This is a genomic window from Conexibacter sp. W3-3-2 (assembly GCF_009707605.1).
GTDB lineage: Bacteria > Actinomycetota > Thermoleophilia > Solirubrobacterales > Solirubrobacteraceae > Paraconexibacter > Paraconexibacter algicola.
The window spans coordinates 112,463-169,220 of the sequence record NZ_WLYW01000001.1; the positions used below are offsets into that span (position 1 = coordinate 112,463).

Here is a 56,758-nt window from a genome sequence, read left to right on the forward strand (position 1 = left end):
GACAAGGACCGCCCCGAGCTGTCGGTGCTCTCGGACGACTTCCTCAACAACCTCGGCGCACACCAGAAGCACCCGAACTTGCAGATGCGTCTGTTGGAGAAGCTGCTCAACGACGAGATCAAGGGCCGCTTGCGCACGAACCGCACGCAGGCCAAGGAGTTCTCCGAGGCGATGGAGCGTCTGCTCGCGATGTACGCGAACCGGCAGCTCACGAGCGCGCAGGTCGTCGAGAAGCTGGTCGAGCTAGCGAAGAAGATCCGCGACGCGCGGCATCGTCACGAGCAGCTCGGGCTGTCAGCAGAGGAGGCGTCGTTTTACGACGCGCTCGCCGGATCGACCGAGGACGTCAAGGCCGACCCGCAGCTCGCCGCCATCGCGCAGGAGATCGTCGTCGCGCTACGCAAGAGCGACGGGCTGCGCGTCGACTGGACGGAGCACCCGCACAGCCAGGCGGCGGTTCGCCGCATCATCAAACGCGTGCTGCGCCAGCGTGGCTACAAGCCGCCTACGCCGCCCGCGCATGGTGGAGGAGGCTCATCGCCGATGGACTACTTCACGCAGGTCGTCTACGACCAGGCCCGGACGCTGTACCGCTACTGGCCCGAGGTCGACGACGGCACGCTGTTCGGCGTCGTCTGACCTCATTCTTCGGGTTCGGGGATCGGTGGCGGTTCCTCTTCGAGCATCGTCGTGACGAGCTTGCCGTAGGCGCTCCCCGCGCCCATGCCGGACGCGCCGCCACCGTAGGCATTGGCGACTGCTGCCTGATGCTCGGCCATCAGCTCGGGCTCGACGCCGCTGAGGCCGAGCGCCTGCCGTCGAGCGACGATGCGAGCGCAGTATCCATCCGCCTCGTCGCGCGAGATGACCGACTCCGTCCGCGCGTTCAAGACGGGACCGCCGAGCCATCCCTGCCGATGGCAGATGGTGAGCCACTCGATGACGAGCGCTGCCGACCCGCGCAACTGCTGGACGCCGAGGCCACGCCGCTTCGGGCGGTCCGCCTTCGTGTCCCCGGCGACCGCGTAGCGCTCACGCCAGCGGTGGTGGGCGGACTCGTAGGCGCCATGGGTCGCGCGCAGCACCTGGTAGGCCGGAGCCGTCCGCCAGAGCGGAAGCAGCAGCCGCCAGTTCTCCTTGCAGAAGATGGTCTGCGAGCGCTCGCACCCGGGGCTCACCGGACGCGCGCAACGGAACCACAGCCGAGGCTCGTCCTTCGGGCCGCTGTCGTGCTGGAACCGCTCGTAGGTCGTCTCGCCGTCGCAGTACTTGCAGCGAGGGATGCCGTGGCGGTCGAAGCGCGGGAAGTTCTCGCGCTTCGGTGCCGTGTGGTGGGTGCGCCACGGGATGACGGTCGCCACGTCGGCGCGCGTGTGCAGCTCGAAGACCGACGGCAGCGAATAGCCCCGGTCAGCGACGACCGCCTTCGGCGACGTCCCGAGCTGCTCGCAGAGCTGGTCGAACACGTCCGGGTAGGCGACGTGCTCCTGCGTCGACGCGTCGACGACATGGACGGCGAGGACGCCGCCGGTGTAGTGGTCGATCGCCTTGATCGAGTAGTAGCCCGCCCAGAAGCGACGCAGCCTGCCGTCCTTGGCGGTGTACGCGCGGATGCCCGCGTCGACGTCCGAGAGCAGGTACCAGCAGTCGTTGACCTTGACGCGCTTGCCCCGCTCGTCCTCGACGATCTCGTCGGCCGCGCCGTACAGCGGGTCGTCGGTCGGCTGCTCGGCTACCAGACGATGCCGCTCCTGACGCGCGTCGGCGTTTGTCACCCGACGGGGGAGCTGGGCCTGCTTTGAGCACGAGGCGAGTTCGTCGCCGTCGCAGTCGTGGATGAGCCGGGAGTGAGCTTCGGCCTCCGTACCGTCGACGTGGACCGCGTGACCGACCTTGCCGTCGGAGCGCTCGCGCGCGACGTGGATGAGTCGTGCCGCGATCGTACGGAAGGCCGACTCGTGCTCTTCGAGCGCCTTGAAGTTCTTGTAGGCCGCGGCGTAGCTCGGGGTCGTGTCGAAGCCGATCCGCTGCCACAGCTCGTCGGAGGTGCTCCGATGCCAGCGCGTCAGCTCGCGTTCGGCGCTGTTGACGAACAGAAGGTAGGCGAGGACCCAATCGCCGCTGCCTCGGGGTCGCCCCTCGGTCTTCGTCAGCAGGTCGGCGCTCCGCACTCCGTCGAGAAGCGGCGGGTGCTGCTCGATGACGTCAAGCAGGTCTTGCCAACGGGCCAGCGTGTTGTCGATCGCTCCGGTCAACCGGGCGGGAACCCAGGACCTACGCACCTCCGGCGGCTCGCTTGTACATACCCGAGTTCAACCACAGATCCGGGCGAAGTCAAGGCTCAGCGCCAGGAAATCCGCCGGTATCGTCTGATCCTTGGGCAGGTTCGAGACGACGCGCGATCCACAGGTGCTGCTCGCCGTCGTCGCGCACGTACTTCGAGCCGCTGCACCGGACGCACCCGAGACAGTTACGCAGCGTGCCTACGACGCCGCGCGAGCAAGCGCCGGGCACTCAGCGAGCCCGAGGGCCGACAAGCTCGTTGCGAGCTTCGGCGTGAGCTGGCCTCGCCTACGCGCGATCGCCCTCACGAGTGCCAATCCCGGCCACTCCGTCGCCCAGGCCGCGCGCCAGCATCGGCGACGGGTCCTCACGTTGCCCGAAGCGATCAGTGCCGTCCGTCGAGCCGCGTCCGCGCTCGACGCCGACGAACTGACGGCCGCGTCGTACGAGGACGCCCGCCGCGCACTCGACGAACGAGGTCGACGACGCCACCGCCACGGACGGCACCTCACACCGATGCCGTCCGCCGACGTCATCCACCACGCGCACGGCTTCGCCCGGGTCGTGCAGGCGGCGGGGCTCCGCACGCCGGATACGACATACGCCCCGAGCCTGCCCCGTGCCGAAGCGGTCCTCGTATTCCTCGAAGCGTTCGGCTTCCTGCCTCGCTCGAACGACCTTGACTGGTTCGGGCGTGAGTACGGCATCCAGCTCGCAAACAAGCGAGCCATCAGCCACGCCGACTCGATCGAGCAGGCTCGGGCCGCGGCGACCTCGCAGGGACGGTGGTTCCCCGTCGACGTCCCGCGAGGCCGACGCCCCACCGATTGGCAGACGACACCGGTCGACGCGGCGCGCATCGAGCATCTCGCCGCCGTCTACCCGCGCAAACGCACCGCCGGGCAGGCGTTCACGCTCGATGATCTGCGAGCTGGGATCGCCGCCGCGTTCGACTTGGTCGAGCCCGGCGAGCGAGTGACCGTCAGCCGATACAAGGCGTTGGCACGAGTGCACGGACTGCCGAACTACGGGACGCTGCACGAGCGCGCAAAGGAGCACGAGACGACGTTCCCGAAGCTCGCGCACGAGGAGGCGGAGCGCAGGTCGCGGGCCGCTGGCATCCCGGCCGATGCCGACTGAACCGGCCTACTACGACACCTTCGGGTGGACGATGGCGGCGGTCGGCGAAGAACGACGCCTCGATTTCGCTGCTCGTGCGCGACAATACGACGCGTGAACGAGCCCCGACGAGAGCCAGCCGAGTTTGGCAAACGGTTGATCAAATGCCTCGTCGTCGACAACTACGACTCCTTCACCTACAACCTCGTCCAGTTCCTCGGGGAGCTCGGCGCCGAGCTCGAGGTCGTCCGCAACGACGTCGAGACGGTCGAGCAGCTGCTGGAGCGCGCGCCGGACCGCGTCGTCGTGTCGCCCGGGCCGTGCACGCCCAACGAGGCGGGCGTGAGCCTCGAGGTCGTCCGCCGCTTCCCGGAGGCCGGGATCCCGACGCTCGGCGTCTGCCTCGGGCACCAGTCGATGGCGCAGGCGTTCGGCGGCACGGTCGTGCGCCACGTGCCCGTCCACGGCAAGACGACGGCGATCGAGCACGACGGCCGGACGCTGTTCGCCGGGGTGCCCAACCCGCTCACCGTCGGGCGCTACCACTCGCTGGTGGTGCAGGAGGAGACGCTGCCGGACTGCCTGGAGGCGACCGCGCGCGGCGGCGGCGTGCTGATGGCGCTGCGCCACCGCGAGCTGCCCGCCGAGGGCGTGCAGTTCCACCCCGAGTCGGTCCTGACCGACGGCGGCAAGCAGCTGCTCGAGAACTTCCTGCGCGGCGGCTGATCCGGGCGCACCGGTCCCCGGGCCGATACCCTGCATCGCCGCAGCCATGCCGAACCCCGCCCTCACCGCGGCGATCGACGCCCTCGCGTCCCGCCGGGACCTCGACACCGACCAGACCGCCGCGGTCCTCGCGGAGATCATGGCCGGGGACGCCTCGGACACCGAGACCGCCGCGTTCCTCATCGCGCTGCGCACGAAGGGGGAGACGGTCGCCGAGGTCACCGGCCTGGCGCGGACGATGCGCGAGCTCGCGACCCCGGTCCGCACGCGGCGCACCGACCTCGTCGACACGGCGGGCACGGGCGGCGGCCGCTCGACCTTCAACGTGTCGACGACCGCCGCGCTGATCGCGGCCGGCGCCGGCTGCGCGATGGCCAAGCACGGCAACCGCTCGGCGACGAGCCTGTCGGGCTCCGCGGACGTCCTCGAGGCGCTCGGCGCCCGGATCGACCTGCCCGCCGACGCGGTCGCGCGCTGCGTCGACGAGGTCGGGTTCGGCTTCATGTTCGCCCCGATGCACCACGCGGCGACGCGGTTCGTCGTGCCGGTCCGCAAGGAGCTCGCGGTGCGCACGATCTTCAACGTGCTCGGCCCGCTGACCAACCCCGCGGGAGCCCGGCGGCAGCTGATCGGGGTCAGCGACGCGGGTATGCTCGACGTGATGGCCGGCGCCCTCCAACGCCTCGGCGTGGACCGAGCCCTGCTGGCGTCCTCCGAGGACGGCCTGGACGAGCTCTCGACCTCCGGTGCGACGCACGTCGTGCAGGTCGACGGCGGCGAGCTGCACCGCTTCACCGTGACCCCGGAGGAGCTCGGGCTCGACCGCTCGCCCGTCGAGGCGGTCGCGGGCGGCACCCCGCAGGAGAACGCGGCGGTGACCCGCGCGATCTTCGCCGGGGAGCCCGGGCCTGCGCGCGACCTCGCCGTGCTGAACGCGGGCGCCGCGATCTACGCGGGCGGCCGCGCGGACGACCTGCGGGCCGGCGTGCAGGCCGCGGCCGCGGCCGTCGACTCCGGCGCGGCCCTCCAGACCCTCGAGCGCTACGTGGCGCTCTCCCAGGACCTCGCGGCCGGGGAGGCCGCCTGACATGAGCGTGCTCGACCGGATCGTCGACTCCACCAAGGAGGAGGTGCGCCGCCGCCAGGAGCAGGTGCCCCTCAAGGAGCTGGAGGCGCGCCTGGAGGCCCGCTCCGAGGACCGCCCGTTCGCGGAGGCGCTGACGCGCCCCGGGATCGCGGTCATCGCCGAGCACAAGCGCCGCTCGCCGTCGGCCGGGGTCATCCGCGACGGCGCCACCGTCACCGACATCGTCACGAGCTACGACCGCGGTGGCGCGTCGGCGCTGTCCGTGCTGACGGAGGGCCCGCACTTCGGCGGCTCGCTGGACGACCTGCAGGAGGCGCGCCGCGCCTGCGGCCTGCCGATCCTGCGCAAGGACTTCATGGTCAAGCGCTACCAGGTGGTCGAGGCCGCGGTCTCGGGCGCCGACGCGATCCTGCTGATCGTCGCGGCGCTCGACGACAAGCGCCTGGCGAAGCTCAACACGCTGGCGCTCGAGCTCGACCTCGACGTGCTGGTCGAGGTCCACGACGCCGAGGAGCTCCAGCGCGCGCTCGAGGTCATCGACGCGGACCTCATCGGGATCAACAACCGCAACCTCGCGGACTTCACCGTCGACGTCGAGCGCACCTACGAGCTGCTCTCCGACGTGCCGACCGGCAAGCTCGTCGTGTCGGAGTCCGGGCTCTACACGCGCGAGCAGCTCGAGGGACTCGAGCGGGTCGGCGTCGACGCCGTGCTCGTCGGGGAGAGCCTGATGCGTGCCGAGGACCCCGAGGCCGCCTGCCGCGAGCTGACCGGCCACGCGCCGGCCTGACCCGCCCGCGTTCAGCAAGAATTTAGGTCGCGTTCGGGCGCGCTTCATGGCGCCGCCGGACGATCCGCTCCATGTCGCGCAAGCTGCTGCCCGTCGTCCTCGTCTCCGCCCTGGCCGGCGGCATCGCCGCCGTCGCCCTCGTGGAGGTCACCGGGGTCGGGCGCGGCGGGGGCACGAGCACGACGATCGTGCAGCAGGCGCCGCTGGGCGCCTCGACCGGTCCGGCGCGCACGACCGCCGACGGCGCGGCGCTGACCCCGCGCCAGCTCTACGAGCGCGACGCGCCCGGCGTCGTGTTCATCCGCGCCCAGGTCGTGCAGCGGACCGCGTCCCCGTTCGACCTCGGCCTGCCGCAGGAGCAGCAGTCGACCTCGACCGGCTCGGGGTTCGTGATCAAGGGCGACGGCTCGATCCTCACCAACGCCCACGTCATCCAGGGGGCGGTGAAGGTCTCCGTCCAGTTCCAGGACAAGAAGACGGTCTCCGCCCGCGTCGTCGGCAAGGACGTCTCCTCCGACCTCGCGCTGCTGAAGGTCGACCCCGACGGCCTCGACCTCACGCCGCTGGCGCTCGGCACCTCCAAGGAGGTGCAGGTCGGTGACCCGGTGATCGCGATCGGCAACCCCTTCGGGCTCGACCGCACGCTGACGACCGGCGTGGTCAGCGCGCTGCAGCGCCGCATCGACGCGCCCAACGGCTTCCAGATCTCCAACGTCATCCAGACCGACGCGGCGATCAACCCGGGCAACTCCGGCGGCCCGCTGATCGACGCCACCGGCAAGGTCGTCGGCGTCAACTCCCAGATCGCCACCGGCGGGGACGGCGGCGGCAACGTCGGCATCGGCTTCGCGGTCCCGATCGACACCGCCCGCGAGATCCTGCCCCAGCTCGAGTCGTCCGGGCGCGTCGATCGCGCCTACCTGGGCGTGACGAGCCTGACCGTCGACGGGTCCCTGGACGCCCTGAACCTGCCGGTCCGCACGGGCGCGCTCGTGCAGTCGGTGGCGCAGGACAGCCCGGCCGCGAAGGCGGGCCTGCGCGGCGGCGACATCACCGCGCAGCTCGGCGGGGACGAGATCCAGCTCGGCGGCGACGTCATCGAGTCGATCGACGGCGAGACGGTCCGCAGCTCCGACGACGTCGGGCGCCTCGTGGCGCGCAAGAAGCCGGGCGATGAGGTGAAGATCGCCGTCCGTCGCGGCGACGAGCGCCGCACGGTCGAGGTCGAGCTCGGCTCGCGCCCCAACGCGGCGCTCGCCGGCTGACGGCCCGCGCCACCGCTGGCCTACGATGGACGGGTGAGCAGCGAACGCGCCCCCCGGATCAAGTTCTGCGGGATCACCCGCCTCGAGGACGCCCAGGCGGCGGTCGAGGCGGGGGCCTGGGCCATCGGGATGATCCTGTGGCCGGGCTCCAAGCGGTTCGTCGAGCTGCCGGAGGCCGAGCTCGTCGCGCGCACCCTGCGCCGCCAGGTGCAGGTCGCGGGCGTGTTCGTCAACGCGCCGCTGGACGAGATCGCGCGGACGGTCGACACCGTCGGCCTGACGATGGTCCAGCTCCACGGGGACGAGGGCCCGTCGTTCGCCGCCGAGGTGGCGCGTCGCACGGGCGCCAAGGTCATCAAGGCGGCGCGCGTGCGCGACCAGGGCGACATCACCGCGCTCAACCCGTACCTGACCGATTTCCACCTGCTCGACGCGCACGTCCCGGGCGAGGTCGGGGGCACCGGGCAGACCTTCGACCACGGCCTCGTGGCGCGGCGCCGCTCGCGCGTGCCGCTGATCCTGTCCGGTGGCCTGACGCCCGAGAACGTCGGGGCGGCGATCGAGCAGGTCCGGCCGTTCGCGGTCGACGTCGCCAGCGGGGTGGAGGTCGCTCCCGGCGTGAAGGACCCGCAGCGGATCGCGGCGTTCGCGCAGGCCGTCGCGGCGACGGTCGCGCTGGACGATCCGCAACCCGACACCGAGACCCAGGAGGTGGCGTCGTGAGCACGCACGTCGCGTCGGTCGAGCATCGCTTCGGCCCGTTCGGGGGCCAGTACGTGCCCGAGACCCTGATGCCCGCGCTGGCGGAGCTCGAGCAGGCGTGGATCGAGGCACGGCTGGATCCCGGCTACCGGGAGCAGCTCGACGGCCTGCTGCGCGACTACGTGGGGCGCAGCACGCCGCTGTACCTCGCCGAGCGGCTCAGCGAGGTCGCCGGGCGCACGATCTACCTCAAGCGCGAGGACCTCAACCACACCGGCGCGCACAAGATCAACAACGCGCTCGGCCAGGCGCTGCTGGCGCGCCGCATGGGCAAGACGCGGATCATCGCCGAGACCGGGGCGGGCCAGCACGGCGTCGCGAGCGCCACCGCCTGCGCGCTGCTGGGCCTGGAGTGCATCGTCTACATGGGCGAGGAGGACATCCGCCGCCAGAAGCCCAACGTCGAGCGCATGGAGCTGCTCGGCGCGCGCGTCGCCCCGGTGACCGCGGGCGCCCGGACGCTGAAGGAGGCCGTCAGCGAGGCGATCCGCGACTGGGTCACCAACGTCGGCGACACCCACTACATCATCGGCTCGGCGGTCGGCCCGGCGCCCTACCCGTCGATCGTGCGCGACCTGCAGCGCCTGATCGGCGACGAGGCCCGCGCGCAGGTCCTCGAGCGCGAGGGCCGGCTCCCGGACCGCGTGATCGCCTGCGTCGGCGGCGGCTCCAACGCGATCGGCATGTTCGCGGGCTTCCAGCACGACGAGGACGTCGCGCTGATCGGCGTCGAGGCCGCGGGGGAGGGCCTGGAGTCCGGCCGTCACGGCGCGCCGCTGACCGTCGGCGGCCGCCCCGGCGTGCTGCACGGGTCGCTCAGCCTGATCATGCAGGACGAGGAGGGGCAGGTCACCGAGGCGCACTCGGTCAGCGCCGGCCTCGACTACCCCGGCTCCGGTCCCGAGCACGCGTGGCTGCGCGAGTCGGGACGCGCGACCTACGTGGCGGTCGGGGACCACGACGCGCTGCGCGCGTTCCGGACCGTCGCCCAGCTGGAGGGCATCATCCCGGCGCTGGAGCCCAGCCACGCCCTCCACTACGTGCTGACCGAGCCGACCGACTCGACCCTCGACGTCGTCTGCCTGTCGGGCCGCGGCGACAAGGACCTCGCCGAGGTCATCGCCCAGCTGCGCGAGCTCGAGGGGCCGGACGCCCTGCACCGCCGCGACCATCCGGGGGCGGGCGCGTGAGCACGACGACGACGAACGCGGGCGCCGAGCGGATCGCCGCCGCGTTCCGCGAGCACGGGCGCCGGGCGGCGCTGATGCCGTACCTGATGGCGGGCTTCCCCGACGACGCGACCGCGCGGGCGATCGGGCAGGCCTACGCGGACGGGGGCGCCGACCTCGTCGAGCTCGGCGTGCCGTTCAGCGACCCGCTGGCCGACGGCCCGGTCATCCACGAGGCGGGCACGCGGGCGCTCGCCGCCGGGTCGACCGTCGACGCCGTGCTGCGCCAGTGCGAGGCGCTGGCCCCGCGCGTCCCGGTCGTGCTCATGTGCTACGCGCAGCTCGTGCTGGCGCGGGGCGCGGACGCGTTCGCGCGGCAGCTCGCCGACGCGGGCGGCAGCGGCCTGATCGTGCCCGACCTGCCGATGGAGGAGGCGGCGGCGCTGCTGCCGGCCTGCGAGGAGCACGGCATCGCGCTCGTGCCGCTCGTCGCCCCGACGACGCCGGACGAGCGGCTCGGCCGCATCGGCGCGGAGGCCCGCGGCTTCCTCTACACGGTGTCGGTCGTCGGCACGACGGGGGAGCGCGCCGCGCTCGCCGACCAGTTCGGGTCGATCGTCGCGCGGGCGAAGGCCGCGACCGACGTTCCGGTCGCGCTGGGCTTCGGGATCGCCACCCCGGAGCAGGCCCGCCAGGCCGCCGACGCGGGTGCGGACGGCGTGATCGTCGGCAGCCGCCTCGTGCGCGAGGCGGGGGAGGCCGCCGACCCCGCGGCCGCCGTGCGCGCGGTCGTGCGCGGGCTCGCGGACGGCCTCGAGCACTGACCGGCGCCACCGCCGGCGCGCCAGCAGGCGCGCCGGGCGCCTGCGCGCGACGGTCGGCACGCGGGGCCGGGACCGCCTCGGATACCCTTCGCGCATGCAGCTCGTCCTCACCTCCACCGCGGGCCTCGTCGTCTGGCTCGTCCTCTGGTCGATCGGCGCCAAGGGGATCGACGCCTTCATGATCACGACGCTGATCGTCCTCGTCGGCTGCCTCGTGCAGATCGGCACGAAGTACCTGCCGTCCAACGGACGCCAGTAGCCAGCGGGCGCCGCCGGTCGTGCCGTCCGAAGCGTCCCCGCGCCCCGGCCTCCCGGCCGGTCGCGAGCGTCCGTCGGTGCTCCGGCGGACCCTCGCCGTGCTCGCGGTGGGCGCCGGGGCCGTCGGGCTCGTCGCCTGCGGCGGCTCCGACGACGAGCCCAACCGTGGCACCTCGACCGGCTCCGACAGCCTCACCGTCTACTCGAGCCTGCCGCTGACCGGTGAGGCCGGCGAGCGCGCCGCCTCCGTCAGCCGCGGCGAGAAGCTCGCGCTGCTCGAGGCCGGCGGGCGGGTCGGCGGCTTCACCGTCAAGTACGTGGGCACCGACGACGGCTCCACCGACGGCCCGGGCTCCGACCCGGAGAAGGTCATCGCCAACGCGCAGACCGCCGCCCGCGACAAGACGGCGATCGCCTTCCTCGGCGGCCTCGACGGGGCGTCCTCCGCGGTCTCGATCCCGGTCCTCAACCAGGCGACGGTCCCGCAGGTCTCGCCGCTGGCGAGCTACACCGGCCTCACGCAGGCCGACGGCGCCGCCAAGGGCGAGCCCGACAAGTACTACCCGTCGGGGCGTCGCACGTTCGCGCGCGTCGTGCCCGACGACGCCGCCCACGCCGACGCCGCCGCGGGCCTGCTGGCCGAGCGCGAGTGCACGTCCCTGTTCGTGCTGCACGACCGCTCGCTCGACGGCCGCGGCATCGCCGACGCGGTCACGCTCGCCGCGCCGCGGCAGGAGCTGAAGATCGCGAAGACCGAGGACGTCGACCTCGACCGCGACGTCGCCGACGACGAGGCCGAGCGCCTGCTCGAGTCCGGGGCCGACTGCCTGTTCTACGGCGGCGAGGTCGACCGCCGGGCGGTCGCGCTGCTGCGCGTGCTCGGCACCCGCGCGCCGTCGGTGCGCCTGTTCGCCACCGGGGCGCCGCAGGCCGAGGTCGTCGCGCGGCTCGGCGCGGTCGCGCAGCGGCTGGTGCTGACGAGCCCCGAGCTCGACGCGGAGAACCTCCCGGCCTCCGGGCGGGCGTTCCTGCGTACCTACCGAGAGCGGTACGGGCGCGAGCCGGACCCGGCCGCCATCTACGGCTACGAGGCGATGAAGCTCGTCCTGCTGGGCATCGAGGCCGCCGGGGAGCGCGGCAACGACCGCCAGGCGGTGATCGACGCGATCCTCGACGTCCGCGACCGCCGTTCGGCGCTCGGGACGTACTCGATCACGCGCACGGGCGACACGACGCTCGACCGCTTCGCGGTCCGCCGCCTCGACGGGGAGCGCCTCGTCGTCGACGCGGTCCTGCCGTCCGGCGACTGACATCGGACGTCGCCGCGTCCCGCGCGGGACAAGCGGACCGGGGACCGTCACGGTGTACAAACCGGTGTGGACCGATCTGCCGCCGCGGGAGGTTGCTTCACACCCGCGAAACAAAGATACTGCGGGCGTCTTCGCCGGGGTCCCGGCGCGGACACTCCATTCGTTCCGATCCGGAGGATCTATGAAGCGCAGTTTCCGTACGGCGAACATCGCCGCCGTCCTTGCCGTGGGAGCACTCGGAATCGCCGCCTGTGGCGATGACGAGGAGAGCGAGACCGCGAGCACCGGCACGACTTCGACGGCGGCCGCGGAGACCAGCAAGGGCGACGGTCAGCTCGTCGTCGGCACGCTGCTCCCGTCGACCGGCGACCTCGCCTTCCTCGGGCCGCCCGAGTTCGCGGGCGTGGACCTCGCGGTCAAGGACATCAACGCCGCTGGTGGCGTGCTCGGCAAGGACGTCACGCAGGTGAAGGCGGACTCCGGCGACGGCACCCCGAAGATCGCTCCGGGCTCCGTCGACAAGCTCCTCGCGGGCAAGGCCGACTCGATCATCGGCGCCGCGAGCTCCAGCGTCTCCCTGTCGGTCATCGACAAGATCACGAGCGCCGGCGTCGTGCAGTTCTCGCCGGCCAACACGTCGACCGCGTTCGACACCTACGACGACAAGGGCCTCTACTTCCGGACCGCGCCGTCCGACGTGCTCCAGGGCAACGTCCTCGGCAACCTGGTCCTGAAGGACGGCGCCAAGAACGTCGCCATCCTGGCCCGCCAGGAGGCGTACGGCGAGGCGCTGGCCGACAACGTCGAGAAGACCATCACCGACCAGGGCGGCAAGGTCGCCGCGAAGGTCCTGTACAGCGTCGACGCGACGTCGTACACGTCCGAGATCCAGAAGATCAAGGACGCCAAGCCGGACGCCATCGTCCTGATCGCGTTCAACGAGACCACGAAGATCATCCCGGGCTTCGAGTCCGCGGGCATCGGGCCGCAGGACGTCCAGACCTACTTCGTCGACGGCAACACCGCCGACTACGGCAAGGACTTCCCCAAGGGCACGCTGAGCGGCATCAAGGCCACCTACCCGGGCGCCGAGCTGAAGGACGACTTCAAGGAGCGCATGCTCGAGGTCGACCCGAAGCTCAAGGACTTCACCTACGGGCCGGAGTCCTACGACGCCACGATCATGACCGCGCTCGCGGCCGAGGCGGCCAAGGACGACTCGGGCAAGAGCATCGCGTCGCAGCTCGTCGCGATCTCCCGTGACGGCGAGAAGTGCGAGACGTTCGAGGCCTGCAAGGCGCTCCTCGCGGACGGCAAGGACATCGACTACGACGGTGTCTCCGGCCCGGTGGACCTCAACGACACGGGCTCGCCCTCGAAGGCCACGATCGGCATCTTCGAGTACGAGGACGACAACAACTACAAGAACCTCGAGTACATCACGGGCGTCGTCGAGTAGTCACGCGACACCCGCAGCAGTGGACGAGGGCCCGGGTCTCCCGGGCCCTCGGCCGTTCCCGGGCCCGTTCCCGGCCCCCGGACGCGACGGCGCCCCGGACCGCGGGAGCGGGCCGGGGCGCTGGAAGCGGGGGCCGCGAGCGCGGCTAGGAGACGCTCTTGGCGAGGGTGCCGAGGTACAGCTCGATGACCTTCGGGTCGTTCATGAGCTGGCGGCCGCTGGCCGTGTAGGCGTCCTTGCCCTGGTCCAGGACGTAGCCGCGATCGCAGACCTGCAGGCAGCGGCGCGCGTTCTGCTCGACCATGATCACCGAGACGCCCGCCTCGTTGATGGTCTTCGTGCGCAGGAACACCTCGTCCTGCAGGGCGGGGGAGAGGCCGGCGGACGGCTCGTCCAGCAGCAGCACCGACGGGCTCATCATCAGCGCGCGGCCCATCGCGACCATCTGGCGCTCGCCGCCGGACAGCGAGCCGGCGCGCTGGTCGCGCCGCTCGGCCAGGCGGGGGAAGATCTCGCTGACGTACGCGTACTGCTGCTCGAACTTCGACGGGTCGAGGTACACGCCCATCTCGAGGTTCTCGCCGACCGTCAGCGACGGGAAGACGTTGTTCGTCTGCGGCACGAACCCGACGCCCGCGGCGACGAGCTTGTCGGCGCGCAGCCCGGTGATGCTCTCGCCGCGCAGGGTGACGGTCCCCTCGTGGATGTTCACGAGCCCGAACAGCGCCTTCAGGAACGTGGACTTGCCCGCGCCGTTGGGACCGATGATCCCGATGAGCTCGCCCTCGTGGCAGTGCAGGCTCGCACCGTTGAGGATGTTCACGCCCGGCAGGTAGCCGGCGATGAGGTTGTCCGCGCGCAGCAGCGCGCCCTCGGGAGAGGTGACGTCGACGGTCATTCGCTCTTCTCGCTCTCCTGCTCGGCGATCTGCTCTTCGAGTTCGGCCTCGGCGTCGGCGAGGATCGTCGCCTCGGCCTCGCCGTCGAGGTCCATGTCGTGGTGCGCGCCGAGGTAGGCGTCGATGACCGCCGGGTCGGACATCACGGTGTCCGGCGGGCCCTCGGAGACGATCTTCCCGGCCGCCATGACGACGACCCAGTCGGAGATGTCCCGGACCATGTCCATGTCGTGCTCGACGAACAGGACGGTGCGGCCCTCGTCGCGCAGCGACTTCACGTGGCCGAGCAGCGACTGCTTCAGCGCCGGGTTCACGCCCGCCATCGGCTCGTCGAGCATGATCAGCTCCGGGTCGACCATCAGCGCGCGGGCCATCTCCAGCAGCTTGCGCTGCCCGCCCGAGAGCGAGCCGGCGAAGTCCTCGCGCTTGGCGTCGAGCTTGAACCGCTGGAGCAGCTCGTCCGCGCGCTTGGTGTTCGCGTCCTCCTCGCCGGACCACAGGCTCTTCACGAGGCTCGGCAGCAGCCGCTCGCCGCGCTGCCCGGTCGCGCCCAGGCGCATGTTCTCGATGACGGTCAGGCGCGACAGCACCTTCGTCAGCTGGAACGTCCGGACCATGCCCCGGCGGGCGACCTTGTGCGGCGGGACGCCCGCGAGCTGCTGGCCGTTGAACGCCCAGGTGCCGGTGTCGGGCTCGTCGAAGCCGGTGAGCAGGTTGAAGAACGTCGTCTTCCCCGCGCCGTTGGGCCCGATGAGGGCGGTGATCTTGCCCCGCTGGATCTCGAAGTGCTCGACGTCGACGGCCGCGAGGCCCCCGAACGTGCGGCTGACGTTGTCCGCGACGAGGATCGCGTCGGTCCTCTCGGCGGTCGGCTCAGCGGCCATCGATCGCCAGCTCCTTTCGGTCTCCGAAGATGCCCTGCGGGCGGAAGATCATCAACAGCATCAGCACCAGGCCCATGACGATCAGGCGCATGAGGCTCGCCTGGTCGGGCGACATGATCGCCTCGGGGATGAACCCGTCCGGTCCGGTCGCCTTGTCGAAGAACAGGTCCAGCCCGTTGAGGAAGAACCAGAAGATCAGGGCGCCGGCCACCGGGCCGAGCACGCGGGCCGCGCCGCCGATCAGCAGCACGGTGTAGGTGAAGAACGTCGTGTCGGTCGCGAAGTCCGACGGGGCGACGTTGTCGGTCGCCAGGCCGCTCATCATGCCGGCGAGCGCGCCGATCATGCCGCCGATCACGAGCGCCTGCATCTTGAAGCCGAAGACGTTCTTGCCGAGGCTGCGCACGGCGTCCTCGTCCTCGCGGATCGACTTCAGCACGCGGCCCCAGGGGCTGCGCATCAGCAGGAACACGAGCACGCACAGCACGGCCACCAGCGACCAGCCGACGAGCATGATGAAGAAGTCGTAGTTGCGGAACTCGAGGAAGCCGAAGATGTCGACGTTGCTCGAGATCGGGTTGATGTCCTTCATCGAGTCGGCGAACCCGAAGCGCCCGTCCTGCCCGCCGAACTGGTCGTTGAGACTCGAGGCGCCGAGCGTCTGTCTGATCGCCTCGGCCGCGGCGATCGTGGCGATCGCGAGGTAGTCGGCGCGCAGCCGCAACGTCGGGACGCCGAGCGCGAGCGCGAGCACGATGCTCAGCAGCAGGCCGACGACGATGCTGACCCAGAGGTTCCACCCCCAGGTCTGCACCAGCGAGGCCATGGCGTAGCCGCCGACCATCATGAAGGCCGCCTGGCCGAAGTTCAGCAGGCCGGTGTATCCGAAGTGGATGTTCAGGCCGATCGCGGCCAGGCAGAAGACGATCGCCTGCGGCCCGAGGGCCTGCTCGATCGCTCCGGAGAGGACGTCCATCCAGCTCATCGCACGTTCCTCTTTCTAGCCGACGCGCTCGGCTCGGCCGAGCAGGCCCTGGGGTCGGATCAACAGCATCAGGATGAGCACCACGAGCGGAGTCACGTACTTCAGCTCGGGCGCGATCACGAGCGTGGACATCTCGGTGAGGATGCCGATGATCAGTGCGCCGACCATCGTCCCCCAGATGGTGCCCAGGCCGCCGAGGGTGACGGCCGCGAACACGGCGAGCAGGATCTTGAACCCGACCTGGTAGTCGAAGCCGTAGTTCATGCCCCAGAGGATGCCGCCGAGGCCGGCGAGCGCTCCGCCGAAGATCCAGATCGTGCGGATGACGCCGTTGACGTCGATGCCCGAGGAGGCCGCCAGCGACGGGTTGTCCGAGACGGCGCGGGTCGCCTTGCCCAGCCGCGTGCGCTGCACCGCGAGCGAGACCGCGAGCAGGATGACGACGCAGATCAGGCCGGTCCAGAACGTGCGCTGCGAGATGTCGATCGAGCCGATCTGCCACGGCTCGCGCGGGATCGGCACGTCGGTGTACTGGTGGTTGTCGGCGTCGAACAGGTACTGGAAGACGTTGCGCAGGAAGATCGCGAGGCCGATGCTGACGATCATCATCGCGATCAGCCCGGTGCCGCGGTCGCGCAGCGGTTTCCACAGCACCTTGTCGTTGGCGTAGCCGAACACCCCCGACAGCAGCACCGCGATGAGCAGCGCCGGGATGAACGCCCAGCTGAAGGAGTCCTGGAAGAAGTAGGCCATCAGGGCGCCGAACGTGATGAGCTCGCCGTGGGCGAAGTTCGTCAGGCCGGTGGTGCCGAAGACGAGCGACAGGCCGATCGCGGTGACCGCGAGCAGCAGCCCGAGGAAGATCCCGTTGATGAAGGACTGCGCGGCCTTCGTCAGCCCGGACGGGCCGGCGGGGGCCTCCGGGCCGATCCGGTAGCTGATCGGGATGTCCGCGTTCGTCTTGACGACGATCTCGAACGAGGTCTTGTCCTTCTCGGTCAGCTCGGTGCCGGACGGCAGCGTCGCGGTGTCGAGCTTGACCGTGATGGTCTCGCCGAGCAGGTCGTCGGCCGAGCCGGGCAGCGGCATCGTGAACGCGCCGTCGGCGCCGGAGCGGGTCTGCGCGATCTGCTGGCCGCCGCTGTCGACGCTCAGCTGGACGTTGGGCACCGGCTTGGGCGGTGTCGAACGGGTGTCCAGCAGCGTGCCGGTGACGGCGATCGAGTCCTCTGATGATGCTGCGGCAGGGCTGGCCTGGACCGCGATGAACGTCAAGAGCAGCGCGAGGAGCACCGCCGGGCTTGCGCGCACACGCGCCTCCAACGATCGAATTCGGGCGCCCCAGCGGGGCGCGATCCGGGCACTCTAACGACCCGCCCACCCAGCGCAACCCCGTTCGGTCGGGGCCGCTTCGACAACGTGGCAGGGTCGCGCGGACGGCGCCAGCCGCACCGGCGCAGGGGAACCGTGGGACCCCGACCTCCCTGCTCCGTACCATTGGTGACGAGCGATGCCCGAGCCTTCCGATCCGACCAGCGGCAGCCGCAGCGCCGCCAACGACACCCAGACGGGGCAGCGGCCGCGGACCCCGGTCCCGCGCGAGCGTCCGGGCGAGCAGGAGAAGCCGCCCTGGCGCGTGAGCCCGGCGCCCGACGGTCGCGGCGGTCCGCCGCCGAAGGGCCCGATGAAGAGCGGCATCTCCTGGCGGCGCTTCGGGATCATCCTGCTGGCGCTGTTCGCGCTGAACTTCTTCCTCACGACGCTGCTGCCCGGAGCGGACCGCCCGACGCGGATCTCCTACAACCCGACGTTCCTGCTCCAGCTCGACCGCGGCAACGTGCAGTCGATCTCCTCGCGCGGCGAGACCCTGAGCGGGGAGTTCAAGAAGGACGTCGACCCGCCGGGCGAGGCGGGCCCGACCGCGCGGTTCTCCACCGAGATCCCGACGTTCGCCGACGCCGACAAGCTCTCGGCGCTGCTGCTGGAGAAGAACGTCGAGATCAACGCGTCGCCGCCGCGCCAGGGCCGCAGCCTGCTGGCGAACCTCATGGTCGCGCTGCTCCCGACGCTGCTGCTGCTCGGTGGCTTCCTCTACCTCATGCGCCGCGCCGCCCAGGGGCAGAGCGGGCCGATGGCCGCGTTCGGCCGCTCGAAGGCCAAGCGCGTGGGGGAGGAGCAGATCCGCACGACGTTCGCGGACGTCGCCGGCATCGACGAGGTCAAGCGCGAGCTGTCGGAGATCGTCGACATGCTCAAGAACCCCGACCGCTACAAGAAGCTCGGCGCGCGGGTGCCGAAGGGCGTGCTGCTGTCCGGCCGGCCCGGCACCGGCAAGACGCTGCTGGCGCGCGCCACCGCCGGCGAGGCGAACGCCGCGTTCTTCACGGCGTCGGCGTCGGAGTTCATCGAGATGATCGTGGGCGTCGGCGCCTCCCGCGTGCGCGACCTGTTCGACCAGGCCAAGAAGGCCGCCCCGGCGATCATCTTCATCGACGAGATCGACGCGATCGGCCGCTCGCGGTCGGGTGGCGGCGGCTTCGGAGGCGGCGGCCACGACGAGCGCGAGCAGACGCTCAACCAGATCCTCACCGAGATGGACGGCTTCGACCCCTCGGCCGGTGTCGTGGTGCTGGCGGCGACGAACCGGCCGGACGTGCTCGACGCCGCGCTGCTGCGCGCCGGGCGCTTCGACCGCCGGGTCGAGATCGCGCCGCCGGACGTCGTGGGGCGCCAGGCGATCCTGAAGGTGCACACGCGCGGCATGCCGCTCGACGACTCCGTGGACCTCGAGGCGGTCGCCGCCACGACCCCGGGCATGGTCGGCGCGGACCTCGCGAACCTCGTCAACGAGGCCGCGCTGCTCGCCGCGCGCCGCGAGCACGAGACGATCGTGATGTCGGACATCACCGACGCGCTGGAGAAGATCCTGCTGGGCACCGAGCGCGGCGTCGTGATGAGCGACGCGGAGCGCGAGCGGACCGCCTACCACGAGGCGGGCCACGCGCTGGTCGGCATGCTCACCCCGGGCGCGGACCCGGTCCGCAAGGTCTCGATCATCCCGCGCGGCCAGGCGCTCGGCGTCACGGTCTCGGCGCCGGAGAGCGACGTCTACAACTACGACCAGCAGTACCTGCGCGGCAAGATCCTCGTCGCGCTGGGCGGCCGGGTCGCCGAGGAGGTCGTGTACGACACGATCACCGCCGGGGCCGAGTCCGACATCCAGCACCTGACCGGGATCGCGCGCGGCATGGTGACGCGCTGGGGCATGAGCGAGGCGATCGGGCCGGTCGCGGTCGAGCCGCGCGAGGCCCAGGGCATGCTGCTCCCCGGGGCCAGCCAGGTGTCGCAGGCCACGCAGGAGCTCATCGACCAGGAGGTCCGGCGGATCGTCGACACGGCGCACCACGACGTGACGATGCTGCTGACCGAGCACCGCGACCAGCTCGAGTCGCTGACGCGCGAGCTGCTGCGGCGCGAGACGCTCGACGAGGACGACGCGTACGCGGCGGCCGGCGTCGACCGGATCCGCGCCTCCGACCTCGAGGCGCACGAGTCGCCGGACGAGGACGACGAGGTCGGGGCCGAGTCCGGCACCGGCCTGGGGCTCGAGCCCGCCTGAGCGATCCGGCGGGCGCGGCCGGATCCCGTCGCCCTGGAGGCGACGGGACCGCGACGCGGGTGGCTCAGCCCTTGCCGAGCGCGTCGGCGAGGGCCGCCTGAAGGTCCGTGTGGCGGAAGCTGTAGCCCTCCGCCAGCGGCCGCTCGGGCACGGCGCGCTGCCCCTCGGTGACGATCTCGGCCATCTGGCCGTAGAGGATCCGCAGCGCGAACGCCGGGACGGGCGAGAACGCGGGACGCTTCAGGACCTTCCCGAGCGTCTTGGAGAACGCCTTGTTCGTGACCGGCTCGGGGGCGCTGCCGTTGTACGCGCCGCTCCAGGCGCTGTCGTCGAGCGCCTTGAGGTACAGGCCGACGATGTCGTCGACGTGGATCCACGGCATGTACTGCTTGCCGCCCGCGACCGGGCCGCCGACGCCCGCCTTGAACGGCGGCAGCATCGTCTTGAGCGCGCCGCCCGCCTGGTCGAGCACGACGCCCGTGCGCAGCAGCACGACCCGCACGCCGGCGGCGGACGCCTTCTCGGCCTCCTGCTCCCAGCGCACGCACACGTCGGCGAGGAAGTCGTCGCCGGCGGGGGAGGACTCGGGGACCTTCTCGTCGCCGTGCTTGCCGTAGTAGCCGACGGCCGACGAGGACACGAGGACGGACGGCTTGGCGGTCGCCGCGGCGATGCCCGCGACGAGGTTGCGGGTGCCGGTCTCGCGGGACTCGAGGATCGCCTGCTTGCGCTGGGCGTTCCAGCGCTGCGCGACCGGCTCGCCGGCGAGGTGGACGATCGCGTCGCGACCGTCGACGGCCTCGGCCGGCGGCGGGCCGGCCAGGAGGTCCCAGGCCAGCGCGGGCACGCCGAGCTTCTCGGAGGTCTTCTCGGGGGAGCGCGAGAGGACGAGCACGTCGTCGCCGCGGGCCTTCAGGGCGGCGACGAGCTTCGTGCCGATGAGGCCGCTCGCGCCGGTGACGGTGACCTTCATGTTCAGCAGCTCCTGGGAGTGGTGATGTTCACGCCCAGGGTACGGAGCGCGGACGCGCCCGGCTCAGACCGTCCCGCTCAGGACAGCAGCCGGTCCACGTCGCCGGCCGCGAAGCCGATCGCGTGGTCGTCGACGCGCGCCGCGCCGGTGCGGCGGGCCTCCTGCGCGACGGCCTCGGCGACCGCCGGGGCGACCTCGCGGTTGAACACCGAGGGGACGATGTAGTCCTCGCGCAGCTCGCTGTCGGGGATGATCTGGGCGATCGCGCGCGCCGCGGCCATCTTCATCTCCTCGGTGATCTGCTGGGCGCGGACGTCCAGCGCGCCGCGGAAGATCCCGGGGAAGGCCAGCACGTTGTTGATCTGGTTGGGGTAGTCGCTGCGGCCGGTGGCGATGATCCGCGCGTAGGGCGCGGCCTCCTCGGGGAGACCTCCGGGTTCGGGTTCGCCATCGCGAACACCATCGCGTCCTTGTTCATCTTCGCGAGCGTCTCGGCCGGGAAGATGCGGGCGCCGGAGAGGCCGATGAAGAGGTCGCAGCCGTCGATCGCGTCGGCCGGGGTGCCGGTGATCTTCTCCGGGTTGGAGTGCTCGGCGTACCAGCGCTTCATGCTGTTCATCGAGCCGTCCTGGTAGTCGGCGCGCTTGGTGCTCACGACGCCGCGCGAGTCCGCGCCGATGACGTGGCGCACGCCCGCCTCCATGAGGATCTTCGTGACCGCGACGCCGGCGGCGCCGAGCCCGGTCACGAGCACGCGCAGGTCCATGAGGTCGCGGCCGGTGATCTTGCACGCGTTCAGCAGGGCGGCGAGCGTCACGATCGCGGTGCCGTGCTGGTCGTCGTGGAAGACCGGGATGTCGAGCTCGGCCTTCAGCCGGTCCTCGATCTCGAAGCAGCGCGGCGCCGAGATGTCCTCGAGGTTCACGCCGCCGAAGGTCGGCGCGAGCAGCTTGACCGTGCGGACGATCTCGTCCGTGTCCTTCGTGTCGAGGCAGATCGGGAACGCGTCGACGCCCGCGAACTCCTTGAACAGGCAGGCCTTGCCCTCCATCACGGGCATCGCCGCCTCGGGGCCGATGTCGCCCATGCCCAGGACCGCGGTGCCGTCGCTGACGACGGCGACCGTGTTGCGCTTGATCGTGTACTGGAACGCCTTGTCGCGGTCGTCCGCGATGGCCTGGCAGACGCGCGCGACGCCCGGCGTGTACGCCATCGAGAGGTCGTCGCGGGTCTTCAGCGGCGCCTTGTTCGCCTGCTCGATCTTGCCGCCGACGTGCATGAGGAAGGTGCGGTCGGTCGTGTCGACCACGTGCGCGCCGTCGAGGCCCTCGATCGCGGCGGTGATCGCGTCCCAGTGGTCGGGGCCCGCGGCGTCGACGGTGATGTCGCGCACCAGCGTCTCGTCGGCGACCTCGACGAGGTCGACCGCGCCGATGACGCCGCCGGCGTCGCCGATCGCCGACGCCACGCGGCCCAGCATGCCCGGCTTGTGCGCGATCTCGACGCGGATCGTGAGGCTGTACTGGGCGGATGGGGTGACGCTCATGGGCGGCGAACTGTACAAGCGTCCGTGATCGCGGACGTTCCCGGTCGATACGGTCCAGGGATGAGCGCATGGACCGCGGCGGACCTGCCGCGACAGGACGGGCGGACCGTCGTCGTCACCGGGGCCAACAGCGGGATCGGACTCGTCACGGCGCGCGAGCTCGCGCGCGCGGGCGCCCGGGTCGTGCTGGCCTGCCGCAGCGTCGAGCGGGGGCGCGCCGCCGCCGCGACGATGACGGGGGACGTGGACGTCCGCGCGCTCGACCTCGCGGACCTCGGGTCGGTGCGCGGCTTCGTCGACGCGCTCGACGGCCCGATCGACGTCCTCGTCAACAACGCGGGCGTGATGGCGCTGCCCTACCGGCTGACCGCCGACGGGTTCGAGATGCAGCTCGGCACCAACCACCTCGGCCACTTCGCGCTGACCGGCCTGCTGCTCGGGCGGATCACCGACCGCGTCGTCACCGTCTCCAGCGGCTTCCACCGCCTCGGGACGATGGACTTCGACGACCTCATGTGGGAGCGCGGCTACCACCGCTGGAAGGCCTACGCGCGGTCGAAGCTCGCGAACCTGCTGTTCACGCTCGAGCTGCAGCGCCGCCTCGCCGCCGCCGACGCGCCGGTCCGCGCGGTCGCCGCGCACCCCGGCTACGCGGCGACGGGGCTGCAGGCGCACACCGAGACCGTCCAGGACCGCGTCATGGGCCTGCTCAACCGCGTCGTCGCGCAGTCGCCCGAGCGGGGCGCGCTGCCGACGCTCTACGCGGCGACCCAGGACCTGCCCGGCGCCGCGTACGTCGGGCCGGACGGCCCGGGGGAGATGCGTGGCGCGCCGCAGCTCGTCGGCATGAGCGGGGCGGCCCAGGACCCGGCGGCCGCGCGGCGCCTGTGGGACGCCAGCGAGGCGCTCACCGGCGTCACGTTCGAGTTCGCCGGCTCCGGCGTCGCCGCATCGGCCTGAGCCGCGCGGTCCGGGTCGGTCACGCCCGGCCGCTAGGTTGGGCGTGATGCCCGACGACCTGTTCCTCATCGACGGCAACTCGCTCGCCTACCGGGCGTTCTTCGCGCTCCCCGAGTCGATCGCGACCTCCACCGGGTTCCCGACGAACGCGATCTTCGGCTTCGCGTCGATGCTCGTGAAGATCATGACCGAGCACGGCCAGAAGCCCACCGTGGTCGTCTGGGACGCCGGGCACTCGGGCCGCAAGGAGGTCTACCCCGAGTACAAGGCGCAGCGGACCTCGCGCCCGTCGCTGCTGAAGCAGCAGTGGCCGCACCTCGAGGAGATCGTCGACGCGTTCGGCTACGCGAACGTGCGCGTGGAGGGGTTCGAGGCCGACGACGTCATCGCGTCGATCGCCGAGAAGGCCCGCCACGCCGAACCGCCGGTCCCGGTGACGATCGTCACCGGCGACCGCGACGCCTTCCAGCTGATCGACGACGACGGGCTCGTCACGATCATGGCCACCGCCCGCGGCATCACCGACACCAAGAGCTACGACCGGCAGGCGGTCATCGACCGGTACGGCATCCCGCCCGAGCTGATCCCCGACTTCTACGGGTTGAAGGGGGACACCTCCGACAACATCCCGGGCGTCCCGGGGATCGGGGACAAGACCGCCGCGACGCTGCTGCAGCAGTTCGGCGACCTCGAGACCGTGCTCGCCTCGATCGACGAGATCAGCGGCGCCAAGCGCAAGGAGAACCTGACCAACCACGCGCAGGACGCGCGGATCAGCCGCGACCTGGCCCGGATGAACCGGCAGGTCGAGGTCGACCTCGACCCGACCGAGGCGGCGGCGCGCGAGCCGGACCGCTCACGGCTGCGCGAGGTGTTCCGCGAGTTCGAGCTGCGCGACCCGCTGCGCCGCCTCGAGGAGGCGCTCGGCTCCAGCGAGGAGGCGGCGCCCGCCGCGCCCACCGAGTCGCAGGTCGGCGCCGTCGTGCGCGAGGCGACGCTCGAGGACGTCACGGCGCTCCCCGCGGGCGCCGAGGTCGCGATCGCCGTGCACGCCCCCGAGGTCGCCGAGGGCGAGCTGTTCGCCGCCGAGCCGACCTGGCGGTTCGGCGTCTTCCCGACGGCCGACGACGCGCGTGAGGTGCTCGTCGGCGAGGCCGCCCGGCCCGAGGACCTCGTCGCCGCCCTGGGCGACCGGCCGGTCGTGGCCCACGACGCGAAGGAGCTCGGCCTCGTGCCGCCCGGCCTCGCGCTCGACACGATGCTCGCCGCCTACCTGCTCGAGCCCGCCCGGCGCGGCTACCCGTTCGCCGAGCTCTGCGAGGAGCGCGGCTTCGGGACCGCGGTCGAGGACCCGGCGGGCGCCGCCGCCGTCCTCTGCGCGGCCCTGGCCGGCTGGCAGCGCGAGCAGCTCGCCGACCGCGGCCTGCAGGGCCTGATGGACGAGATCGAGCTGCCGCTCGTCGACGTGCTGCGCGCGATGGAGGTCGCGGGCGTCAAGCTCGACAAGCCGCGCCTCGCAGCGATCCGCGAGCGGGTGCACGACGAGATCGGGCAGCTCGAGCGCGAGGTCTGGGAGCTCGCGGGGGAGGAGTTCGTGCTCGGCTCCCCGCAGCAGCTCGGGCAGATCCTGTTCGAGAAGCTCGGCCTGTCGCGCAAGCGGCGCGGCAAGACCGGCTTCTCCACGGACGCCCGCGTGCTGCAGGCGATCCGCGACGAGCACGAGATCGTCCCCAAGATCGAGCGCTGGCGCGAGCTCAACCAGCTCGCCAAGACCTACCTGGACGTGCTGCCGAACCTCACCGACGAGGAGTCGCGGATCCACACGACGTTCCTGCAGGCCGTCGCGCAGACCGGGCGGCTCTCCTCGACCAACCCGAACATGCAGAACGTCCCCGTCCGCACCGAGCTGGGCCGCGAGATCCGCGGCTGCTTCGAGGCCGCCGAGGGCATGGTGCTGCTGAGCGCCGACTACGAGCAGGTCGAGCTGCGCGTGCTCGCCCACGCGGCGGGCGAGCAGGTGCTCAAGGACATCTTCCTGCGCGGCGAGGACGTCCACACCGCCACCGCCTCGCAGGTCTTCGGCAAGCCCGCCGAGGAGCTCACGCCGATGGACCGCTCCAAGGCGAAGATGATCAACTACGGCATCGTCTACGGCCTCAGCGACTACGGGCTCGCGGACCGGCTGAACATCCCGCGCGAGGAGGCCAAGGCGTTCATCGACACCTACCTCGAGCGGTTCCCGGCGGTCCACGCGTTCATGACCGGGACGATCGAGCAGGCCACCGACCAGGGGCACGTCACGACGCTGTACGGGCGTCGCCGGCAGATCCCGGAGCTGAAGGCGCGCAACTACCAGGTGCGCACGCTCGGCGAGCGGCTCGCGGTCAACACCGTCATCCAGGGCACGGCCGCCGACGTCATCAAGCTCGCGATGATCGGCGCGCACCGCGCGCTGCGCGAGGAGGGCCTGACGACCCGGCTGATCCTGCAGATCCACGACGAGCTGCTGTTCGAGGGCCCGCCGGAGGAGATGGAGCGCGTCCGCGAGCTCGCGATCCGCGAGATGGTCGCGCCGTGGCCGCACGACCCGCCGATGGCGGTCGCGCCCGGCGTCGGCACGACCTGGCTGGACGCGAAGTAGCGTGGACCGCTCGGCGGCCCTCGTGCTGACGGTGGTCGCCGGCGGCCTGATCGCCCTGCAGGCCCCGATCAACTCGACGCTCGGCCGCACGGTCGGCACGTTCCAGGCGGCGTTCCTCTCGTTCGCGCTGGGCACGGTGGCGCTCGCGTGCATCGCGGCGCTCGCCTCCGGCGGCCTGGACGCCATCCGCGACGCCCGCACGCTCCCCTGGTACTACGTGACCGGCGGGCTGCTCGGCGCCGTCTACGTCGCGTCGGTGCTCGTCACCGTCCGCGAGCTCGGGGCCGGCGGGGTCACCGCCGCGACGATCGCGTCGCAGCTGACGATCAGCGTGCTGATCGACCGCTTCGGCTGGCTCGGGGCCGAGCAGCAGCCGATCACCGCGACGAAGGTCGTCGGGATCGTGCTGCTCGTCGCCGGGGTCGGCCTCGTGGTGCGCGGCTGAGCCGGACGGCGGCTCAGCCGTCCGCGCCGCCGTCCTGCCGCGGCCCGGTGCGCCGGCACCGCTCCGAGCAGTAGCGCACCGACTCCCAGTCGCGCGCCCACTTGCGCCGCCACGCGAACGGGCGCCCGCACGTCGCGCAGACCTTCGACGGCAGATCGCCCTTGCGGCGCATCTTCGCCATCAGCGGGCCCGCGCCGCCAGCCGCCGCGCACGCCGGTCCCAGGCGCCGGTGAACCACAGCCACGACAGCAGCCCGAGCGCCAGCGACGGACCGGTCGGCAGCGCGCGGCCCGACAGCCGACGCGCGGCGAGCAGCGCGACGGTCCCGTGGACGGCGTAGAGCGCGTGCGCGGGCGCGGTCAGTGGCGCGTCGCGCGCCGGCACGCGCAGCGGCCACCACAGCCACGGGATCGCGTCGTTGAGCACGTCGCTGATCGCGTTGGCGGGCGCGTCCAGCGCGACGAGCGGGGTGCTGAGGCGGTCGGCGCGGGTCGGCGTCACGCCCGGGGTACGGGCGGGACGCCGGGGCGCGATCGCCGGCTACGCGGCGGCGACGACCGGCGGTGCGGCCGGGGCGCTGCCGAGCGGCGTGACGAAGCGGTCGCCGTGCGGGCCCTCCAGCGCGTAGGAGGGCGGCGCGATGTCGAGGTAGTGGTTGAACGCCCAGTGGATGACGCGGTCGCGGTCCATGACGTCCAGCACGGTGTCGAGGATCGGGTAGCGGTTCGTCCGGCCGACGAGGTGCTGCGTGCGCAGCAGCCAGCGGAACGCCCACAGGTGCTCGTCGCAGAAGGCCGCGTAGCGGTCGAGCGCCTGCGCGCGGGTCTGGCGGCCCTCGACGACCTTGCGGAGCTCGCGCCCGGCCGCCAGGCCGAAGTACAGCGCGGGACGGATGCCCTCGGCGGTGACCGGGAAGCAGTGGCCGGCGCTGTCCCCGGCGAAGAACACGATCCCGTCGGTCGGGGCGCGCATCTGGTGCGGGATCCAGTTGCCCTGCCAGCGGTCGGCGGGCTTCTCGAGCTCCTGCGCGAGCTCGACGGTCTGGCGCTTGACGTGCTTGTGCGGGTCGAACGAGCCGACGCCGATCCGCAGCTCGTCGCCGGCCGGGAAGTTCCAGGCGTAGCCCGCCTCGACGTACTTCGGGTCGAGCCACAGCTCGAGGTCCTCGTCGGAGCCCGGGGGTGGACCTCCAGGCCGCGGGACACGCGCGCGTTGGGCGGCGTGACCCGCTGCCCCGACTCGCTGAGGTAGCGCGGCCAGCCGAGGCTGTCGACGATCAGCGGCGCGGTCAGGTCGCCGCGGTCGGTGTGCACGGTCTCGCCGGTGCGGCCCTCGACCTTCGCGGTCTCGAACGGCACGTCGGGCGACTGCGCCTTGAGCAGGTCGCAGATCTCGCGGTAGTCGAACGTCGAGAACGACCACGGGAGGTGCCAGCGGTAGGTCTTCGTCGTGTCGCGACCGCCGAACGCGCGCGCTCGGTGGATGACGAGGTCGTCGAACGTCTGGCGGATCGCGCCGGTGAGCCCGAGGTTCTCGAGCCACTCGGTCGGCGCGGCGCACGCGGAGGTCTGCTTCTCGCCGATCTCGTAGCGGTCGATCAGCAGCACCCGGGCCCCGGAGCCGGACAGCTCGCGGGCCGTCGCGAGCCCGGCGAAGCTCGCGCCGCAGACGAGCACGTCGTACTCGCCGCCGAGGGGGTGCGGTCGTCGCCGCGCTTGGTCGCTCTGACGGGCATGAGGGTCCGGATTCTACGGCTCCGTCCCGCGGGTGGCCGGCAAGCGGCAGACCGCACCATCGCGCTACCCTTGCCGGACCAATGACCACCATCACTACCGACCCCACTACGGACGCGAAGGTCGTCGAAGGTTCTGACGGCCTGCTGCTCGAGATCGACGGGCAGATCGTTCCGAACTACGACGCCACCTTCTCGCCCTTCGAGGAGGGCGAAGTCGTCTCCGGCATCGTCGTCCGCATCGACAAGGACGAGGTCCTCGTCGACATCGGATACAAGAGCGAGGGGGTCATCCCCAACAACGAGCTCTCGATCCGCAAGAACGTCGATCCCAACGAGGAGGTCACCCTCGGCGAGGAGATCGACGCGCTCGTCCTCACCAAGGAGGACCAGGACGGTCGCCTGATCGTCTCCAAGAAGCGCGCCCGCTTCGAGAAGGCCTGGCGTCGCATCGAGGCCGCCGCCGAGTCCGGCGAGCCGGTCGAGGGTCACGTCATCGAGGTCGTCAAGGGCGGCCTGATCATCGACCTCGGCGTCCGCGGCTTCCTGCCCGCGTCGCTCGTCGACATCCGCCGCGTGCCCGATCTCGACCAGTACATGGGCACGACGATCGAGTGCAAGGTCATCGAGCTCAACCGCTCCCGCAACAACGTGGTGCTCTCGCGCCGCGCCGTGCTGGAGGAGGAGCGCAAGGAGCAGCGCCAGGAGATCCTGGACCGCCTGCAGCCCGGCCTCGTCGTCGAGGGCCAGATCTCGAACATCGTCGACTTCGGCGCGTTCGTGGACCTCAACGGCATCGACGGCCTCATCCACATCTCCGAGCTGTCGTGGTCGCACGTCAACCACCCGTCCGAGATCCTCAACATCGGCGACACCGTCGCGGTGAAGGTCCTCGACATCGACCGTGACCGCCAGCGCATCTCCCTCGGTCTCAAGCAGACCCAGGAGGACCCGTGGCAGCGCGTCGTCGACACGTACAACGTCGGTGACGAGCTCGAGGGCACCGTCACCAAGGTCGTCACGTTCGGCGCCTTTGTCGAGATCCTCGACGGCGTCGAGGGCCTCGTGCACATCTCCGAGCTCGCGGCGCACCACGTCGAGAACCCGCGCGAGATCGTCCAGCCGGGCGACGACGTGCGCGTGAAGATCCTCGAGATCGACTCCGAGCGCCGTCGGCTCTCGCTGTCGGTCAAGCGCGTCGAGGGGCAGGAGCTCCCGCGTCGCGAGTGGATCGACGACATCGACGGTGCCGGCGCCGGCAGCCTCGACGACGTGCCGGACCTCGGGCTCAGCGAGGACGTCTTCGCGGGCGAGGCCCCGGCCGCCGAGGCCCCGGCCGCCGAGGCCCCGGCTGCCGAGGCGGCCCCGCAGGACCCCGCTCCCGAGACGGACGAGCAGGCCTAGCAGCGTGTCGGACCCCCGCGCCGGGTCGGCGCCGGTGCCGTTCATCGGTCTCACCGGCGGACTGGGCGCGGGGAAGTCCACGGCGCTCGCCGCGTTGCAGCGGCTGGGCGCCGTGACCCTCTCCACCGACGCGGTGGTGCACGAGCTCTACGCCGACGACGAGGTCCGCGACCTCGTCGTGCAGCGCTGGGGCCCCGAGGTGGCCCCCGACGGCGTCGTCGACCGCCAGGCGGTCGCGCGCGCCGCCTTCGCCGCCCCCGAGGAGCGCCAGTGGCTCGAGCAGCTGCTGTGGCCGCGCGTCGGGGCGCGCGTCGTCGCGTTCCGCCAGGCGGCGCAGGACGCCGACCCGCCGCCCGTCGCGGCTGTCGTCGAGACGCCGCTGCTGTTCGAGGCCGGGATGGAGGGCGCCTACGACGCCACGGTCGCGATCACCGCGCCCGAGGAGGTCCGGGCCGCCCGGGCCGCCGCCCGCGGCCACGCCGCCGTGGACGAGCGCGCCTCCCGGCAGCTCACGCAGGAGGAGAAGGCCGCGCGCGCCACGCACCACGTCGTCAACGACGGGGACGTCGCGCAGCTCGAGGACCGTCTCGCCGCCGTGCTGGCCGCGGTCACCGCGGCGTCCGGCGCCTGAAGGACCGCCGCCGGCAGGAACGCCCGCCGGGGCGGCGTAGAGAAGGGGGACGGGCCTGAAGTCACGCAGACGTCGGGCCCGCACGTCAGACTCCGTGCTGCCGCCGCATGAGCCCGCGTCCCGCCACCGCCACCCACCGCGCCGCCCCGCGCCCCGCCCCGCGGGCCCGCACCGCCCAGCGGCGGCGCGTCGACGCGCTCGCGGCCCGGCGGGCGGCCGCCGCCCGCCGGCGCCAGCTGCGCCGGCGTCGTGCCGCGCTGGTGGTCACCGCGCTGCTGTCGCTCGCGGGGGGCGGCACGCTGCTCGCGCCGACGTTCAACGACGCGGTGCAGGAGATCACCCTGCCGCTGAAGCACGAGGACATCATCCGCCAGCAGGCCGCCGACAAGGGCCTGGACCCGGCGCTGATCGCCGCGGTGATCTTCGCCGAGTCGCACTTCCGCGACCAGACGTCCTCGGCCGGGGCGAAGGGCCTGATGCAGCTCACGCCCGCGACCGCGCACTACATCGCCGACAAGTCCGGCGGCGTCACGTTCGAGACCGGGGACCTCTCGACGCCGCAGGTCAACATCTCCTACGGCTCGTACTACCTGCGCTACCTGCTCGACAAGTACGAGGGGAACACGACGCTCGCGCTCGCCGCCTACAACGGCGGGGAGGGGGAACGTCGACCGCTGGCGCTCCGAGCGCGGCGGGCAGCTGCGCGTGCAGGACATCCCGTTCCCGGAGACCCGCACCTACGTCGCGAAGGTCCAGCAGGCCCGCCGCGACTACCGCACGAGCTACGCGGCCGAGCTCGGCCTGTAGCGGCGCGCGGCGCGCGCCCGCCGTCAGCCCGGGAGCCGCACGCGCACCGCGGTCCCGCGCGCCTGCGCGGACTCGACGACGAGCCAGCCGCCCGCGGCCTCGACCCGCTCGCGCGTGGACGCCAGGCCGATGTGCCCGTCGCCGACCGCCTCCTGCTCGCGGCCGTCGGCCATCCCGACGCCGTCGTCGACGACCTCGAGGTCGATCCAGCCGTCGGTCGCCTCGACGCGGACGACGACCTGGTCGGCGTCGGCGTGCTTGGCGGCGTTGGTGACGAGCTCGCGCACGAGCGAGAAGACGAGCTCGTCGTGGCGTCCGCAGGCGGCCTCGTCGACGTCGACCCGGGCCTCGAAGCCGGTGCGCTCGGCCTGCTCGTGCGCCAGGCGCGCGATCGCCCCGGCCAGGCCGCCGCTGGACAGCGTGATCGGGTGCAGCTGGCGGACCGTGCGGCGCAGGTCGCCGATCCCGTCGGCGAGGTTGCGCTGCGCGTGCAGCAGCGTCGCGCGGGAGGCGTCGTCCCGGGGCACGACCTCCCCGAGATCCTGGGCGGCCGCCAGCAGCGTCTGCAGCGCGTGGTCGTGCAGCGCCTCCGAGAGCCGCCGGCTGGCGCGCTCCTCGGCCGCGAGCGCCTGCGCGAGCAGACCGCGGCGCAGCGCGTACAGCTCGCTCGTGCGGGCCGCGGCCCGCACGCGGACGCGGCTGGCGAGCACGGCGATGACCATCGTGGCGGCGAGCGCGAGCGTGACGACCAGCAGGGTGCGGGCCGCGTCCCCGTCGCCGCGGGCGATCTCGACGATCGCGCAGGCGAGGAACGCCAGGTACGGGACGACCGGGAGCAGCCCGGTCTCGCGCGGCGTGTACAGGACCGTGAGGAGCGACGGGATGGCGATCAGCGGCACGGCGACGAGGCTGTCGGTCCCGCCGCTCAGCGGGAAGGCGGCGGCGACGAACAGTCCGTCGACGAGCGAGCACCACAGCAGCGGCAGCGGCAGCCGCCGGTGGCGCAGGACGCGGAGGTTCGTCCACACCGTCCAGGCGACGCCGAGGACGAGCAGGACCCACAGGCCGTCCTCGCGGGTCGGGCCGAGGAACGCGGCGGCCGCGGTGGCCGTGGTGAGGGCCAGGCGACCGCGCGCGAGCGTGACGGCGCCCTCCCGGCGCGTGAGCTCGTCGACGCTCCCGGGCTCCGCCGAGAGCCGCGCGGCGATCCCTGCGGCACGGCCGTGACCCGGGGCACGGCGGTCATGACGGACCGGGGCGGGGTCCGATGACGGCCCTGAAATCGGTGTGTCGCGTGCGGGTGGGATGGGTCGCGGCAGGCTCATCGTGCTGGCGCGGCCTCCTGCCGCCGGGTCCGGCTCCCTCGTCGTCCCACGTCCTTGCACCTTCGTCGTGCGGTGGACCCCCGCGCGGAGTGTCGCAGAAGCGGGGCGGACGGCACCTGCCCGCGTCGGGGCCGGCATCTAGGACAGGAACCGGTCGGGGCGCTCGCTACCCTCGGTCGGTGCCGCCCTTCCGCCTCGACTCGACGTTCAGCCCCGCCGCCGACCAGCCCCAGGCGATCGAGAAGATCGCCGCGGCCGTCGAGCGCGGCGACCGCTTCACGACGCTCCTGGGCGCCACCGGCACCGGCAAGACGATGACGATGGCCGCCACGATCGAGAAGCTCCAGCGGCCGACGCTCGTGATGGCGCACAACAAGACGCTCGCCGCCCAGCTGTGCAACGAGTTCCGCACGTTCTTCCCCGACAACGCGGTCGAGTACTTCGTCTCCTACTACGACTACTACCAGCCCGAGGCGTACGTCCCGAGCCGCGACCTCTACATCGAGAAGGACTCGGCGATCAACGAGGAGATCGACCGGCTGCGCCACGCCGCCACCGCCGCGCTGTTCGCCCGCCGCGACGTCCTCATCGTCGCGTCGGTCTCCGCGATCTACGGCATGGGCTCGCCCGAGACCTACGACGAGAACCTCCAGACGCTGCGCAAGGGGGAGGAGATCGACCGCGACGCGCTGCTGCGCAAGCTCGTGTCGATCCAGTACGTGCGCAACGACACCGCGCTCGGCCGCGGCTCGTTCCGGGTCCGCGGCGAGTCGCTGGAGATCTTCCCCGCCTACGCCGAGTCCGCCTACCGCGCGACGCTGTTCGGGGACGAGGTCGAGCGGCTGCAGCACTTCGACCCGCTCACCGGCGAGTTGCTGCAGGACGACCTCGAGCACGTCTCGATCTGGCCCGCGACGCACTACAACGTCAAGGAGGGGCAGATCGAGGCCGCCGTCGCCGAGATCGGCCGCGAGCTGAACGAGCGCTGCACCGAGCTCGAGGCGGAGGGCAAGCTCCTGGAGTCCCACCGGCTGCGCCAGCGCACGCAGTACGACATGGAGATGCTCAAGGAGATGGGCTTCTGCAACGGGATCGAGAACTACTCGCGGATCCTCGATGGACGGCGGCCCGGCGAGCGGCCGTACTGCCTCGTCGACTACTTCCCCGACGACTTCGTCGTGTTCCTCGACGAGTCCCACCAGACCGTGCCGCAGATCGGCGGCATGTTCGAGGGCGACCGCTCGCGCAAGCAGACCCTCGTCGACTACGGCTTCCGGCTCCCGTCGGCGATGGACAACCGCCCGCAGAAGTTCGACGAGTTCCTCTCGATCACGCCGCAGATCGTGTTCGTCTCCGCCACCCCCGGCCAGTACGAGCGGCGCAACAGCGGCGAGGTCGTCGAGCAGATCGTCCGGCCGACCGGGATCGTCGACCCGCACATCGACGTCCGCGAGACGAAGAACCAGATCGACGACCTCATGAACGAGGTCCGCACGCGGGTCGAGAAGGAGGAGCGCGTCCTCGTCACCACGCTGACGAAGAAGATGAGCGAGGACCTCACCGACTACCTGCTGGAGATGGGCTTCAAGGTCCGCTACCTCCACAGCGAGGTCGACACGCTCGAGCGCATCCAGATCATCCGCGACCTGCGGCTCGGCGAGTACGACGTGCTCGTCGGCGTCAACCTCCTGCGTGAGGGCCTCGACATCCCCGAGGTGTCGCTCGTCGCGATCCTCGACGCCGACAAGGAGGGCTTCCTGCGTGGGGAGACCTCGCTCATCCAGACGATCGGCCGCGCCGCGCGCAACGCCGACGGCACCGTGATCATGTACGCCGACAAGCGCACCGCCGCGATGGACGCCGCGATCTCCGAGACCGAGCGGCGGCGCGAGATCCAGCTCGCCTACAACGAGCAGCACGGCATCACCGCCGCGTCGATCGTCAAGGGCGTCAGCGACATCGCCGAGTTCCTCATGGCCGAGGGCAAGACGCCGAAGGGCCGCAAGCGCAGCGAGCGCAAGAAGCTCAAGACGGACGGGATGTCCGCCGGCGAGCTCGAGAAGGCGATCGCCGAGCTCGAGGAGGAGATGCTCGCCGCCGCCGAGGAGCTGCGGTTCGAGTACGCGGCCCGGCTGCGCGACGAGATCCGCGGGCTCAACCGGGAGCTCGCCACCGCGCGCAACAACGCGCCCGCCGGCGCCTGAGCGGGCGTGGCGCAGGCCGACCTGCACGCGGCCGTCCTGGACTGGTACGGCCGCGTCGCCCGGGACCTCCCGTGGCGCCGGACCCGCGACCCGTACGCGATCCTCGTCAGCGAGGTCATGCTGCAGCAGACCCAGGTGGCGCGGGTCGTGCCGCGCTACGAGGCGTGGCTCGACCGCTGGCCCGACGACGCGTCGCTGGCGGCCGCCCCGACCGCCGAGGTGCTCGCGGCCTGGGTCGGCCTCGGCTACAACAGCCGCGCGCTGCGCCTGCAGGAGGCCTGCCGCGTGGTCGCCCGGGACGGCTGGCCGCGCACCGCCGCCGGGCTGCGGGCGCTCCCCGGCGTCGGCCCGTACACCGCCGCCGCGGTCGCGTCGTTCGCGTTCGGCGAGCAGGTCGCGGCCGTCGACACGAACGTGCGCCGCGTCGCGCAGCGGCTCGGACGGGGGGAGCCCGAGGCGCTGTTGCCGCCCGGCCGGGCCGCGGACTGGAACCAGGCGATGATGGAGCTCGGCGCCACCGTCTGCCGGGCGCGCGACGCCGCCTGCGACGGCTGCCCGGTCGCGGAGCGGTGCGCCTCCGCGGGCCGGGTGCAGATCGCGCCGCGCGCTCGCGGCGGGACCCGCGAGCGGTTCGAGGACACCAACCGCTGGGCCCGGGGCCGGATCGTCGAGGCGCTCGCCGCAGGCGGGCCGCTGCCCGCGATGGACCCGGAGCGGCTGCGCCGCGCGCTCGACGGCCTCGTGCGCGACGGGCTCGTCGTGCGGGACGGCGACGACGTCCGCCTGCCCTGAGGTCGCCTGCCCCGAGGCCGGTCGGTCGCTGGCCGCGAGGCGGGGGCCCGACGCCGCGCGGCGCGCTAGGCCTAGCCCGCGCCCGCCACCCCGCAACGAAACCTCAGAGGTGAAGAAGGCTTGGCACTGGACCCGCAGTCCATCGAGAAGAAGGACTTCCCCATCGGCCGCCGCGGCTACGAGCCCGAGGCCGTCGACGCGCACCTCGCGGCGATCAGCGCCGAGGTCGAGCAGCTGAAGCGCGCCAAGGGCGCTCCCGCGTCCGCCGGCGCCGCGTCGCTGGCGCTCGCCGCGTCCGAGCAGGTCCGCTCGATCGTCGAGGCCGCCGAGTCCAGCGCCGCCGCCATCGAGGCTGCCGCGCAGGACGAGGCCGCCCGCATCCGCGCCGAGGCGCAGAGCGACGCGCAGGGCACCCGCGACGACGCGGTCGCCAAGAGCGCCGAGCACGTCGGCAAGGTCGCGGAGTCCACGCAGCTGATGCTGCAGCGGGTCGACGCGATGGAGAGCGAGCTGGGCGCCCTGATCGAGAGCCTGCGCACCGGGGCCAACCGGCTCAACGCGGACCTCACGCTGCTGCAGGGCAACATGGGCGAGCTCTACGGGGCCGCCGGCTCCACGGTGGAGCCGCTGCCGCCGGTCCCGGCGCCCGCACCGGTCGCGGCCGACCCGGAGCCCGAGCCCGCCGCCGCGGCGGCCGAGCCGGAGGCCGCGCCCGTCGAGGAGCCCGCGGCCGCCGAGGAGGCGCCCGGCCTGTTCGCCTCCACCGAGACGGCGGCGCCCGCCGAGGCCCCGAAGGCCGACGCCGCACCCGCCGAGGGCGGGGACGTCGAGGGCGCCCGGCTGATCGCGCTGAACATGGCGCTCAACGGCTCCAGCCGCGAGGAGACCGACACGTACCTCAGCGAGAACTTCGACCTCGCCGACCGGGCCGCGCTGCTCGACGAGGTCTACGCCACCATCGGCTGAGGCTCCGCGTCGCCGCCGGTCGCCGCTCGGCGCCCGGCGGCCGACGCCCGCAGCGCGTCCGCGCTGAGCACCACCAGCGCCGTCCACACGAGCGCGAAGCCCGCCCAGCGGGCCGCCGGCATCGTCTCCCCGGCGACCAGCCAGCCGATCAGGAACTGCAGGACGGGGGCGAGGTACTGCAGCAGCCCGACCGTCGACAGCGGCACCCGGGTCACGCAGGCCGAGAACAGCACGAGCGGGATCGCCGTCACGGGCCCGGCCGCCACCAGCAGCAGCGCATGCCCGACCCCCTCGGTGGTGAACGTGCCGTCCCCCCGGGCGGCGAGCACGCCGAGGAACAGCGCGGCAGGCCCGGCGAGCACGAGCGTCTCCACCATCAGGCCCTCCGCGGCCCCGACGTCCGCGAGCTTCTTCACGAGCCCGTAGCCGGCGAAGAGGACCGCGAGGCTGACCGCGATCCACGGGAACCCGGTCGCGGAGAAGGCGGCGAGGACGACCACCGCCACGGTGCCCAGCCCCAGGGCGGCCGTCTGCGCCGGCCGCAGCCGCTCCCCGAACAGCGCCAGCCCCAGGCCGACGCTCAGCAGCGGGTTGATGAAGTAGCCGAGCGCCGCCTCGATCACCCGGTCGGTCGTCACGGCGTAGATGTAGAGCCCCCAGTTCCCGGCGATCATCACCGCCGAGAGCGTCAGCAGGCGCAGGCGCCGCCGGTCCCGCAGCAGCGCCCCGACCGGGCCGAGCTGCCGCCGGAGCGCCAGGAACGCGCCGACGAACAGCAGCGACCAGCCGATCCGGTGGGCGAGCAGCTCGACCGGGCCCGCACGGTCGACGAGCGGGAAGTACAGGGGAAAGAGGCCCCACAGCCCGTAGGCGGCGACGCCGAACAGCACACCGGTGCGCATCCCGACAAGCGTCGCAGGTCGCCGGGACACCTGGGGGAACATCTGTTCGCTCCGGTACGCTTATGTGTCCATGGCGCAGCGCAACCAGATCGTCGTCAGCGGTGCTCGCGAGCACAACCTCAAGAACATCGACGTGACGCTCCCGCGCGACGCGCTCGTCGTGATCACGGGGCTCTCGGGCTCGGGCAAGTCGTCGCTGGCGTTCGACACGATCTACGCGGAGGGGCAGCGCCGCTACGTCGAGTCGCTGAGCGCCTACGCGCGCCAGTTCCTCGGGCAGATGGACAAGCCGGACGTCGACTCGATCGAGGGGCTGTCGCCGGCGATCTCGATCGACCAGAAGACGACGTCGCGCAACCCGCGCTCGACCGTCGGCACCGTCACCGAGATCTACGACTACCTGCGGCTGCTCTGGGCCCGGATCGGGCGGCCGCACTGCCACATCTGCGGCAAGCCGATCCAGGGGCAGTCCGCCGAGCAGATCATCGATCAGGTCATGGAGCAGCCCGAGGGCACGCGCTTCATGGTCCTCGCCCCGATCGTGCGCGGCCGCAAGGGCGAGTTCGGCAAGGTCTTCGAGGAGCTGCAGGCCGACGGCTTCGCGCGCGTGAAGATCGACGGGGAGCTGCGGCAGCTCGCCGACGAGGAGATCGTCCTCGACAAGAAGTTCAAGCACGACGTCTCGGTCGTCGTCGACCGGCTCGTCATGCGCCCCGACATCCGCAAGCGGCTCGCCGACTCGATCGAGACCGCGGTCGCGCTCGCGGACGGGATGGTCGAGATCGAGACGGTCCCGCGCGAGGGTGACGGCGCGCCCGTGCTGACGCTCTACTCGGAGAAGTTCGCCTGCCCCGACCACGGGGCGTCGATCGCGGAGCTCGAGCCGCGGATCTTCTCGTTCAACTCGCCGCACGGCGCGTGCGAGCGGTGCACCGGGCTGGGGCATCAGATGGAGATCGACCCGGAGATGGTCGTCCCCGACGCGTCGCTGTCGATCAACGAGGGCGCGATCGCGCCGTGGGCGGGGTCGAGCTCGAGCTACTACGAGCAGATGTCGATCGCGCTCAGCGAGGTCTACGACATCGACCTCGACGCCCCGTGGGCCGATCTCGACGAGGACGCGCGCGAGGTGTTCCTGCACGGCACCCGCGGCACCGCCGTCGGCGTGACGTACACGAACCGCTACGGGCGCAAGCGGTCGTACGCGACGAAGTTCGAGGGGGTCATCCCGAACCTCGAGCGGCGCTACCGCGAGACCGACTCGGAGTGGTCGCGCGACAAGATCGAGGAGTTCATGTCGATGCGCCCGTGCCCGGCGTGCAAGGGCTCGCGGCTGCGGCCCGAGTCGCGCGCGGTGCTCGTGGGCGGCTACGCGATCCACGAGTTCTGCGCGCTGTCGGTCAAGCGGGCGCTCGTGTGGCTCGACGAGGTCGAGCTCACCGACACCGAGCGGCACATCGCGCGGCTGATCTTCCGGGAGATCGAGGAGCGGCTGCGGTTCCTCGACAACGTCGGCATCGGCTACCTCTCGATGGACCGGGCGGCGTCGACGCTCTCCGGCGGCGAGGCGCAGCGGATCCGCCTGGCGACCCAGATCGGCTCGGCGCTCGTCGGCGTCCTCTACGTGCTCGACGAGCCGTCGATCGGCCTGCACCAGCGCGACAACACGAAGCTCATCGCCACGCTCGAGCGGCTGCGCGACCTCGGCAACACCGTCCTGGTGGTCGAGCACGACGAGCAGACGATGATCGCCGCCGACCACGTCGTCGACATGGGACCGGGGGCGGGCGAGCACGGCGGGGCGATCATCGCGCAGGGCACCGCCGCCCAGGTCGCGAAGGTGAAGAAGTCGCTGACCGGCCAGTTCCTCGCCGGCACCCGCCGGGTCGAGGTGCCGGCGCAGCGGCGCACGCCCAGCGGGCACCTCGAGATCCGGGGCGCCAAGCAGCACAACCTCCGCGGGGTCGACGTGCGCGTCCCGCTCGGCACGCTCACGTGCGTGACGGGCGTGTCGGGCTCGGGCAAGTCGACGCTCGTCAACGAGGTCCTCTACAAGGCCGTCGCCAACAAGCTGCACCGGGCGCGCAACCGGCCGGGCTCCCACACGGCGGTGCTCGGGCTCGACGCGCTGGACAAGATCATCCAGGTCGACCAGTCGCCGATCGGCCGGACGCCGCGCTCCAACCCGGCGACCTACACGGGCCTCTTCGACGTCATCCGCGACCTGTTCTCCAAGACGCAGGAGGCGCGGGCCCGCGGCTACAAGGCGGGCCGGTTCTCGTTCAACGTCAAGGGCGGCCGCTGCGAGGTCTGCGCCGGTGACGGGCAGATCAAGATCGAGATGCACTTCCTGCCGGACGTGTACGTGCCGTGCGAGCAGTGCCACGGCAAGCGGTACAACAAGGAGACCCTCGACATCCGCTTCAAGGGCAAGTCGATCGCCGACGTGCTCGACATGCCGGTCGAGGAGGCGGTCGTGTTCTTCGAGAACATCCCGAAGATCCGGCGGCGGCTCGAGACCCTCAACGACGTCGGCCTCGGGTACATCCGGCTCGGCCAGCCCGCGACGACGCTGTCGGGTGGCGAGGCGCAGCGCGTCAAGCTCGCGACCGAGCTGTCGAAGATCGGCACCGGCCAGACCCTGTACATCCTCGACGAGCCGACGACCGGCCTGCACTTCGCCGACGTGCAGAAGCTGCTCGAGGTCCTGCACCGCCTCGTCGACCAGGGCAACTCGGTCGTCGTGATCGAGCACAACCTCGACGTGATCAAGACCGCCGACCGGCTGATCGACATGGGGCCCGAGGGCGGGGAGGAGGGCGGCCAGGTCGTCGCCCAGGGCACCCCGGAGGACGTGGCGGCCGAACCGGCCTCGCACACCGGCAGGTTCCTCGCCGAGCTGCTCGACCCCGCCGCGAGCCCCGCGGCCCCGGCCGCCGCCGCGAAGAAGAAGAAGAAGCCGGCGCGCCGCAAGCCCGCCGGCGCGGCCGCCTGAGGCCGGCGGGCATCCCGGCGGGTCCGTGGCGGGCCGGCCGGGTGGCGGCCCGGGGTGGCGCGGCTGGTCGTGCTGTTCCGGCGGGCCGGAACTGGCGGGCCACCGGCACCGGCAGGTCGACCTGGCTCGGTGGCCCGACCGGGCCGGGCGGCGCGGCCGGACCCGGCGGCCCCTGCCGCCCACCAACCCTGCCGCCTGCCAACCCTGCCGCCTGCCGGACCGGCCGCCCACCAGCTGTGCCGCCCGCCAGTCCTGCCGGGTGTGAACGGACATTTCCATCCCTTCCGGGGGCGGGAGATGGACAGCGTGGAGGCCGGATTCCCGACAAGGGCTCGAGACTGTCCATTTCCAGCCCCTCCAGGGTCTGGAAATGTCCGTTCACCCCCCGCGGCGGGGCACGGTGGGGCAGGGTGGGGGGCCGGGGCGGCGGCTCGTCCGTCAGTGCTGGCCGAGCGCGGTGGCGATCCGCTCGCGGGCGGCCTCGCGCAGGGCGGCGACGTCGGCGTAGTCGGCCGGGTCCATCGGCTCGAGAATCTGCACCGTCGCCCGGACGTGCTCCTCGAGGACCATGCCGTGCTTGGGGAGCGCCTGCGCGGTCCCGTCCACGGCGACCGGGATCAGCGGCACGCCGTGCTGGATCGCCAGCTCGAACGCTCCGTCCTTGAAGGGGCGCAGCCGTCCGTCCTTCGACCGCGTCCCCTCGGGGAAGAACAGCACCGGGTTGCCGCGCTGCAGCAGCCGCGAGCAGGTGGCCAGCATGTCGATCACCGACGCGCGGTCGCCCCGCACCAGCGGCACGTAGCCGTTGAGCGTCATGTTCCAGCCGACGAACGGGATCTTGAAGTTCTCCGCCTTGGACACCCACTTGAACGGGCGCAGCAGCCCGAACAGGACGAGGATGTCGATCAGCGACGCGTGGTTGGCGACGATCACCGCCGGGCCCCGCCACGGCAGGTGCTCCCGCCCGCGGACGTCGAGCCGCCAGATCGGGTTGAGCGTCACGTAGAACAGCGCCCACGCGCACGAGTACATGTGCAGCACGACCTTGCGCCGGTCGAACGGCAGCGTCACCAGCCAGACGAGGACGGCCCCGACGAAGAAGATCGGGCAGGTGATCCCGATGACCGCCCAGTAGGCGTAGGAGAAGAGTCGCAGCAGCACGCGCGGGGCAACCTACCGCGCCGGCCGACCCCACCGCCTCCCGCGGGTCTGCGAGGCTCCCGTGATGACCCGTGCGCAGGCCGTGCTGTGGCTGCAGAAGCTCCGCTACTACCGCGGGGACCGTCTGCCCTGGCGCATCGCCCGGCTCCACGCCGAGCTGGCGCGCCGGGAGTGCTTCGCGAAGGGGCCGCTGCACGGCGAGGCGCTGGCGATGCTCCGCGAGGGGCGCCTGACGCTCGGGCCGCACGTCCTGTTCGAGCCGGGGGTGTGGCTCACCGGGAGCGGCACGATCACGATCGGGACCGGCACCTTCCTCAACCTCGGGGTGCAGGTCGCGGCGGTCGACCGGGTCGAGATCGGCGCCCACTGCATGTTCGCCAACGGCTGCCTCGTCACCGACGGCAACCACCGCTTCGACGACCTCGAGAAGCCCGTGCCGTGGCAGGGCTTCACCAGCAAGGGGCCGACCGTCGTCGGCGACAACGTCTGGTGCGGCGCGAACGTCGTGATCACCAGCGGCGTCACGATCGGGGAGCGCTGCGTCATCGGCGCCAACAGCGTCGTCACCACCGACCTGCCGCCGTTCTCGATCGCGGCGGGCGCCCCCGCGAAGGTCCTGAAGACGGTGGAAGCCTCCGCAAACTGAGGGTTCGGACCCCTTCGCGACGGCCGCGTCCGGTACGTTCAGGGTTCATGGGTTCCGACGCCAACCTCGTCACGGTCAGCGGCCCGGATCGGGGGACGCTGCTGGCCAACCTCACGGTCCGGTTCGGCAAGGTCGACGTCGTGCGCGAGCGGTCGGTCGAACTGCCCGAGGGCGGCACCGGCTGGGAGCTCACGGTCCGCCACCGCACCTTCGTCTCCGACCTCCCGCCGGTCACCGCGCCCAACGGCCGCCGCGACGATGATCGCGCCCGCGCCGACCGCGCGGCACAGGACGCCCGCCGCCGCGAGCAGGAGCAGGCCGACGCCCGTCGCCGCGCCGACGAGGAGGCCGCCGAGGCCCAGCGGCGCGCCGACGACGAGCGCCGCGCCGAGGAGCAGCGTCGCGCCGACGCCGAGCGTCGCGCGGCCGAGCAGGCCGAAGCCGACCGCCGCGCCGACGAGGCCGCCCGCGCCCGAGCGGCGGAGCGGGAGCGCCTCGCCGCCGAGCAGGCCGCCCGCGAGGAGCGCGAGGCCGCCGAGCGCGCCGCCGCCGAGCAGGCCGCCCGCGAGGCCGCCGAGCGTGCCGAGGCCGAGCGCCGCGAGGCGGCCGAGCAGGCCCGTCTCGCCGCCGAGGCCGAGGAGGAGGCCCGCCGCCGTGCCGAGGCGGCCGGGATCGCCGAGGAGGCCCGGCGCGCCGCCGACGACCTCCAGGTCCAGGCCGGGGCGCGCGCCGCCGCCATCCGCGAGGTCGCCGAGCGCGACGCGGCCGCGATCATCGCGCAGGCCGAGCACACCGCCGCCAGCGTCCGTGCCGCCGCCGAGCAGGACGCCGCGCAGCTGCGCCTCGGCGCCGAGCGCGACACCGCGCAGACGCTCGAGCGCACCGAGCAGGAGGTGACCGCGCTGCGCGCCGACGTCGACGCCGAGGTCGCCGCCGTCCGCGACGAGCTCGCCGCGCTGCGCCGCGAGGCGCAGGCCGAGGTCGCCGCCGCCCGGGCCGAGGCCGAGACGGCCGTCCCCGACGCGCGCCGTGAGGCGCAGGAGCTGCTCGAGGCCGCTCGCGTCGAGGCGACCACCGCGCTGGAGGACGCGCGCTCCCGCGCGGCCGCGATGCTCGACGCCGCCCGCACCGAGGCGCAGGAGACGACCGCGCAGGCCGCGACCCGCCTCGACGCCGATCTGCAGGAGGCACGCGCCGAGCTCGAGGAGGCGCGCGAGCAGGCCGAGACGCTGCGCACCCAGGCCGAGGCCGTGCGCGTGCACGCAGCCCAGGAGTCCGCCGCCACGCGCGCCGCGGTCGAGCAGGAGCTGACCGACCTGCGCCGCGACACCGAGCGCGAGCTCGCCGCGCTGCGCGACGGCGCCGACCGGGAGATCGCCCAGCTGCGCGCCGACGCCGAGCAGGAGGTCGCCGAGCTGCGCCGCCCCGCCGAGGAGCATGCGGAGGCGCTGCGCCGGGAGACCGAGTCGCAGCTCGAGGCGCGTCGCCTCACCGTCGAGCAGGAGCTCCGGGCCGCCCGCGACGCCGCCGAGCAGGAGCTCGTCGAGCTGCGCGAGCAGGCGGCGGTCGACCGCCAGGACGCCGGCCGACTGCGCGCGCAGGCCGAGCAGGAGGCGGCCGCCGTGCGCAGCGCCGCCCAGCAGGAGGCCGAGCGCATCCGCGCGGCCGCGACCCAGAAGCTCGAGGAGGCCAAGGCCGAGAGCGCCCGCTTCGACGCGTCACGCGAGCAGCGCGCCGCCGAGCTCGAGCGGCGCGTGCTGCAGGAGGCGCAGATCAAGGCGCAGCGCCTGCTCGCGGAGGCCGAGCAGACCGCGCAGGAGCTGCGCGCCCAGGGCGAGACCGAGCTCGTCGAGGCGCGCCGCAACGCGCGCGAGACGCAGCGCGAGGTCCGTCAGCAGGCCGACCAGCTGCTGCGCGAGGCGGTGCAGCAGGCCGACCGGGCCAGCGCCGAGGGCCAGGCCATGCAGGAGGCGGTCAAGGCCGCCACCGACCAGTTGCGCGAGTTCGGGATCGCCGTGCAGGCCGAGCTGCGCCAGGCGCACAAGCGGATCGCGGACGCGACGACCGTCGGCGCCGTGCAGTCGCGGCTGCGCACCCAGGGGCCCGAGACCGACGAGGCCGCGCAGGAGATCGCCGAGCGCGTCGCGCGGATCCTCGCCGCGGAGGCCGCCGCGGGCGACGGCCGCACCGCCCGTCCCGACGGGCCCGCCCCGGGCCCGGCCGGCGGAGCGACCCCGTCCGGGACGCCCGACGCCGGCGAGCCGCAGGAGCGGCCCGTCCGCGGCCGCTACGCGTCCCCGTCGCCGCCGATCCGCGGTGACGGTCGCACGCCGCGCGGCCGGTCCTGACCGTCCGGCGGGGCTACTTCGACGTGATCAGCACGATCGCGTAGACGATCGACCCGGCGGTCCCGGCGACCCCGGCGAGCGCCAGCAGCCCGTAGGCCAGGGCGGGCGCCGTGCGGCCGTCACGACGCAGGTCGGTCCAGCGGGTGAAGCCGACCACGGTCAGCGCGAAGACGACCGAGACGCCGACGCCGGTGAGCGTCGCCGACCAGATCGTCTGCCACAGCGTCTCGACGTCGACGATCTTCGCGAGCATCGGGGTCATGCGTGCTTGCCCTCCGCGCGCTTGGCGAACACCACCGACAGGGAGATGACGAGCAGCGTCATCACGATCACGGGACCGATCGCGCCGTCGCCGAAGATCGCGGTCAGCCCGTACGAGGCGCCGCCGATCAGGCCGGCCGCGGGGATCGTCAGCACCCAGGCGAGCACCATGTTCCCGGCGACGCCCCAGCGCACCGCGCTCAGCCGCTTCGCCGCGCCCGCGCCCATCACCGCGCCGGAGATCGTGTGCGTCGTCGACAGCGGGTAGCCCGCGTGCGAGGCGGCGAGGATCACCGCGGCGCCGGCCCCCTGGGCGGAGAAGCCCTGGGCGGAGTCCATCTTGATGATCTTCGTGCCGAGCGTCTTGATGATCCGCCAGCCGCCCGAGTAGGTGCCCAGCGCGATCGCGCTGGCGCTCGCGAACACCACCCAGAAGGGCACGTGGAAGTCGTCGGCGGGGATGTCCCCGTGCGCGACCAGCGCGAGCGTGATGATGCCCATCGTCTTCTGGGCGTCGTTGGTGCCGTGCGAGAGCGCGAGCAGGCCGCCGGAGAGCAGCTGGCCCGCCTTGAAGCCCCGGGTCACCGGGCCGGGCCGCAGCCGCCCGACGATGCGGTAGACGAGCAGGATCGACAGCCCGGCGACGAGGAACGCGAGGATCGGCGCGACGAACGCGGGGATGACGACCTTGCCGAGCAGGCCCTCGCCGAGGATCGCGTCGGGGCCCTTCGCGGCGAACGCGGCGCCGACGAGGCCGCCGATCAGCGCGTGTGAGGAGCTCGAGGGCAGCCCGAACCACCAGGTCGCGATGTTCCACGCGATCGCGCCGACGAGGCCGGCGAACACGATCGTCGGGGTGATCGCGTCGGCCTCGACGATCGCCTTGCCGACGGTCGCCGCGACCTCGAGGGACAGGAACGCGCCGATGAAGTTCAGGATCGCCGCGAACGCGACGGCGGCCCGAGGGGCGACCGCGCGCGTGGAGATCGCGGTGGCCACGACGTTGGCGGTGTCGTGGAAGCCGTTGGTGAAGTCGAACGCCAGCGCCGTGACGATGACGATGACGAGGATGATGTCGCCGTCCATGTTCCTTGGGTCGTTCTAGGGGTGGCGCAGCCGGCCAGATGGCCGGCGAGCCGGGCCCCCGAGCTCGTTCACGCGTTCTTGATGACGATGCCCTCGAGCGTGTTCGCGACGTGCTCGGTGGCGTCGATCGCGGCCTCGAGACCGTCGAAGATGTCCTTCCAGCGGATCACGACCATCGGGTCGATGCCGCCGTCGAACAGGGACGCGATCGCGTCGCGCGAGATGCGGTCCCCGTCGTTCTCGAGGCGGTTGACCTCGACGGTGTAGTGGTTGATGTCCTGGAAGTCGCGCATCCGCGGCATCGCCTCCGCGAGCTGGCGCGTGGACTGCAGCAGGATGTGGGAGAGGCGCTGGGCCTGCTCCATCGGGGCCTCGATCTTGTAGAGGCCCAGCATGTCGGCGACCTCCTCCGTGTGGTCGACGATGTCGTCGAGCTTGGAGGCGAGCTCGAGGATGTCCTCCCGGTCGATCGGGGTGACGAACGTCTCGTTGATCCGCTTGATGATGTCGTGCGTGATCCGGTCCCCGTTCTGCTCGCAGATGAGGATCTCGCGCGCGAGGTCGGCCGTGTCCGGCCAGCCCCGCAGCATCTGGTCGAGCAGGTCGGCGGCCCGGACCCCGTTGACGGCGGCCTCCTCGAACATGTCGAAGAACTCGCGGTCCTTGGGGGCGAAGATGAAGGACAGTCGCGCCATGGCCCGGGCAGGCTAGCGGGTTAACGCGATGTGAAAGCGCGCGGCCCGCTCGTGCGGGAACGCACGAACGGGCCGCAGGTCGCCGCGGGGCGCGCTAGAGCCGCTCGCGCAGCTCCGCGAGCTCGACCGGCTCGATCGCGTAGCCGTGCTCCGGACCCGGGTAGCGCCCCGTCCGCACGTCCTCCGCGTAGGCGCCGACGCCCGCCGCCATGTCGTCCAGCAGGTCCGCGTAGCGCTGCACGAACTTCGCGCCGCGCCCCTCGCGGATGCCGAGCAGGTCGTGGAACACCAGCACCTGACCGTCCACGTTCGGGCCCGCCCCGATCCCGATCACCGGGATCTCGAGCCGCTCGTGGATCATCTCCGCGACCGCGCTCGGGATCGCCTCGAAGACGATCGAGAAGCACCCCGCCTGCTGCAGCGCGAACGACTCGCGCGCGACGCGCTCGGCGGCCAGCGCGCTCTTGCCCTGCGCCTTGTAGCCGCCCAGGGCGGTCGCGGTCTGCGGCGTCAGGCCGACGTGGCCCATCACCGGGATGCCGGCCGACACGATCGCCCGGGCGCGCGCGACCGAGGTCGGGCCGCCGCCCTCGAGCTTCACCGCGTCGCAGCCCGCCTCCTTGACGAACCGCATCGCGGTCGCGACCGCCTGCTCGTCGCTGATCTCGTAGGACCCGAACGGCAGGTCGCCCACGAGGAACGGGGTCTTCAGGCCGCGGCGGGTGGCCTTGGCCAGCATGAGGATCTCGTCGAGCGAGACCGGGACCGTCGAGTCGTAGCCCAGGACGGTCATCGCGCCGCTGTCACCGACCAGGACGACGTCGACGCCGGCCCGGTCGACCGCGACCGCCGACGGGTAGTCGTAGGCGGTGACCATGACGATCGGCTCGCCGAGCGCGCGCTTCTCCATGAGCCGGGGGAGCGTGACCGGCAGCCGCGACGCGTCGGCCGGGACGGAGACCTGCGGGAAGGTGGACATGAGGGGGAGTCCTTGATCCTCGTGGGTTCAGGTGAGCAGGGTCGCGACGGCGGTGTCGACGTCGATGACGCGGTTGGTGCCCTTCTCGACGTGGACGACGCGGGGCTCGTAGTGCTCCAGGTCGGCCTCGTCGTACTGCCCGTAGGAGATGACGATGATCGTGTCGCCCTTGTGCACGAGGCGGGCGGCGGCGCCGTTGACCTGCATGACGCCCGAGCCCCGCTCGCCGGCGATCGTGTAGGTCTCGAAGCGGGCGCCGTTGTCGACGTCCACGACGTGGACCTGCTCGTGCTCCAGGATGTTCGCCTCGTCCAGCAGGTCGGCGTCGATCGTGATCGACCCGACGTAGTGCAGATCGCTGTCCGAGATGGTCGCCCGGTGGATCTTCGACTTCAGCATCACGCGCTGCATGGGGGCTCAGGTGCCTTTCAACGGGGAGAGGGGATGAGGGTGTTGTCGATGAGTCGGACCTCGCCGACCCGCGCGGCCACCGCGACGAGCGTGTCGCCGTCGATCGCCGTCCGGGGGACGAGGGTGTCGGGATCGACCACCGCGAGGTACTCGGGGTCGACGGAGAAGGGGGTCATGGCCGCGCGGGCGGCGTCGCGCACCGCGGCGGCGTCGCGCTCGCCGCCGGCGACCGCGTCCTCGGCGGCACGCAGGGCGGCGCGCAGCGCGAGCGCGCGGTCGCGGTCCTCGCCGTGCAGGCGGACGTTGCGGCTCGAGCGCGCGAGGCCGTCGTCCTCGCGGACGGTCGGGCAGACCTCGATGCGCGCCGGGATGTCGAGGTCGCGCACGAGGCGGCGGATGACGAGCGCCTGCTGCGCGTCCTTCTGCCCGAAGAACGCGACGTCGGGGCCGACCATGTTCAGCAGCTTCGTGACGACCGTCGCGACGCCCTGGAAGTGCTCGGCGCCGCGGTGCGCGCCCTCGAGCGTGCCGGTGAGCGGACCGTCGACCGTGACGGTCGTGCAGAACCCGTCGGGGTAGACCTCGTGCACCGACGGGGCGAACAGGACGGTGCAGCCGGCCTGCTCGGCGAGGGCCGCGTCGGCGGCCTCGTCGCGCGGGTAGGCGGCGAGGTCGGACGCCTCGTCGAACTGGGTCGGGTTGACGAACAGCGACAGGACGACGACCTCCGTCTCGGCCGCGGCCCGACGCAGCAGCGAGAGGTGCCCGTCGTGCAGCGCGCCCATCGTCGGGACGAGGCCGATGCGGCGGCCGGCCCGACGGTCGGGCAGCAGCAGCGCGCGGAGCTCGGCGACGGTCCGGACGGTGCGCATCAGCCCGTCACCACCGTCCGGCGGTCGGCGAGCGACCGGGTCGCGTCCGCGAGCGCGTCGAACAGCGCGAGCAGCTCCGGGGTGCGGTCCGCGACGGCGTCGCGCTGTGCCGCGACGGTCGCCACGTCGCCGCGGGCGATCGGGCCGGTGAGCGCGCGCTCGGGACCGTGCGCGGCCCAGTTCTCGACGGTGGCGCGCACGAGCGGGACGAGCAGCTCGCGGTCCGCGTCGGCGGTGGCCAGCAGCCGCTCGGCGGCGTCCTGCAGCGTCACGAGGAAGTTCGAGGCGATCGAGGCGGCCGCGTGGTAGGCGACGCGGTCCTCGTCGCGGATGCGGACCGGCCGCAGGCCGAGCGTCCGGGCGAGCTCCCGCGCGGTGGCGAGCGCCGCGTCGGTGCTGCCGTCGACCGCGGCGCCCGCGCCGGCGAAGACCGCGTCCGGGCCCGCGACCGTCATCAGGGGATGGAGCGAGAACGCCTCGTGCCCGGCGCCGGTCAGCGCGGTGAGCCCGGTCGCGCCCGAGCAGTGGCCGACGAGCAGGCCGGGGCGGGGGGTGATCGCGGCGGCCGCCCGGGCGATCTCCGCGTCGGGGACGCACAGCAGCGCGACCGTCGCCTCGGCGGGGACGGTCGCCTCCCGGCCCAGCGGGCCGTGCACGGCGACGCCGACGGCGGGCAGGGCCCGCGCGAGCGCGGAGCCGACGCGGCCGGCGCCGATCAGCGCACAGCGGCAGGGGCCCTGGTCGGCCCCGGAAGTGGGGGATGTCTCCATGGGAGATCTCGGTCCAGTCCCCGGAAGGGGGGTACCGGTCGCGTGTGGTGAGGGGTGTGCTGCCTGGTCCTGCGGGGACTGCCGAGGTCCGTCCCGGGCATCGGTGACGGCCTCGTCACGGAGAGTACACACCGGGCCTCGATGCGCAACACCTGCCTCACCGGTGTCTCCCCGACGGTCGACGGGGATCCCCCGGGCGGACGGTACGATCGCCGCGTGTCGTCTCCCGACGAGCGCCGAGACGCCATCGCGCAGGCCGCCGCACGGGCCCGGGGGTGCGGTCGCTGCCCGCAGCTCGCGGCCACGCGCACCCAGGTCGTGTTCGGCAGCGGCGACCCCGACGCGGACCTCCTCGTCGTCGCCGACGCCCCGGGCCGCGAGGAGGACGAGCGGGGCGTGCCGCTGCTCGGCCGTCCCCGCCGCGTGCTCGACGAGCTGCTGCGCGAGACCGGCATCGACCCGGCCGCGGTGTGGACGACCACCGCGCTGCTGTGCCGGCCCCCGGACAACCGCGACCCGGCCCCGGCGGAGCTCGAGCGGTGCCGCGCGCACCTGCTGGCGCAGGTCGAGCTCGTCGCCCCGCGGGTCGTCTGCACGCTCGGCACGGTCGCGACCCGCGTGGTGCGCGGCGTCGCCGAGCCGATCCTGCGGGTGCACGGGCGCACCGAGGTCGTCGAGCTCGCCGGCCGTCGCGTGCGCGTCCTGCCGGTCCTGCACCCGGCCGCGGCGCTCTACCGGCCGCAGACGCTCGAGCTGCTGCGCCGCGACCTCGCGCGCCTGCCCGGACTGCTGGCGCTGCCGCTGCCCGAGCAGCCCCGGCCGGTCGTCGTGCCGCCGGCGGCGCCGCTGCCGCCCGTCGCCCCGGATCCCGCGGCGGGCCCGCCGCCCGACGGTCAGCTCGGCCTGTTCTGAGCCGGGTCCGCCGCGAGCACGGCGCGCGCGTCGGGGGCGGCGCGGCGCGCCGCGCGCAACGCGTCGCGGCGGGCGCGCACGAGCGTCGCGTCCGCGCCCGGGCGCAGGCGGGCCGCCAGCAGCCGGGTCGCGAACGTCGCCGCCTGCAGCCGGTCGTCGCGTCGCAGGCCGCGGGCGCCGAGCCGGGTGGCGACCACGTGGCGGCGCCGTCGGGCCAGCAGCGCGACCGGCTCGCCGCCGAACGCGGGTCCCGTGCTGTGGCGTCCGGCGTGCCGCAGCGCGAGGTCCGGGTGCAGGACCGTCGGCCGGCCCGTCGCGGCCGCGTGCAGGCAGAGGTCGAGGTCCTCGAAGAACAGGAACGCGGCCGGGTCGAACGGTCCGAGCTCGCGCAGCGTCGTGGTCCGCGCGGCCACGCACGCGGCGATCGCCCAGCCGACGGTTCGTGGACGGTCGGCCCGCCAGGGCTGTGCGGCCTCGCGCAGCCGCCGCGGCAGCAGCGGCGGGTGCGCCAGCGCCAGCAGCGCGTGGCCGGGCGACCCCGGCCGCGGATGGGCGCTGTCCTCGACCGTGCCCGCGGGCGTCAGCAGGCGTGGCACGTGCAGCGCGTCGTGCCCCGCCGCGTGGGCGACGAGCGCGGGGAGCGCGCGGTCGTCGAGCAGCTCGACGTCGGGGTTCAGCAGCACGGTCACCGGGTGCCGGGCGCGGGCGAGCCCGGCGACGTTCGCCGTCCCGAAGCCCGGGTTGCCGTCGAGCACGAGCACCTCCGCGCCGTGCGCCCGGGCCAGCGCGACCCCGGCCCCGCCGTCGCGCGAGCCGCTGTCCACGCAGACGAGCTGCGGCGCGAGCGGCCCCGCGTGCGCCTCCAGGGACGCCAGCAGCCGCTCCAGCGGCGCGGCGCTGTCGTGCAGCACGACGACGAGCGTGACGCTCACCGCGACGCCCCCGCGGCGTCCGCGAGCGCGGCGCGCGTGGCGCGGGCCGCCGCCTCCCAGGTCAGCCGGTCGGCCGCCGCGCGCGCCCGGGCGGCGAGGTCCTCGCGCAGCGCGGCGTCGGCCGCGATCCGCACGAGCGCGTCGGCGAGCGCGCGCGGGTCCCCCGGTGCGACGTGCAGCGCGGCGTCGGGCAGCGTCTCGCGGTGCACGGCCAGGTCGCTCAGGACCGATGGCGTCCCCAGGAGGGCCGCCTCCAGCGGCGGGAAGCCGAAGCCCTCCAGCCACGAGGGCGCGACGAGCGCGAGCGCGTCCCGGTAGAGGCCCGCGAGCGTCCGATCGTCGACCCGGCCGAGCGCGACGACGCCCGGGCCGCGGATCGGCCGGCGGCCCTCGCCGACGACGACGAGGTCGGCGTCCAGCCCGCCCGCGCGGGCGAGTGCCCAGGCCCGCGCCAGGACGTCGGGGGCCTTGCGGGGCTCGAGCGCCCCGACCCACAGCAGGAACGGCCGGTCGCGCACCGGCCCGGGCGGGGAGCCGCCGGGGCGGCGACGCCCGGTTGCACGACCACCACCCGGTCGGCGAGCCCGGGGCGGCGGGCCAGCAGCGCGTCCCGGGTGGCGGCGCTGTCGGCCAGCAGCCGGTCGGCGCGCGCGACGAGCCGGTCGGGACGCGCGAGCACGTGCCAGGCCCGCTCGTAACGGGTGAAGTCGCCGGGACGCTCCCAGAACGACAGGTCGTGGACGGTCAGGACGACCGGGACGCCGGCGGTGACGGCGACCGGGGCGGGGGCGGGGAGCCACACCACGTCGAGGTCGCCGCCGAGCAGGCGGTCCAGGCGCGGGCGCCCGGTGAGCGCCGCCGTCGCGTAGGCCGCCCGACGCGGCAGCCGCGTGCGGTGGACGATCGTCCGACCCGGCGACGGGGTGGCCGCCCCGTGGGCGACGACGTGGTGCTCGTCCTGCGGGAACGCCGTGGCCATCGCGTCCAGCAGCGCGCGGGCGTAGCGCCCGACGCCCCGGTGTCCGGCCAGCGCGCGGGCGTCGACGCCGACCCTCATCCTCCGCACCGTAGCCCCCCGGGCGGTCGCATAGACTCGCCGCGGATGGAGGGGTCTCGACCACCGAGGGTCGCGTTGGTGCACGACTTCCTGCTCGACGCCCGCGGCGCCGAGCGCGTCTTCGCGGTCCTCTGCGACCTGTATCCGGACGCCGACCTCTTCACCGCCGTCTACGACGAGCGCGGCACGCGCGGCCGCTTCGCCCGCCGCCGCGTGACCACCAGCTGGCTGCAGCGGCTGCGCCCGACCGCGCGCTGGTTCCGGGCGCTGCTGCCGCTCTACCCGGCCGCGGTCGAGGGCCTCGACCTGCGCGGCTACGACCTCGTCGTGTCGAGCTCGAGCGCCTGGGCGCACGGCGTCATCCCCGACGAGGGCGCCGTCCACGTCTGCTATTGCCACAACCCGTTCCGGTACGCGTGGAACGCCCGCGAGGAGACGCTCGGCGCCCGCGGGCCCATCGGGCGCGCCGTGCTGGGCACGGTGCTCGCCCGATGGCGCCAGTGGGACTGGATCGCCGCGCAGCGCGTCGACACGTACGTCGCGAACTCGCCGACGACGCGCCTGCGGATCGCCCGCTACCTCGGACGCGAGGCGGTCGTGGTCGCGCCCCCGGTGCAGACCGCCCGGTTCGCCCCCGGCCCCGTCGGCGACCGCTACGTCGTGCTCTCGCAGCTGATGCCGCACAAGCGGATCGACCTCGCGGTCCGCGCGTTCTCGCAGATGGGGCTGCCGCTGACCGTCATCGGCCAGGGCCCGGACCTGCGCCGCCTGCGCCGGCTCGCCGGCCCGACCGTCGAGGTCGTCGGGCACCTCCCGGACGCCGAGGTCGCCCGGCGGCTGTCCGCTGCCCGGGCGCTCGTCGTCACCGCGACCGAGGAGTTCGGGATCGCGGCGGTCGAGGCGCAGGCCGCCGGACGGCCGGTGATCGCGCTGCGCGCCGGCGGCGTGCGCGACACCGTGATCGAGGGCCGCACGGGCACGTTCTACGACGAGCCGACGGTCGCGTCGCTGTGCGCCGCGGTGCGGCGCTTCGACCCGCTCTCCGTCGACCCCGACGTGTGCGTGCAGAACGCCCGGCGGTTCGACGTCGAGGTCTTCCGCGCCGCGTTCGCCGCGACCGTCGAGGCCGCGATCCGCGACGCGCGCGACGCCCCGGTCCCCGCGCGCCGCCCGCCGGCGGCCGACCGGCCGCGCGCCCGCGGTCGCCGCCCCGGCCCCGGCGCGCGGCGGTCGTGAGGACGACCGCGGTCGTCCCCGCCTGGAACGGTCGCGGCTGGCTGCCCGGCCTGCTCGCGTCGATCGACGCCCAGGAGCGGCCGTTCGACGAGCTCGTGATCGTCGACAACGGCTCCCGTGACGGGACCGCCGACTGGCTCGCCGCCACCCGGCCGGACGTCGTCGTGCTCCGCGAGGACCGCAACCGCGGCTTCGCGGCCGCCGCCAACCGGGGGATCGCCGCCGCCCACGGGGAGCGCATCGCCCTGCTGAACACCGACGTCGAGCTCGCCCCCGACTGGCACGTCCGCCTGGCCGACCGGCTCGACGGCGACCCGCGGCTGGCGAGCGTCGCGTCGAAGCTCGTGCGCCTGGACGATCCCGGGACCGTCGACGACGCCGGCGACCGGCTGCGCCGCGACGGGGTCTGCGAGCAGCGCGGCGCCGGACGCCCGGACGACGGTCGCTTCGACGTCCCCGGCGAGGTCTTCAGCGCCTGCGCGGGCGCCGCCCTGTACCGCCGCGACGCGGTGCTCGCGGTCGGGGGCTTCGACGAGCGGCTGTTCTCCTACCTCGAGGACGTCGAGCTCGGGCTGCGCCTGGCGCTCGCCGGCTGGCGCTGCGGCTACGAGCCCGCCGTCGCCCGCCACGCGGGTGGGGGCTCCAGCGGGCAGCTCGCGCGCCCGGTCAGCGGCTGGGTGGCCCGCAACACGCTGCTGCTCGTCGCCCGCGCGTGGCCGTGGCGGTGGGCGGGGCCGGTCGTCTACCGGCAGCTCGCCTGGACGCTGCACGCGGCCCGCGAGCGCCGCCTGCGCGCCCACCTCGGCGGGCTCGCCTCGGCGCTGCCGCTGCTCGGGGTGATGCTCCGCGAGCGGGCCGCGCTGCGCCGGGTCGCGGTCCGCCGGATCGAGGACGTCGTGGCGCCCGTCCCGTGGCGTGGCCCGACCGCCGGCGGCCATCCGGACAGCCCGGAGTGACCGCCGTGCGTCGCGACCTGCTGCTGGCCGCGGCGGCGCTGCTGCTGTCGGGCTGCACGCTGCTGCTCGAGGCGGGCCCGCACGACGAGGGGCTCGTCCTCGCGGCCGCCGACCGCGTGGCCGACGGGCAGCTGCCCTACCGGGACTTCTGGTGGAACTACGGTCCCGGGCAGGCGCTGGCGCTCGGCGCGCTGACCTGGGTGACCGGCCCGTCGCTGCTGGCCTGGCGGATCGCCCGGCTCGTCCTGGACGTCGCCGTCGTGCTGCTCGTCGCCCGCCTCGTCGAGCCCGAGCAGGGGCGGGACGATCCGCGTGTCCTGGGCTGGCCGCTCGCGGCGGGCCTCGCCGCCGCCGGGGCGCTGGCCTGGCCGGCGAACGCGGGACCCGGGCCGCCGGCGCTCGCGCTCGCGCTCGGAGCGCTGCTCGCCGCCCGCCGGCAGCGGCCCGGCCTGGCCGGGGCCCTGGCGGGCCTCGCCGGCCTGTGGCGGCCCGAGATCGGGCTCGCGGCGGCCGCCGGGATCGTGCTGGGCGGGGCGCCCGCCCGCCGCGCGCTGCCGGCCGCCGGCGCGGTCGCGGCCATGGGCGTGCTGCCGTTCGCGCTGCTCGCCCCGGCGGAGCTGGCCGACCAGACCGTCGGCTTCCTGGGCATCCAGGACCTGCAGCGCCTGCCGTTCCCGTTCCCCGTCGCCGACGCGTTCCCCGACCCGAACAAGCTGCTGGAGGCCGCCTACCCGGCGCTGCTCGTCGCGGCGACCGCCGGCGCGGCCGCCTGGTTCGCGGCCCGCCGGGGTGGCGCGGGACGGGAGGCGTGGGCGCTCGCGCCGCTCGTGGCCGGCGGCCTGGCCTACCTGCTGGCGCGCACCGACGAGTTCCACCTCCTCGGCCTGGCGCTCGCGCTCGCCGCGCTCGCCGGGGTCGTCGGCGCGCGCAGCGACCGGCGCGGCGTGCGGGGCGCGTGCCTCGCCGTCTGCGCGCTCGTCGCGCTGCACGGCGCCGAGCGGCAGGCGGGACGGCTGCTGCACCCCGGGGACCTCGTCGCGCTGCCCGGCCCCGCCGCCGACGGCGTCCGGGCCGACGCGGCGTTCGCCCGCGGCGCGGCGTTCGTCGCCCGTACGGTCCGCGCGGTCCCGGGCCCGGTGCTCGTCGCGCCGCCGCGCTACGCCCGCGTGCGCTTCGGCGCGCCGCTGCTGAACGTCCTGCTGGGGCGGCCCAACCCGTCCCGCTACGACGTCGTCCAGCCCGGCGTGGTCACCGACCGCGACGTGCAGGAGGAGATCGCCCGCGACCTCGCCCGCACCCGCACGCCGTGGGTCGTGCGCTGGATCGCGCCCGCGGCCCGCCGCGACGAGCCCAACGGGGGCGGGCGCCTCGACGGCGCCGACGTCCTGGACCGCGTCATCGCCCGCGACTACCGCGAGGTCGCGCGCGACCCGAGCTTCGTGGTGCTGCTGCGCCGCGGCTACGATCCCGACCCGTGACCGCGCTGCGGCTCCTCCTCGTCCTCGCGGGCGTCACCGTCGTCGCCTTCGCGCTGCAGCGCGGCGCCGACGTGCGGTCCTGCGACGACGCGCGCGGCGCCGCGTTCGGGGCGGCGCTCGCCCCGCAGCCCGAGCCGCTGCCCGACGGCGGCCGCGCGCTCGCCGCCGACGTCGTCGACCACTGCCGCGGCAGCGAGGCGCTCGCCCTGTCCGCGCGGGCGCTCGTGCGCATCGGGGCGTTCGCGGGCGCCCAGCGGCTCGCCGCGACCGCGGTCGACCGCGACCCGGAGGCGTTCGCGGCCCGCACCGCGCTCGCCGAGGTCCTCGAGGCCCGCGGCCGACCGGAGGAGGCGCAGGTGCAGCGCGAGCGCGCCCGCGCGCTCAACCCGCGTGGACCGGTGCCGGGCGCTCCGCCGCCCGCGGCGCCGGGGAGCCCCGGAAGCGGCGCATGAGCGGCCGCTCGACCAGCGTGTAGGAGAGGGTCGCGGCCACCAGCGACGCGGCCAGCACGGCCAGCGTGATGATCGGGAAGCCGAGGTCCGCGACGCGCGGCCCGAGCCGGGCGTTGATCTCCTCGCCCAGCGGCAGGTGCCACAGGTACACGCCGTAGGAGACGAGGCCGAGCCACACCAGCGGCCGGGACGCCAGCAGCGCGCGCACGCGGCCGCCCCCGTCGGTGCCGATCGCCGCGGGCAGCACGACGAGCACCGCGATCAGCGCGTAGAGGACGTGCTCGCACAGCAGCTCGTAGGTGTCGTAGTCGGCCAGCGGCAGGATCGGCAGGCCCACCTGCGTGGACAGCAGCAGCACCGCGACCGCCCCCGCCCAGGGCACCCCGGGGTGCGCGCCGACGAACCGCACCCAGCCGGGCCGCCGACCGACCGGTCGGTCGGCGACGTGCGCGCTGACGACCGCGAGCGCGAGCCCGAGCGCGAACCACAGGAACAGCTGGGGGAGGAGGTTCGCCCCGACCTCGGTGGGTGACCCGGCGACCGACCGCCACGCGCGCAGCGCCAGCGACAGCAGGCCGAGCACGGCGATCGCCGCGAGCTCCGGCCACAGCTGCTGCGCCACCGGACGGCCGCGCAACCACCGGGCCGCGGCGAGCGCCAGGAACGGCAGCAGCGCGTAGAAGGTGAGCTCGACGTGCAGCGTCCACGCCGGCCCGATGCCCTGGAGGATCCAGCCTCCGCGGAG

51 protein-coding genes and 3 pseudogenes (2 of these 54 cut by a window edge) are annotated in these 56,758 nt (G+C 73.4%); 30 read left to right on the forward strand and 24 right to left on the reverse strand.

The window, feature by feature from the left end:
* Nucleotides 1-639, forward strand: partial view of a type I restriction endonuclease subunit R gene (locus tag GKE82_RS00580; RefSeq protein WP_154732003.1) — the end only. The gene continues 2,469 nt to the left of window position 1, outside the view; 639 of the gene's 3,108 nt are visible here — the last part of the coding sequence; its start codon lies off the left edge, out of view; its stop codon occupies nt 637-639.
* 2 nt (nt 640-641) lie between these two features.
* On the opposite strand, the gene GKE82_RS00585 is transcribed toward GKE82_RS00580, so the two are convergent.
* Complete coding sequence (locus tag GKE82_RS00585; RefSeq protein WP_154732004.1) at nt 642-2,255, reverse strand: transposase; 1,614 nt, start codon at nt 2,253-2,255, stop codon at nt 642-644.
* 154 nt (nt 2,256-2,409) lie between these two features.
* Between GKE82_RS00585 and GKE82_RS00590 the strand changes: the two genes are divergently transcribed.
* From GKE82_RS00590 to GKE82_RS00640, 11 genes are all read left to right on the forward strand, one after another.
* Nucleotides 2,410-3,423, forward strand: coding sequence for a hypothetical protein (locus tag GKE82_RS00590; protein WP_154732005.1), 1,014 nt, complete (start codon nt 2,410-2,412; stop codon nt 3,421-3,423).
* Nucleotides 3,424-3,561: 138 nt separating this feature from the next.
* Nucleotides 3,562-4,128: an anthranilate synthase component II gene (locus GKE82_RS00595; protein ID WP_375337029.1), complete on the forward strand. Its 567-nt coding sequence runs from the start codon at nt 3,562-3,564 to the stop codon at nt 4,126-4,128.
* Between the two features lie 46 nt (nt 4,129-4,174).
* Nucleotides 4,175-5,215, forward strand: a complete 1,041-nt coding sequence (trpD, locus tag GKE82_RS00600) for an anthranilate phosphoribosyltransferase (RefSeq protein ID WP_107569956.1) — start codon at nt 4,175-4,177, stop codon at nt 5,213-5,215.
* Between the two features lies 1 nt (nt 5,216).
* Nucleotides 5,217-6,005, forward strand: coding sequence for an indole-3-glycerol phosphate synthase TrpC (gene trpC / locus GKE82_RS00605; RefSeq protein WP_107569955.1), 789 nt, complete (start codon nt 5,217-5,219; stop codon nt 6,003-6,005).
* Between the two features lie 71 nt (nt 6,006-6,076).
* Entirely contained in the window at nt 6,077-7,270 is a 1,194-nt protein-coding gene (locus GKE82_RS00610) for a S1C family serine protease (RefSeq protein ID WP_154732007.1), read from the forward strand.
* A 33-nt stretch (nt 7,271-7,303) separates the two neighbouring features.
* Entirely contained in the window at nt 7,304-7,993 is a 690-nt protein-coding gene (locus GKE82_RS00615; RefSeq protein WP_107569953.1) for a phosphoribosylanthranilate isomerase, read from the forward strand.
* Complete coding sequence (gene trpB, locus GKE82_RS00620) at nt 7,990-9,222, forward strand: tryptophan synthase subunit beta (RefSeq protein WP_233243883.1); 1,233 nt, start codon at nt 7,990-7,992, stop codon at nt 9,220-9,222. The genes GKE82_RS00615 and trpB overlap by 4 nt, the downstream gene beginning before the upstream one ends.
* Nucleotides 9,219-10,025, forward strand: a complete 807-nt coding sequence (gene trpA, locus GKE82_RS00625) for a tryptophan synthase subunit alpha (protein WP_107569952.1) — start codon at nt 9,219-9,221, stop codon at nt 10,023-10,025. Before trpB ends, trpA begins: the two co-directional genes overlap by 4 nt.
* 94 nt (nt 10,026-10,119) lie before the next feature.
* A complete protein-coding gene (locus GKE82_RS00630) occupies nt 10,120-10,284 on the forward strand; it encodes a hypothetical protein (protein WP_154732009.1) in 165 nt (54 codons plus the stop codon).
* Between the two features lie 76 nt (nt 10,285-10,360).
* Nucleotides 10,361-11,593 carry an ABC transporter substrate-binding protein gene (locus GKE82_RS00635; RefSeq protein WP_154732010.1) on the forward strand — a complete coding sequence of 411 codons (1,233 nt, stop codon included), beginning with the start codon at nt 10,361-10,363 and terminating at the stop codon, nt 11,591-11,593.
* A gap of 181 nt (nt 11,594-11,774) precedes the next feature.
* Complete coding sequence (locus GKE82_RS00640) at nt 11,775-13,052, forward strand: ABC transporter substrate-binding protein (protein WP_154732011.1); 1,278 nt, start codon at nt 11,775-11,777, stop codon at nt 13,050-13,052.
* A 145-nt stretch (nt 13,053-13,197) separates the two neighbouring features.
* Here GKE82_RS00640 and GKE82_RS00645 read toward each other — a convergent pair whose 3' ends face one another.
* From GKE82_RS00645 to GKE82_RS00660, 4 genes are read right to left on the reverse strand one after another with little or no spacing between them, the layout of a single operon-like run.
* Complete coding sequence (locus GKE82_RS00645) at nt 13,198-13,950, reverse strand: ABC transporter ATP-binding protein (protein ID WP_107569949.1); 753 nt, start codon at nt 13,948-13,950, stop codon at nt 13,198-13,200.
* Complete coding sequence (locus GKE82_RS00650) at nt 13,947-14,834, reverse strand: ABC transporter ATP-binding protein (protein WP_107569948.1); 888 nt, start codon at nt 14,832-14,834, stop codon at nt 13,947-13,949. The genes GKE82_RS00645 and GKE82_RS00650 overlap by 4 nt, the downstream gene beginning before the upstream one ends.
* Nucleotides 14,824-15,819, reverse strand: coding sequence for a branched-chain amino acid ABC transporter permease (locus tag GKE82_RS00655; protein WP_107569947.1), 996 nt, complete (start codon nt 15,817-15,819; stop codon nt 14,824-14,826). Before GKE82_RS00655 ends, GKE82_RS00650 begins: the two co-directional genes overlap by 11 nt.
* A gap of 15 nt (nt 15,820-15,834) precedes the next feature.
* Nucleotides 15,835-17,130: a branched-chain amino acid ABC transporter permease gene (locus GKE82_RS00660; RefSeq protein ID WP_154732012.1), complete on the reverse strand. Its 1,296-nt coding sequence runs from the start codon at nt 17,128-17,130 to the stop codon at nt 15,835-15,837.
* Nucleotides 17,131-17,329: 199 nt separating this feature from the next.
* Between GKE82_RS00660 and ftsH the strand changes: the two genes are divergently transcribed.
* Nucleotides 17,330-19,438, forward strand: a complete 2,109-nt coding sequence (ftsH, locus tag GKE82_RS00665) for an ATP-dependent zinc metalloprotease FtsH (RefSeq protein WP_230316065.1) — start codon at nt 17,330-17,332, stop codon at nt 19,436-19,438.
* Between the two features lie 64 nt (nt 19,439-19,502).
* Here the strand turns inward: ftsH and GKE82_RS00670 are convergent, their stop codons facing one another.
* The gene (locus tag GKE82_RS00670; protein ID WP_107570375.1) at nt 19,503-20,411 is read right to left on the reverse strand and encodes a TIGR01777 family oxidoreductase; all 909 of its coding nucleotides are present in this window, start codon (nt 20,409-20,411) and stop codon (nt 19,503-19,505) included.
* A gap of 77 nt (nt 20,412-20,488) precedes the next feature.
* Nucleotides 20,489-21,957 (reverse strand): annotated as a pseudogene (locus GKE82_RS30480) (NAD-dependent malic enzyme).
* A gap of 60 nt (nt 21,958-22,017) precedes the next feature.
* On the opposite strand from GKE82_RS30480, the gene GKE82_RS00680 reads away from it, so the two are divergent.
* From GKE82_RS00680 to GKE82_RS00690, 3 genes are read left to right on the forward strand one after another with little or no spacing between them, the layout of a single operon-like run.
* On the forward strand, nt 22,018-22,917 hold the full coding sequence (locus GKE82_RS00680; RefSeq protein WP_154732013.1) for an oxidoreductase: 900 nt from the start codon (nt 22,018-22,020) through the stop codon (nt 22,915-22,917).
* Nucleotides 22,918-22,963: 46 nt separating this feature from the next.
* A complete protein-coding gene (gene polA / locus GKE82_RS00685; RefSeq protein ID WP_154732014.1) occupies nt 22,964-25,558 on the forward strand; it encodes a DNA polymerase I in 2,595 nt (864 codons plus the stop codon).
* A gap of 1 nt (nt 25,559) precedes the next feature.
* Nucleotides 25,560-26,003, forward strand: a complete 444-nt coding sequence (locus GKE82_RS00690) for a DMT family transporter (protein WP_107569942.1) — start codon at nt 25,560-25,562, stop codon at nt 26,001-26,003.
* 13 nt (nt 26,004-26,016) lie between these two features.
* Here the strand turns inward: GKE82_RS00690 and GKE82_RS00695 are convergent, their stop codons facing one another.
* From GKE82_RS00695 to GKE82_RS31130, 4 genes and pseudogenes are all read right to left on the reverse strand, one after another.
* Nucleotides 26,017-26,184, reverse strand: a complete 168-nt coding sequence (locus tag GKE82_RS00695) for a DUF2256 domain-containing protein (RefSeq protein WP_196189001.1) — start codon at nt 26,182-26,184, stop codon at nt 26,017-26,019.
* The gene (locus GKE82_RS00700; protein WP_154732015.1) at nt 26,184-26,504 is read right to left on the reverse strand and encodes a hypothetical protein; all 321 of its coding nucleotides are present in this window, start codon (nt 26,502-26,504) and stop codon (nt 26,184-26,186) included. The genes GKE82_RS00695 and GKE82_RS00700 overlap by 1 nt, the downstream gene beginning before the upstream one ends.
* A gap of 39 nt (nt 26,505-26,543) precedes the next feature.
* On the reverse strand, nt 26,544-27,425 hold the full coding sequence (locus GKE82_RS00705) for a hypothetical protein (protein WP_230316066.1): 882 nt from the start codon (nt 27,423-27,425) through the stop codon (nt 26,544-26,546).
* A gap of 191 nt (nt 27,426-27,616) precedes the next feature.
* Nucleotides 27,617-27,679, reverse strand: a pseudogene (locus GKE82_RS31130) (hypothetical protein); the annotation flags it as partial.
* A gap of 140 nt (nt 27,680-27,819) precedes the next feature.
* Between GKE82_RS31130 and rpsA the strand changes: the two are divergent.
* The 3 genes and pseudogenes from rpsA to GKE82_RS00720 form a co-directional block, all read left to right on the forward strand.
* Nucleotides 27,820-29,139, forward strand: coding sequence for a 30S ribosomal protein S1 (gene rpsA / locus GKE82_RS00710; protein WP_154732016.1), 1,320 nt, complete (start codon nt 27,820-27,822; stop codon nt 29,137-29,139).
* A 4-nt stretch (nt 29,140-29,143) separates the two neighbouring features.
* On the forward strand, nt 29,144-29,770 hold the full coding sequence (gene coaE / locus GKE82_RS00715; protein ID WP_233243882.1) for a dephospho-CoA kinase: 627 nt from the start codon (nt 29,144-29,146) through the stop codon (nt 29,768-29,770).
* A gap of 107 nt (nt 29,771-29,877) precedes the next feature.
* Nucleotides 29,878-30,378: pseudogene (locus GKE82_RS00720) on the forward strand (lytic transglycosylase domain-containing protein); the annotation flags it as partial.
* A gap of 222 nt (nt 30,379-30,600) precedes the next feature.
* On the opposite strand, the gene GKE82_RS00725 reads toward GKE82_RS00720, so the two are convergent.
* Entirely contained in the window at nt 30,601-31,902 is a 1,302-nt protein-coding gene (locus GKE82_RS00725) for a sensor histidine kinase (protein WP_154732017.1), read from the reverse strand.
* Between the two features lie 179 nt (nt 31,903-32,081).
* On the opposite strand from GKE82_RS00725, the gene uvrB reads away from it, so the two are divergent.
* The 3 genes from uvrB to GKE82_RS00740 all read left to right on the forward strand — a co-directional run bounded on the left by uvrB (nt 32,082) and on the right by GKE82_RS00740 (nt 35,864).
* Nucleotides 32,082-34,106 (forward strand): excinuclease ABC subunit UvrB, encoded by a 2,025-nt coding sequence (uvrB, locus tag GKE82_RS00730; protein ID WP_309233301.1) that lies wholly within the window; start codon nt 32,082-32,084, stop codon nt 34,104-34,106.
* A gap of 6 nt (nt 34,107-34,112) precedes the next feature.
* A complete protein-coding gene (locus GKE82_RS00735) occupies nt 34,113-34,898 on the forward strand; it encodes an A/G-specific adenine glycosylase (RefSeq protein ID WP_309233302.1) in 786 nt (261 codons plus the stop codon).
* Between the two features lie 120 nt (nt 34,899-35,018).
* A complete protein-coding gene (locus GKE82_RS00740) occupies nt 35,019-35,864 on the forward strand; it encodes a DivIVA domain-containing protein (RefSeq protein ID WP_107569934.1) in 846 nt (281 codons plus the stop codon).
* On the opposite strand, the gene rarD is transcribed toward GKE82_RS00740, so the two are convergent.
* Nucleotides 35,846-36,766 carry an EamA family transporter RarD gene (rarD, locus tag GKE82_RS00745; protein ID WP_154732019.1) on the reverse strand — a complete coding sequence of 307 codons (921 nt, stop codon included), beginning with the start codon at nt 36,764-36,766 and terminating at the stop codon, nt 35,846-35,848. The genes GKE82_RS00740 and rarD overlap by 19 nt on opposite strands.
* Nucleotides 36,767-36,836: 70 nt before the next feature.
* Between rarD and uvrA the strand changes: the two genes are divergently transcribed.
* Nucleotides 36,837-39,761, forward strand: coding sequence for an excinuclease ABC subunit UvrA (gene uvrA, locus GKE82_RS00750; RefSeq protein WP_154732020.1), 2,925 nt, complete (start codon nt 36,837-36,839; stop codon nt 39,759-39,761).
* A gap of 438 nt (nt 39,762-40,199) precedes the next feature.
* Here the strand turns inward: uvrA and GKE82_RS00755 are convergent, their stop codons facing one another.
* Nucleotides 40,200-40,922, reverse strand: a complete 723-nt coding sequence (locus tag GKE82_RS00755) for a lysophospholipid acyltransferase family protein (protein WP_309233303.1) — start codon at nt 40,920-40,922, stop codon at nt 40,200-40,202.
* Nucleotides 40,923-40,986: 64 nt separating this feature from the next.
* Here GKE82_RS00755 and GKE82_RS00760 point away from each other — a divergent pair, with 64 nt between their 5' ends.
* Together GKE82_RS00760 and GKE82_RS00765 are read left to right on the forward strand one after the other, a co-directional pair.
* A complete protein-coding gene (locus GKE82_RS00760; protein WP_107569932.1) occupies nt 40,987-41,568 on the forward strand; it encodes a DapH/DapD/GlmU-related protein in 582 nt (193 codons plus the stop codon).
* A 47-nt stretch (nt 41,569-41,615) separates the two neighbouring features.
* Nucleotides 41,616-43,916, forward strand: coding sequence for a hypothetical protein (locus GKE82_RS00765; RefSeq protein ID WP_154732021.1), 2,301 nt, complete (start codon nt 41,616-41,618; stop codon nt 43,914-43,916).
* A gap of 13 nt (nt 43,917-43,929) precedes the next feature.
* On the opposite strand, the gene GKE82_RS00770 is transcribed toward GKE82_RS00765, so the two are convergent.
* The 7 genes from GKE82_RS00770 to GKE82_RS00800 form a co-directional block, all read right to left on the reverse strand.
* Nucleotides 43,930-44,178 carry a hypothetical protein gene (locus GKE82_RS00770; protein ID WP_107569930.1) on the reverse strand — a complete coding sequence of 83 codons (249 nt, stop codon included), beginning with the start codon at nt 44,176-44,178 and terminating at the stop codon, nt 43,930-43,932.
* A complete protein-coding gene (locus tag GKE82_RS00775) occupies nt 44,175-45,263 on the reverse strand; it encodes an inorganic phosphate transporter (protein WP_154732022.1) in 1,089 nt (362 codons plus the stop codon). Before GKE82_RS00775 ends, GKE82_RS00770 begins: the two co-directional genes overlap by 4 nt.
* A gap of 68 nt (nt 45,264-45,331) precedes the next feature.
* The gene (locus GKE82_RS00780) at nt 45,332-45,958 is read right to left on the reverse strand and encodes a DUF47 domain-containing protein (protein ID WP_154732023.1); all 627 of its coding nucleotides are present in this window, start codon (nt 45,956-45,958) and stop codon (nt 45,332-45,334) included.
* Between the two features lie 94 nt (nt 45,959-46,052).
* On the reverse strand, nt 46,053-46,937 hold the full coding sequence (gene panB / locus GKE82_RS00785; protein ID WP_107569927.1) for a 3-methyl-2-oxobutanoate hydroxymethyltransferase: 885 nt from the start codon (nt 46,935-46,937) through the stop codon (nt 46,053-46,055).
* Between the two features lie 27 nt (nt 46,938-46,964).
* Complete coding sequence (gene panD, locus GKE82_RS00790) at nt 46,965-47,348, reverse strand: aspartate 1-decarboxylase (protein WP_107569926.1); 384 nt, start codon at nt 47,346-47,348, stop codon at nt 46,965-46,967.
* A 17-nt stretch (nt 47,349-47,365) separates the two neighbouring features.
* Nucleotides 47,366-48,220 carry a pantoate--beta-alanine ligase gene (gene panC / locus GKE82_RS00795; protein WP_154732024.1) on the reverse strand — a complete coding sequence of 285 codons (855 nt, stop codon included), beginning with the start codon at nt 48,218-48,220 and terminating at the stop codon, nt 47,366-47,368.
* Nucleotides 48,220-48,990 (reverse strand): Rossmann-like and DUF2520 domain-containing protein, encoded by a 771-nt coding sequence (locus GKE82_RS00800; protein WP_107569924.1) that lies wholly within the window; start codon nt 48,988-48,990, stop codon nt 48,220-48,222. Before GKE82_RS00800 ends, panC begins: the two co-directional genes overlap by 1 nt.
* Before the next feature lie 216 nt (nt 48,991-49,206).
* Here GKE82_RS00800 and GKE82_RS00805 point away from each other — a divergent pair, with 216 nt between their 5' ends.
* Entirely contained in the window at nt 49,207-49,902 is a 696-nt protein-coding gene (locus GKE82_RS00805; protein ID WP_196189002.1) for a uracil-DNA glycosylase, read from the forward strand.
* Here GKE82_RS00805 and GKE82_RS00810 read toward each other — a convergent pair.
* A complete protein-coding gene (locus tag GKE82_RS00810) occupies nt 49,884-50,834 on the reverse strand; it encodes a glycosyltransferase family 2 protein (RefSeq protein ID WP_158276875.1) in 951 nt (316 codons plus the stop codon). The genes GKE82_RS00805 and GKE82_RS00810 overlap by 19 nt on opposite strands.
* Complete coding sequence (locus GKE82_RS00815; RefSeq protein ID WP_154732027.1) at nt 50,831-51,352, reverse strand: glycosyltransferase; 522 nt, start codon at nt 51,350-51,352, stop codon at nt 50,831-50,833. Before GKE82_RS00815 ends, GKE82_RS00810 begins: the two co-directional genes overlap by 4 nt.
* 617 nt (nt 51,353-51,969) lie before the next feature.
* On the opposite strand from GKE82_RS00815, the gene GKE82_RS29635 reads away from it, so the two are divergent.
* Genes GKE82_RS29635 through GKE82_RS00835 form a run of 4 tightly spaced genes read left to right on the forward strand, consistent with a single transcriptional unit; the run spans nt 51,970 to nt 56,013 of the window.
* On the forward strand, nt 51,970-53,127 hold the full coding sequence (locus GKE82_RS29635; protein ID WP_196189003.1) for a glycosyltransferase: 1,158 nt from the start codon (nt 51,970-51,972) through the stop codon (nt 53,125-53,127).
* On the forward strand, nt 53,124-54,083 hold the full coding sequence (locus GKE82_RS00825) for a glycosyltransferase family 2 protein (RefSeq protein ID WP_154732029.1): 960 nt from the start codon (nt 53,124-53,126) through the stop codon (nt 54,081-54,083). Before GKE82_RS29635 ends, GKE82_RS00825 begins: the two co-directional genes overlap by 4 nt.
* Complete coding sequence (locus GKE82_RS00830) at nt 54,080-55,561, forward strand: hypothetical protein (RefSeq protein ID WP_154732030.1); 1,482 nt, start codon at nt 54,080-54,082, stop codon at nt 55,559-55,561. Before GKE82_RS00825 ends, GKE82_RS00830 begins: the two co-directional genes overlap by 4 nt.
* Nucleotides 55,558-56,013 (forward strand): hypothetical protein, encoded by a 456-nt coding sequence (locus tag GKE82_RS00835; RefSeq protein ID WP_154732031.1) that lies wholly within the window; start codon nt 55,558-55,560, stop codon nt 56,011-56,013. Before GKE82_RS00830 ends, GKE82_RS00835 begins: the two co-directional genes overlap by 4 nt.
* Here the strand turns inward: GKE82_RS00835 and GKE82_RS00840 are convergent.
* Nucleotides 55,943-56,758 carry the 3' portion of an acyltransferase gene (locus tag GKE82_RS00840; protein ID WP_154732032.1) on the reverse strand. The gene runs 393 nt beyond the window's last position, so 816 of the gene's 1,209 nt are visible here — the last part of the coding sequence; its start codon lies beyond the right edge, outside the window; it ends in the stop codon at nt 55,943-55,945. The genes GKE82_RS00835 and GKE82_RS00840 overlap by 71 nt on opposite strands.

What these genes read in the sequence shown, in the direction of transcription:
- GKE82_RS00780 (WP_154732023.1), bottom strand. Translation starts at nt 45,958, where the DNA reads ATGGCGCGACTGTCCTTCATCTTCGCCCCCAAGGACCGCGAGTTCTTC.
- GKE82_RS00610 (WP_154732007.1), top strand. Translation starts at nt 6,077, where the DNA reads ATGTCGCGCAAGCTGCTGCCCGTCGTCCTCGTCTCCGCCCTGGCCGGC.
- trpC (WP_107569955.1), top strand. Translation starts at nt 5,217, where the DNA reads ATGAGCGTGCTCGACCGGATCGTCGACTCCACCAAGGAGGAGGTGCGC.
- panD (WP_107569926.1), bottom strand. Translation starts at nt 47,348, where the DNA reads ATGCAGCGCGTGATGCTGAAGTCGAAGATCCACCGGGCGACCATCTCG.
- GKE82_RS00670 (WP_107570375.1), bottom strand. Translation starts at nt 20,411, where the DNA reads ATGAAGGTCACCGTCACCGGCGCGAGCGGCCTCATCGGCACGAAGCTC.
- GKE82_RS00680 (WP_154732013.1), top strand. Translation starts at nt 22,018, where the DNA reads ATGAGCGCATGGACCGCGGCGGACCTGCCGCGACAGGACGGGCGGACC.
- GKE82_RS00695 (WP_196189001.1), bottom strand. Translation starts at nt 26,184, where the DNA reads ATGGCGAAGATGCGCCGCAAGGGCGATCTGCCGTCGAAGGTCTGCGCG.
- ftsH (WP_230316065.1), top strand. Translation starts at nt 17,330, where the DNA reads ATGCCCGAGCCTTCCGATCCGACCAGCGGCAGCCGCAGCGCCGCCAAC.
- rpsA (WP_154732016.1), top strand. Translation starts at nt 27,820, where the DNA reads ATGACCACCATCACTACCGACCCCACTACGGACGCGAAGGTCGTCGAA.
- GKE82_RS00640 (WP_154732011.1), top strand. Translation starts at nt 11,775, where the DNA reads ATGAAGCGCAGTTTCCGTACGGCGAACATCGCCGCCGTCCTTGCCGTG.
- panC (WP_154732024.1), bottom strand. Translation starts at nt 48,220, where the DNA reads ATGCGCACCGTCCGGACCGTCGCCGAGCTCCGCGCGCTGCTGCTGCCC.
- GKE82_RS00800 (WP_107569924.1), bottom strand. Translation starts at nt 48,990, where the DNA reads ATGGAGACATCCCCCACTTCCGGGGCCGACCAGGGCCCCTGCCGCTGT.
- panB (WP_107569927.1), bottom strand. Translation starts at nt 46,937, where the DNA reads ATGTCCACCTTCCCGCAGGTCTCCGTCCCGGCCGACGCGTCGCGGCTG.
- trpD (WP_107569956.1), top strand. Translation starts at nt 4,175, where the DNA reads ATGCCGAACCCCGCCCTCACCGCGGCGATCGACGCCCTCGCGTCCCGC.
- uvrA (WP_154732020.1), top strand. Translation starts at nt 36,837, where the DNA reads ATGGCGCAGCGCAACCAGATCGTCGTCAGCGGTGCTCGCGAGCACAAC.
- polA (WP_154732014.1), top strand. Translation starts at nt 22,964, where the DNA reads ATGCCCGACGACCTGTTCCTCATCGACGGCAACTCGCTCGCCTACCGG.
- GKE82_RS00775 (WP_154732022.1), bottom strand. Translation starts at nt 45,263, where the DNA reads ATGGACGGCGACATCATCCTCGTCATCGTCATCGTCACGGCGCTGGCG.
- GKE82_RS00765 (WP_154732021.1), top strand. Translation starts at nt 41,616, where the DNA reads ATGGGTTCCGACGCCAACCTCGTCACGGTCAGCGGCCCGGATCGGGGG.
- GKE82_RS00645 (WP_107569949.1), bottom strand. Translation starts at nt 13,950, where the DNA reads ATGACCGTCGACGTCACCTCTCCCGAGGGCGCGCTGCTGCGCGCGGAC.
- GKE82_RS00725 (WP_154732017.1), bottom strand. Translation starts at nt 31,902, where the DNA reads ATGAGCCTGCCGCGACCCATCCCACCCGCACGCGACACACCGATTTCA.
- GKE82_RS00770 (WP_107569930.1), bottom strand. Translation starts at nt 44,178, where the DNA reads ATGACCCCGATGCTCGCGAAGATCGTCGACGTCGAGACGCTGTGGCAG.
- GKE82_RS00655 (WP_107569947.1), bottom strand. Translation starts at nt 15,819, where the DNA reads ATGAGCTGGATGGACGTCCTCTCCGGAGCGATCGAGCAGGCCCTCGGG.
- GKE82_RS00630 (WP_154732009.1), top strand. Translation starts at nt 10,120, where the DNA reads ATGCAGCTCGTCCTCACCTCCACCGCGGGCCTCGTCGTCTGGCTCGTC.
- GKE82_RS00760 (WP_107569932.1), top strand. Translation starts at nt 40,987, where the DNA reads ATGACCCGTGCGCAGGCCGTGCTGTGGCTGCAGAAGCTCCGCTACTAC.
- rarD (WP_154732019.1), bottom strand. Translation starts at nt 36,766, where the DNA reads ATGCGCACCGGTGTGCTGTTCGGCGTCGCCGCCTACGGGCTGTGGGGC.
- GKE82_RS00650 (WP_107569948.1), bottom strand. Translation starts at nt 14,834, where the DNA reads ATGGCCGCTGAGCCGACCGCCGAGAGGACCGACGCGATCCTCGTCGCG.